Here is a 52,496-nt window from a genome sequence, read left to right on the forward strand (position 1 = left end):
TCCTGGCGGATTGCCATGGCGCCGCCGAAGGTGATCGCCTATCTCGCGGCACACGAGGTCGCCCATCTGCAGGAAATGAACCATGGACCGCGTTTCTGGGCGCTATGCGAGAGCCTGTGCCCGGAAACGAAGGACGCCAGGCACTGGCTCAAGCGCAACGGTACGATGCTGCACGCGATCGATTTCGGGTAGATCGAGTGTGGCCAAAGGGCACCTCATCCCGCAGGCGGGGAGAGGGAACTTGGGAGGCATGCGGCTTGTCCCTTCGCTCCGCTTGCGGCGAAAAGGTACCGGAAGGGCGGAGGAGGGTGCCGGCTTGGTTCGCTCGAAAAACACCATATGCCTGCCACCCCCTCTTCCTAAGATTGGCCGCTGGCGCGCAACGGTTTTGCTCGACTCGGGCGGCATTTCATGCAAGGTCGCTTTCCATGAAAACGGAAGTGAAGATCTGTGGTTTGAAGACGGCCGAAGCCGTAGAACGTGCCGTCGCGCTCGGCGCTTCCCACGTGGGCTTCATCTTCTTTCCCAAGAGCCCCCGCAACATCGAACCGGACGATGCCGGCCGCCTTGCCGCGCGCGCCCGCGGGCGCGCGAAGATCGTCGCGGTCACGGTCGATGCGGACAATGACGGTCTCGACGAGATCGTCTCGGCGCTCGCCCCCGACGTCCTCCAGCTTCACGGCTCGGAGACCCCGGAGCGGGTCCTTGCCATCAAGGCGCTTTACGGTCTTCCGGTGATGAAGGCGCTTGCCGTCCGCGAGGCCTCCGACCTGGAGCGGATCGATCCCTATATGGGCATCGTCGACCGTTTTCTCCTGGATGCGAAGCCTCCGGCTGGTTCCGATCTGCCGGGCGGCAACGGAATTTCTTTCGACTGGCGGCTTCTCGACGCGCTTGACGGAAGCGTCGATTACATGCTTTCCGGTGGATTGAACGCGAGCAACATCGGAGACGCACTTGCGCTGACCGGCGCCCGCGCCATCGATACATCATCCGGAGTCGAAAGCGCGCCGGGGATAAAGGATCTGACGCTCATGGAAGCGTTTTTCGAAGCGGTCCGCCGGGCGGAAGCTTGAGCGGCCGCGATCAGGGAGCAAGACGTGAATCAACCGCCTAAACCGAACTCCTTCAGGTCCGGACCCGATGAAGAGGGCCGTTTCGGCATATTCGGCGGGCGCTTCGTCGCCGAGACGCTGATGCCGCTGATCCTTGATCTCCAGGATGAGTGGGCGAGGGCGAAGAACGATCCGGCTTTCAAGACAGAGCTCGAAAATCTCGGCACCCACTATATCGGCCGGCCGAGCCCGCTCTATTTCGCCGAGCGCCTGACGGCCGAACTCGGCGGCGCCAAGATCTATTTCAAGCGCGAGGAGCTCAATCACACGGGCTCCCACAAGATCAACAATTGCATCGGTCAGATCCTGCTCGCCAAGCGCATGGGCAAGACCCGCATCATCGCGGAAACCGGCGCCGGCCAGCACGGCGTGGCATCGGCGACGGTCGCGGCGCGCTTCGGCCTGCCCTGCGTGGTCTATATGGGTGCGACCGACGTGGAGCGGCAGGCGCCGAACGTCTTCCGCATGAAGCTTCTCGGCGCCGAGGTGAAGCCGGTGACGGCCGGCAACGGCACCCTCAAGGACGCCATGAACGAGGCGTTGCGCGACTGGGTGACCAATGTCGACAGCACCTATTACCTGATCGGCACGGCCGCCGGCCCGCATCCCTATCCGGAGATGGTGCGCGACTTCCAGGCAGTCATCGGTGAGGAAGCCAAGCAGCAGATCCTCGAAGCCGAAGGCCGGCTTCCCGATCTCGTGGTCGCTGCCGTGGGCGGCGGTTCCAATGCGATCGGCATCTTCCATTCGTTCCTCGACGACGAGGGCGTCAGGATCGTCGGCGTGGAAGCGGGTGGCAAGGGGCTCGACGGCGACGAGCACTGCGCTTCGCTCACCGCCGGTTCGCCCGGCGTGCTCCACGGCAACCGCACCTATCTTCTTCAGGACGGTGACGGCCAGATCAAGGAAGGCCATTCGATCTCGGCAGGCCTCGATTATCCCGGCATCGGACCGGAACATGCCTGGCTGAACGACATCGGCCGCGTCGAATATGTGCCGATCATGGATCATGAGGCGCTCGAGGCCTTTCAGACGCTGACGCGGCTCGAAGGCATCATCCCGGCGCTCGAACCGTCCCATGCGCTTGCCGAAGTCATCAAGCGCGCGCCGAAGATGGGCAAGGACGAGATCATCCTGATGAATCTCTCCGGTCGCGGCGACAAGGACATTTTCACCGTCGGCAAAATTCTCGGTATGGGGCAGTAAAGATCATGACCGCACGCATGGAGCAACGGTTCGCCGACGTGGCGGCCGAGGGGCGCCCGGTTCTCGTGACCTATTTCATGGGCGGCGACCCGGATTTCGAAACGTCGCTGGCGATCATGAAGGCGCTGCGGCAGGCGGGTGCCGACATCATCGAACTCGGCGTGCCTTTTTCCGACCCGATGGCCGATGGACCGGCGATCCAGCTCGCCGGCCAGCGCGCGCTGAAGGCCGGGCAGTCGCTCGCCAAGACGCTGGAGCTCGCCCGGCTCTTCCGGGCGGAGGACCAGCGCACCCCCATCGTGCTGATGGGCTATTACAACCCGATCTATATCTATGGCGTCGAGCGGTTCCTGGAGGACGCGCTCGAGGCCGGCGTCGACGGCCTGATCGTCGTGGACCTGCCGCCGGAAATGGACGACGAACTGTGCATTCCTGCACTTGAGAAGGGCATCAGCTTCATCCGCCTGGCAACGCCCACGACGGACGATCGCCGCCTGCCCAAGGTTCTCGAAAACACGTCGGGTTTCGTGTATTACGTGTCGATGACCGGGATCACCGGCTCGGCGCTGCCCGATCCGTCGCTGATCGCCGGAGCGGTCGCGCGCATCAAGGCGCATACGCCCTTGCCTGTCTGCGTCGGCTTCGGGGTGAAGACCGCCGACCATGCGCGCGCCATCGGCGCATCCGCAGACGGCGTCGTCGTCGGCACGGCGATCGTCAATCAGATCGCGTCGAGCTTGACCGAAGAAGGCCAGGCAACGGAAGCGACGGTCCCGGGTGTCGAAGCGCTCGTCAGGGGGCTTGCGGCCGGCGTACGGGCGGCACGGCTTGCTGCAGCCGAATAATTGCCCATATTGACGCGCACAAGCCGAAGGAAAATCTTCAGGAGACTGCTTAATTGAACTGGATCACAAACTACGTTCGGCCGAAGATCAACTCGATGCTTGGCCGCAGGGAAGTTCCGGAGAACCTCTGGATCAAGTGCCCTGAAACGGGCGAGATGGTGTTCCATCGCGATCTGGAAGAGAACAAATGGGTCATCCCGCAATCCGGCTTCCACATGAAGATGCCGGCGAAGGCCCGTTTGAAGGATCTCTTCGACGGCGGAATCTACGAAGCCTTCCCGCAGCCCAAGGTGGCGCAGGACCCGCTCAAGTTCCGCGACTCGAAGAAATACTCCGATCGCCTGCGCGACAGCCGCGCCAAGACCGAACTCGATGACACGATCGTTGCCGGCCTCGGCCAGGTCCAGGGCATCAAGCTCGTCGCTGTCGCGCATGAGTTCAACTTCATCGGCGGGTCGCTGGGGATTGCCGCGGGCGAAGCGATCGTGAAGGCCTTCGAGCGCGCGATCGCGGAGAAGTGCCCGCTGGTGATGTTCCCGGCCTCGGGCGGCGCTCGCATGCAGGAAGGCATCCTGTCGCTGATGCAGCTGCCGCGCACGACCGTAGCCCTGAACATGCTCAAGGAAGCGGGGCTTCCCTATATCGTCGTCCTGACGAACCCGACGACCGGCGGCGTCACCGCATCCTATGCGATGCTGGGCGATATCCACATGGCCGAACCCGGCGCGGAAATCGGCTTTGCCGGCAAGCGGGTGATCGAGCAGACGCTGCGGGAAAAGCTTCCGGATGGCTTCCAGACTTCGGAATATCTGCTGGAGCATGGCATGGTCGACATGGTCGTCAAGCGCCACGACATCCCGGAGACGCTCGCGCGCGTTCTCAACATTCTGATGAAGAAGCCGGCCAAGGCGGTCAAGCGCGATACCGCGACGGAGTTGGCCCCGCTGCCGGTGGCCGCGAGCGCCTAGATTAGGGCTACCATAATGACGGCGACAGAGGTCAGCGAGGCGGCGCAGGAGATCGAGAAGCTTCTCGCCCTGCATCCCAAAGGGTTCGACCTTTCGCTCGACAGGATCACGCGGCTGCTTGCCGCCCTCGGCAATCCTCACGAGCGCCTGCCGCCGGTCATCCACGTGGCCGGCACCAACGGCAAGGGCTCGGTCACGGCCTTCTGCCGGGCGATCCTGGAGGCCGCGGGCCTCAGCGTCCATGTCCACACGTCGCCGCATCTGGTGAACTGGCACGAGCGCTATCGCCTGGGTGTAAAGGGCGGCAAGGGGGCCCTGGTCAGCGACCCCGTGCTTGCCGATGCCGTACGGCGCGTTGCCGAAGCGAATGGCGGAGAGAAGATCACCGTCTTCGAAATCCTGACCGCGGTCACTTTCCTGCTCTTCGCGGAGCATCCGGCCGATGTCGCGATCATAGAAGTCGGCCTCGGCGGACGGTATGACGCGACCAATGTCATTGCCCGGCCGGCCGTCTCCGTGATCATGCCGATCTCGCTCGATCATCAGGCTTATCTCGGCGACCGGGTCGAACTGATCGCTGCGGAAAAGGCGGGGATCATGAAGCGGGGCTGCCCGGTGGTGATCGGCCACCAGGAGGAAGAGGGCGCGCGCAATGTGCTGATCGCGACCGCCGAACGTCTCGGCTGCCCAATATCCGTCTACGGACAGGATTTCATGGCGCATGAGGAGTTCGGCAGGCTGATCTTCCAGGATGAGAACGGCCTTGCGGACCTGCCGCTGCCGCGCCTGCCGGGCCGGCATCAATATGCCAATGCCGCGGCGGCGATCCGTGCCGTCCGGGCAGCCGGTTTCGATGTTCCCGAGGCGGCCATCGAGAAAGGATTGGCCGGCGTCGAGTGGCCCGGGCGCCTGCAGCGCCTCCCCGGCGGCAGGCTCTCGCATTTCTGCCCGCCGGGCGCCGAGATATGGATCGACGGCGGACACAATCCGGGCGCCGGCCACGTCATTGCCGAGGCGATGGCCACCTTCGAGGAGCGCGACCCGCGACCGCTCTTCCTGATCATCGGCATGATCAATACCAAGGAACCGATCGGCTATTTCAAGGCTTTCCTCGATCTGACGGAACAGGTCTTCACCGTGCCGGTGCACGGGTCCGACGCGGGACTGGACCCGCTGGCGCTGGCCGCCGATGCGGCCGCAGCCGGGCTCGAGGCCAATGCAACCTCCTCGGTCGCCGAAGCGCTCGGGCAGATCGCGGAACTCACCGACGAGGACCCCGTGCCGCCGCGCGTGCTGATCGGCGGCTCCCTCTACCTGGTCGGCGACGTGCTCGCGGAAAACGGCACGCCGCCGCGCTAGACTAGATCACGGCGATTTCAGGCGAAAAAAAGCCCGGCTAGGCCGGGCTTCGCATTGTCGGATTGAAGTCCTGGCGGATCAAGCCACCGCGTTCGAAATCCAGGAGCTGAGCGCCGTCTTCGGTGCGGCGCCGACCTTGATGTCGGCGACTTCGCCGCCCTTGAACATGGCGAGCGTCGGAATCGAACGGACGCCGTATTGCGCCGCGAGTTCGGGGTTTTCGTCGATGTTGAGCTTGACGACCTTGACCTTGCCGGCAAGCTCGGTTGCGATTTCTTCGAGGCTCGGCGCAATCATCTTGCACGGGCCGCACCATTCCGCCCAGAAGTCGACGACGACCGGTTCGGCCGAGTTCAGAACTTCTTTCTGAAAATTGGAAGTATCGACTTTCACAGTAGCCATCGGGTGCTCCTTCGGAATGGCAGTGTCCAGATGTTGTGTCTCATGTGAGGCATCGCCACCGGATTTTCAATATCGTGTATCTCACTTTGTCGCGAGCTCTTCAAGACTCCTGTCTAGCATCGGCTCTGGAAGCACCCGGATCGCCGGGCCTTCGGTGAAGATCAGCACGCATCGGAAACGCTTGCCGGGGTAAAGAGGTTTCAGGATTTCCCGATAGATCGCGAGCTGGTTTCTGTAGACCGGCGCGATCTCTTCCGGCGATTCCGGGATTTCGCGGTTGGTCTTGTAATCGGCGATCGTCACCATGTCGCCGGTGACGGCCAGACGGTCGATACGGCCCGATACGGCGAATTCGCGTGTCCCGAGCTTCAGCGTCCCCATGACGGAGACTTCCGCCCGGCTGTGCTCGCCGAAAAGCGGTTGCAGATCCGCATGGTCGAGCACGTCCATGACGTTCCCGGCAAGTGCGCGCCGTTCGGCTTCGGGCCAGCGCGGCACGGAACGGGCGAGATAGCGCTCCGCCGCGGCCAGGCGCTCGCGGCCGTCGACCGACGGAAGAACCTGCAGCAACCGGTGCAGGATCGCGCCGCGGAGCATCGAGAAATTCGGCGCGCTCTTCCCGGCGAAAAGCGCCGAGCCGACGATCGCTTCGCCGTCGGGGTCGTCGATTGCGATGGTCGTGCCGGACGGGGCAAGAGGCCGGGGCAGCCGCCGCGGCGCGGCCGGAGGCGTGAAAAGCGCCGTCGGCAAGCCGGCTGTCGGCCGTTGCGATTCTTCGGATCCGCCTTCGGACGTCGGGAGGTCGCGCGGCACATGCGCTTCGCGCCAGGCAATGCCCTGCCACTCCTCGCTTCCGGCGCGGAAAAGCCTCGGCGTTCCGCGGCCCTTCAGGTCCTGTGCCAGCGTTCCCTGCACCATCGAATGCCAGGTGTCGGTGTTCTGCCGCTGTCCGCGATAGCCGCAGACGATCAGGCGGTCGGCTGCGCGCGTCATGCCGACATAGAGGAGCCGGCGGTATTCCTCCTCGGCGAGCTTCTTCAGCCGCTCGTTGTCGGCGGCGATGAGCGAGTTCGGCGCAGAACCCGGCGCGCGCCAGACTGGGACCGTAAGCCCGGAATGATCGGCCTGCGTTTTCTCCACGAAGCGAAGGTCCGAGACCTGCTGGCGGACGAAGGCCTCGCCGCCGCCGTCGACCAGGAAGACGACCGGCGCCTCGAGGCCCTTGGCGGCATGTACGGTCATAACGCGAACCTCGTCGCGTTCCTTGTCCTGTTCGCGCTTGACCGTGAGCGCTTCGATCTCCAGCGTCGAGATGAAAGCCTGCAGGCCCGGCAGACCGCTCCTTTCATGATCGAGAGCGAAGGTGAGGAATTCGTCGAGAATATCGCTGACTTCGCTGCCGAGCCGCGCCAGGAAGGCACGCCGTCCGCCATCGGCGCCGAGGACGCGGGCATAGAAATCGTGCGGCAGCAGTTCCCGCGCCAGGCCGGCATAACGCGAAAGCGTGCGGACCGCTCCGTGATAACGGCTCGTCTCCTCCGCGCCCGCCTGCCGCAGCCGTCGCCAGAGGCTTTCGCCCTCGGTCCGCCGCGCGGCGAGTTCGAAGACATCCTCCTCGGCAAAATCGAGGAGCGGGCTCTTCAGCAGCGCCGCGAGCGACAGATCGTCCTCGGGCAGAAGCACGAACCGGCCGAGCGCGATCAGGTCCTGCACGGCGATATGGCTGGTCAGAACCAGCCGGTCCGCGCCGGCGACGGGGATATTGCCCCGCCGCTTGAGGGCGCGCGTCAGGGCATTGACGAAGGCGTCGCGTTTGCGCACCAGCACGATGACGTCGCCGGGCCGCATGGCTCGGCGCACGCCTTTTTCGATCACCGTCTCCTGGCCGATCCAATCCTCGAGGACCGCTGCAATGCGCCGGGCGAGGATGTTGACCGGCGCGCGCTCGGGCGTCGCGTCGAAAGGAGCGGTCCAATCCTCTTCCGAAGCCGCCGGCTCGGGCGCGATCACATCCCAGAGGTCGACGGCGCCCGGCTGGCCGATCCGATTCGACGCATGCACGATCGCCTCGCTCCGAGCGCTCAGACCTCTCGCATTCCCGGAATTTGCAAAGACCGTATCGACGGCGGAGAGCACGTCCACCGTCGAGCGGAAAGAAAGCTGCAGGCGGATGGGGCTGAAGTGTCTGTTGCCCGCGCGCACCCGCCGCTCCGTCAACGTGCTCTCACGCGAGAAGCGCTCCGGCCGGGCTCCCTGGAAGGAGTAGATCGACTGCTTCTCGTCGCCGACGGCGAAAATCGTTCGGTCATCCGCGCGCGCCGTTTCGCCGGCAAAGAAATCCGCCGCGAGCGACTGGATGATCGCCCATTGCGCAGGACTCGTATCCTGCGCCTCGTCGACGAGGATATGGTCGATCCCCTGATCCAGCTTGTAGTGCACCCAGGCGCCGACGTCGCTTCGGGCAAGCAGTGCCGCCGTGCGGTTGATGAGATCCTCGAAATCGAGCTGGCTGCGTGCCTTCTTGAGCGCCTCGTAGTCGCGGTTGAGCCTCTCGGCGAGAATGAGGGCGGCGCGGGTCGCCCCGTACATCTGGACGATGCTCAGGCGGTCCACGCAGGCGAGCATGTGGCTGCGCGCCTCTTCCACCCTGAGTTCGAGCTGCGGCGCTACACGGCGCATGGCGGCGTTCAGAAAGGCCGATTCCGCCTTCGGCTTGCCGCCGCCGTTGAAGAAGAGTTCCACGAGTTTGGCATAGCGGGCGGTGACATCTTCGATTGCGCGGACGGCCCGCAAGCCTTCTGCGATGGCAGAGGGCTTGGCGCCGCCGAGGCGCAATCCAAGGTCGATATAGTCATCGAGTGCCGGGCCGTTGAGTCCCGCCAGCGGCCAGACCGCGGCCATGACCGTCTCGGCGGTCTCGCCGGGCTCGAGGCCGAGCGCCGTCCGCAGATGCGCGTCCATCCCGCCGCGTCCGGAGACGTGATCGAGAAAGGCCTGGATCGGCGCCCGGTTGGCGACGATCGCCGCAAGCAGCTTTTCAAGCCCGGTATCGTCGGCAAGATCGAGGACCGTGGCGAAGGCCTCCGCCAGTTCCCGGTCGCTTGCCGCTGCCGTGGCGGTCAAGAGAGCCCTGCGGGCGTCGGCGAGCAGCACCGCCGCTGCGCGGTCGTCGAGAACGGAGAAATGCCCCGCGACATTGGCCTCGAGCGGGAACTGGTGCAGAAGCGCCTCGCAGAAGGCATGAATCGTCTGGATTTTCAGTCCGCCCGGGGTTTCCAGGGCGCGCGCGAACAGCCGGCGGGCCTCCTGGATCTTGGCCGTTGGCGGCCGCTTGCCTTCGATCGCCTCTATGCGCTTTTCGAGGGTGCTGTCGTCGAGGGTCGCCCATTCGGCGAGTTTCTCGAACACGCGGTTCGACATCTCGGAAGCGGCCGCCTTCGTGTAGGTCAGGCAGAGGATGGCGGACGGCCGGCAGCCCGCAAGCAGAAGCCGGATGACGCGCTGCGTGAGCACATGCGTCTTGCCGGAGCCGGCATTGGCGGAAACCCAGGCGGAACGCGCGGGATCGGAGGCGAGCGCCTGCCGCTGCGTCGTCCAGTCGAGCCACCCCTCGGGGGTTCTCTTCTCCGGGCCTGTCGCATCACTCCTCATCGTCGTCCTCGCCATCCGCGGTCGCCCATTCGGCGACGCGCGCCAGATGATCGTATTCGCCGCCGTAGTCGCGTTGTTTCTGAACGATCAGGCGCGAGGCGAAGCCGAACCTGCCGCTCATAAGCGCGGAAAGCAGCTTCCGGAGCTCGACGAGCGACTCGTCCGCCAGTTGTTCGGTGGATTTCGTCTCCTTCGAACGGGCGCCCTCGTTATTGACCGTGTCGACGGCAAACCGACTGCCCGGCTTCAGCCGGACATAGCGCAGCGAGTGCGGCCGAGCCGGCCCGATCATACGGAATGCCCCGGCCCTGAGCGCTGCCGCCTCGAGGGCCAGCTGCGGGTCGAGAAGTGCTCGTGCCTCTTTGGGCGAGGGGCTCGATCCGGTCTTGTAGTCGATGATGTCGATCGTTCCGTCCGTCAGGCGATCCAGCCGGTCGGCGATGCCGGTCAGCCGGATATCGCCGATGCCGAGATCCATCGCCGCCGGAACCTCGGTGAACGAGTTCACAATGCCGTGCCGGCGCTCCCGTTCCCACTCGAGGAACGCCCTTCCGACCGCCTGGAAGCGTGGCCGCCAGATGGTGTCGATATGCGCAGGCAGTTTCTCCTCGTCGAAAGCCTCGTCGGTGAGCCGGATCATCGCTTCCTCGCCCTCGCGCGTCGCCGGATCGAAGCCGCCCTTGACGAAACGATCGACGATCCGGTGATAGAGCAGGCCGCGTTCCGCCGCCCCCGGATCCCGGTTGAACGGTTGGATCGGTTCCAGCCGGAGAATGCGTCTCGCGTAGACGGCATAGGGATCGCGGCGCAGGCGCGTCACCTCGCTGAAGGAATATTTTCGCGGCTGCAGCTCCGCGGGAGGCTTCGGCTCCGGCCGGTCCGACAACGGCTGACGCTCGCCTTGGTCGAGAATGCGCATCCAGTGGAGATAGTCGGCGCCATTGGCCTTGAGCAGTTCCGTCAGCCTCTTGCCGCCGAGCGCCTGAAGGCGCTGCAGCCATCGGGAAGCCACTGTCGGCGCCGATCCCTGACGCATGGAGCGCGAAAGGATCAGCCGGCGGGTGCCGCAGGCCATCTGGAAATCATGCGCGAGCTGGCCGATTCGCCGCTCCGGCGGCTCCAGTCCGATACCCGCCTTCATCGTTCGCGAAAGGAACGGATCGTTCGAGGTCTGCCCCGGCCAAGTGCCCTCGTTCATGCCGCCGAGCACCACCAGGTCCACGCTTTGCAGGCGCGATTCAAGCGCTCCGAAAATGAAGACGCGGGGATGGCGCATCGATCGCGGCTTGACGGCTTCGCTTGCGGCAAGCGCCTCGAGAATGTCGCACCATTGCGGTCCGTCGGCCTCCATCTGGCCATCGGTTTCGATGATGCCCCTGAGGAGCGTCGCCAATATTTCGCCGGCTTCCGAAGCCCAGAGCGCGCCAAGGTTGCCTTGCTCGTCGATGGCGGCCGCCTCCAGAGCGCGCCCTGTACGCTCCGCCCAATCCGAAAGGGGCAGCACGGCCGAGCGGTGACGGCCGGTTTGCGGATCGGCAGAGAGAGTGCTGGCCAGGGGGGCGACCGCCGAGGCTATCCGGCGTGCGAGTGCGCGCGCGATGGCGATGTCGTCGGGGCCGATGCCCGCCCTCCAGGGCGGAGGGTGCCGGTCGGTCTTCTGCCTGTCGAGCGCCTTGTCGATGACCCCCTCCAAGGCCGATATGTCGGCCGCATCGGTGCCGCCGCGCAGGGCCGCGAGCTCCAGCACGTCCGCGGCTCGGCGCGCATCCTCTGCCGTCTGGCCGAAGCGCGCCAGCGGATGCTTGAGAAGTGCGACCAGGGCAACCGGATCGTCCGGCCTCAGCGTCGCTTCCAAGAGCAGCCGGGCAAGTGCGCCCGCCGGCGTCGCCGAGAGCGGAATGCCTGCGGAATCGTCCGCCTCTATGCCGAAGCGGGCAAGCTCGGTGCCGACGCGACGCGCAAGCCCTCGATCGGGGGTGATGAGCGCCGCCTGGCTCTCCTCGTCGGCTTCGAGCGCGAGCCGAAGCGCGATCGCGATGGCGGTTGCCTCTTCGCGTTCGTTCGCCGCTTCGATCAGCGCCACATCCGCAAAGGCGGACAGGAGTCTATCCGCATCGAAGCTCTGGCGGGCCTCCATCCAGATATTCGTCGCGTCGGCGGGCAACAGCGCCCGCGACAGGACCGCGCTGCGATAATCGAGATCATCGGCAGCGCTCGCGAGGGCGGGCACGTCGCCGCGTTCGATGCCCATGCGCTTGAGCAGACGGTGAAATCCATATTGCGGGTGGGTGCGGCTTGCCGGGCCCCTTGAAGAAGCGCCGGAGCCGGGGGTCTCTCCGGCGATCAGCCGCCACTCCGCATCGCTCATCGATCCGTCGAGGCCCGGGAGCACGATCGTACCGTTCGGCAGCGCCTTGACCGCGGCGATAAGGGCGGCCGTCGCCGGGATCGAACCGGTCGAACCGGCGATGATGATCGGTCCGCTCACTTTTCCGGCGGCGATACGCTGGGTCTCGGCCTTCAGCACCGCATTGCGGTGGCGTGCGGGCGAAGAGTGCTTGAGTTCCGCCAACCGCTCCGGCCAATAGGTGCGGGCGATCTTGAGGAAGGCCAGCGTCAGTTGCCACCAGAGCGCATGTTCGCCGCCGTCGAGCCCGTCGAGGGCCTCCCAGTCGAGTTCCTCGGTCTCGATCGCGTCGATGAGTTCGGCGAGGTTGCGCGCGAGCCAGATGGCGTCGGCAGGGCTTGCCGGCGCGATCAGCGGGCTTTCCGCGTGGATGTCGAGGACCACCTGGGGCAGGCGGTTTCGCCAGGCGAGAATGAGGCGGCCGAGTTCGATGAGCCTTGCCGTTCCGGAAAGCGGGGGCGCGAGGTCGAGGATCGCCGGCACCTCGGCATCGAAGAAGCCGCTGTCGTCGTCGGTCTCGCCGAGCGCCCGGATCATCGGCAGGATGGCCGATCGGCCGCCGAGCAGATCGACGAACTCCGAGCGCAGCACGCGGGCGGAGCGCCGGGTCGGCACGAAGATCGTAACACCGGCCAGTGCCAGCGGCTGCGCCGGATCGTAGCGGAAGCCCGGGGTCAGCTCGCCACTGCAGAGCCTTTCCGCGACCGTCCTCAGAAAAGGCAGGCCGGCGGGAATCGTGAAGACGTTCGGATGTGCGGGCACCTCATCCCTCCGGCCGGAAGCGGCGGATCGCAGCCTCGGCCTCCGCTATGGCTTCCGGCGAGCCGACGGTAATCCAGTGCCCTTCGAGCATCAGACCGAAAAGGCGTCCCCTGGCGATCGCCCGGTCGAAATAGATGTTGAGGTTGAACGCCTCGTCCGGCGCGTCTGCAAGCAGCGCTGCGTCCATGGCGATCGCGCCGGCATAGACGACGGGATTCGCCATGCCTTCTTGATAGCGCGTGAGCCGGCCGTCTTCCGATAGCGAGAAATCGCGTTTGCCGTTGTGCCCGGTCGTGTTCTCGAGACGCACGCAGAGCAGCGCCATGTCCATGCGCTCCGGATCGAAGAACCCGGCAAGCTTTTTCAGGTTGCACGGTTGCCGCGGCTTCTCGCCGATCCAGAAAAGGTCGGCATTCATGACGAGCACCGGCCCGCCATCGAGCAGTTTCAGGCCCTTCGCCAGCCCGCCGCCGGAATTCATCAGCGCATCCCGCTCGTCCGAAATCAGGATATGCGGCGCCTCTCGCCGGCCGAGGTGCTCCTCCATCTGGCCGGCGAAATGATGGACGTTCACAACGGCCCTGGTCACGCCCGCGGCGGCGAGCAGATCCAGCACATAGTCGATCATCGGCTTGCCGGCTATTCTGACAAGCGGCTTCGGCAGCGTGTCGGTGACCGGCCGCAGGCGGGTGCCCAGTCCGGCCGCAAGCACCATGGCATTGGTGATGGGCATCGTGTCCTAACGGTTCGCTGATTCGGGAGCGAGGATTCCAGCCTTAATGCACCATTCGCGCAAGGGTGTCAGCACCTGATGGGAGAGCGCATGCTCGAGATAGGCGAAGGTGCGCGGCATGTGCTTCATGTAGCCGGGTTTGCCGTCGCGCTCCTTGAGCCGCACCCAAATTCCGGCGAGCTTGCAGTTGCGCTGAGCGGCCATCAGATGCCAGTCGCGCCGGAAGGCGGCCTCGTCGAAGGGACCCAGACCACGGCGCTCGGAGATGTAGGCAGTCATCATCCGCTGGGCGAGATCGGGTTCGATCGTCACTCGCGCATCCTGCACCAGCGAGGCCACGTCATAGGCCGTCGGCCCGATCATCGCGTCCTGGAAGTCGATGATGCCGATTCGGTCGAATCCGGTGCGGTCCTGACGCCAGAGAATGTTGGGCGAGTGGAAATCGCGCAGTAGAAGGTTCTTCTCCGCGGAATCGAGAACGCCGATCAGTCCGTCCCATACGGCGAAGTATTCCCGCCGCTCATCGTCCGAGGCAGGCCGCCCCCGTTTCCACGGGAGATACCAGTCGACGAGCAGACTGGTTTCGATCTTGATCGCCGTCCGGTCGAAAGCGGGGATGTGGTGAACGACCCTTCCAGCCACTGCGATGTCGCGCTCCGCGGGCTGAGCATGCAGCCGGGCCAGAAGGCGTGCGCCTTCGATGTAGCGCTCCGCCACGGGGCGGCCATCGGCGTCGAGTATGCCTTCGGATCCAAGGTTTTCGATGAGAAGCAGACCCTGGTCGAGGTCGCGCGCGTAAATCGCCGGTGCCGCGAAACCGCGTTTGCGGAGGAGTTGCGAGATCGCGACGAAGGGGACGACGTCCTCGGCGATATGGGCGAGCTGCTGGTAGTACTTGCCGTCCTCGAGGATAGGTCCCGGCTTGTGTCGCGGCGCATCCATCAGGATCTTCGCCGGCGCACCATCCCCGGTGTCGATGCGTTCATAGGCCCGGATCGAAGCGTCGCCGCTCAGGTGGCGCCGACGGGCGCCAGGATAGGCTGCATCGAGCAGGAACTTGCGAATGGCAAGCGAGCGGTTGATCCGTTCGAAGGCCGTGTCCGGAGCCGTCAGGTGAATGCGCCGGCCCTCGTCTTCATGCGAGAAGGTCAGGGTGATTCGGCCGGCCGGAAGCGCCTCCTCGGCCTTCTCCGGCCATTCCACGAGACAGATGCCGTGGGCGAGCGCCTCGTCGAAACCGAGCTCGTCAAGCTCGGATGCGTCCGCGAGCCGGTAGAGATCGAAATGAGCGACCGGGATCCTGAGGTCGTAGCTTTGAACCAGGGTGAAGGTGGGACTGGGTACCTCGAGCGTCTCGTCGTCGGCCATGGCCCGGATGAAGGCCCTTGCCAGGGTCGATTTTCCCGCGCCGAGGTCGCCCGAGAGAGCGACGCATTCGCCGCCCTTCAGCGCCAATGCGAGATCTTCGCCGAATTCGATGGTGGCGGCCTCGTCCTTCAGCAGACGTTCGAGAGATTTCATTTAGTTCATCTATTCCGCCGCGATGACCTTCGGCGCTTCGGCGGAGGGAATGCGGCAAGTTACTGCCGTGCCTTCGCCCTCCTTGCTGCGGATCGAAACATTGCCGTGGTGAAGACTGACGAAGCTCTCCACGATGGACAGGCCCAGGCCCGCGCCGCCGCGCTGGCCATAGCTTTCGAAGCGGTTGAACACGGTGTTGAGAACGTCCTGCGGGATCCCTGGCCCCGTGTCGGTGACTGAGAAGGCAAAGTCGCTCCCCTCGCGCCAGCATTTGAGCTCGATCGTACTTCCGTCCGGGGCGAAATTCGCCGCATTGGTGAGAAGCTTTATGAAGATCTGCTTCAGCCGTTGCTGGTCCGCGGTAATGCGGCCGAGATTGTCGGGCGCTTCGGTTCGAAGCGACACGCCGCTCTCGATCAGCCGGTCGCCCATCTGCTGCGTCACGTCGTCGATCAGATCGATGAGATTCACTTCCGCGAGTTCGAGCTCGACGATGCCGGCATCGACGGTCGCAAGATCGAGGATGTCGTTGACGATCGTCAGAAGCAGCGACGAGGAGGTGGCAATGTGGTCGACATATTCGGCCTGGCGATCGTTGAGTTCGCCGAACACCGGCGTTTTGAGAAGGTCGGCAAAACCGATGATGTTCGTCAGCGGCGAGCGCAGCTCGTAGGAGACGTGGTGCACGAAATCGTTCTTCAGCGCATCCGCCTTGCGCAGCGCTTCGTTCTTTTCGGTGAGCGCGCGCTCGACGCGGACGCTGTCGGTGATGTTGACGAAGGTCAGCATCGTCTGGGCGTTGGGCAGCGGAATGACCGCGTAGTCGAGGATGAGGCCGGTGCGCAGCTCCAGAATGCCGCGGCTCGACGGCCGCTCGTCGTCGAAGCTTGTGATGATATGGGCGAAGCGCTTCCAGCCGTCCGGCTGGTCGTAGGAGGCGAGACAAGCCTGCTCGATCGCGCGGATATGGGTGCCCGGCTGCGCCTCGGTCTCATTGATGCCCCAGATCGCCCGGAAGGCCGGATTCGAAAGCCGGATGCGGCCGTCGGGTCCGAAAACGGCGACGCCTTCGGCGAGATGATCGATCGTTTCGCCCTGGACCTGGACCAGCGTGTTGTAGCGCGTTTCCAGATCGACCCTTTCGGTCAGGTTCTCGAACACCCAGGTGGCGCCGCCCTGCGGCCGCGCGGTGGCGAAAACGCGAAGCGTCTGGCCGTTCGGCAGGTGCCAGAGATCGGACTGCGTATCGATCGCCTGATAGACGGAAAGCGCACTCGTCTTCCATTGCTTCCAGTTGAGCTGCTCCGGCAGCTTGCCGCCGGCACGCAGCCGATCGAGCACCTCGCCGTTGTCGGGCTTGCGCTCGAGGAATCCCATGTCGAGATCCCAAAGCCGCTGGAAAGCCTGATTGTAGAACTGCAGCCGCTGATTGCCGTCGAAGATCGCCACCGGCGTCGCCAGGTGTTCGAGCGTCTCGGCATGGCTCTTGAGCGTCCGCGCCAGCTCCTCGCGCACCGCTTCGATGCCGGAAACGTCGATCGCGATTCCGGCAGAGCCGGCAGGCGTGCGGGCGTCCACGACGTCGAAAAACGTCCGGTTGCCCCTGACCACTGTCGAAACCTTGTCGCGGAACGGCGTCTGGAGCGTCGAGACCGCCCGGATCCGCTCGCGCGCCGTGGTCGCAAGCAGCTCGCGCTCTTCGGCGACGGCCGTGCTCGCGCTCTGGGTTTCGACCGCATTGGCATAGGCCGCATTGACCCATTCGAGCCTGCCGTCTCCTGCGCGCTGCCACGCGGGAAGATCGACGGCGTCGAGCAGCGTCCGCAACGTCGAAAGCGAAGCATGCAGCTGGTCGCGTTCGAGCTTCAACTCGGCGAGTTCGGCCCTGAGATTGTTGAGCGCGATGAAGCGCACGAAGGCCCGCCCGCCGGATACGCGGCCCTGCGCCTCGAGGACCTCGTTACGCTGGGTTTCGAGCACGAGATCGAAGCTCTGCGCCTGGGCACGCAAGGATTCGATCGCCTTTTCGAGCAGACCTGCCGATTGCGGCTTGATCCAGCGGCCGAAGGCGAGAAAGTCCCGGTCGTCCTGCGGCGCGCCGGTTTCGACCGGAAGCTGACCGAGGAATTCCGGGCGCTCCGCGAGCCCGTCCCAGATCACGATGCGCCGGTTCTTGTCCGCAATGAGAGCCTGGAAGCGGGAAATGCGCTGGTTCGCGTCGGATAGATTGGAACGAAGCTCGCGGTTCTCGGCCTCAATATTGCCGCGCTGGCGGATGAGCCAGATCGCCGAAATCATGGCGGCGGAAATGACGCCGATCAAAACGGAGAAGGTCACCACCTCCGTCGTGCCGAATATGCTTCTGCCGGGATCGGTGGCCTGAGCTGCGGCATCGCTTGCCGCAAGCAATACCGTTCCCGCAAGGAGCCGCTTGAGCAGTCTCGGCGCCCCCTGCCGTCCTGCAGAAGACATGGATTCATGTGTTTTCACGGCGCCGTCCCCGTTCGTCCGGAAAGTGCCGGCGACCTTGCGCCCCCGCGCGCCGGAGCCCGTTCAAAGGCTCCTGTCAGTTCCGATTGCATCTCCGGTCTGTCTCCGTCTGTTTGCCGCCTGTCCGACAAGACATCCCATTTCGACCGCGCCGCCGGCCCGAAAAATCCAGACCGGCATAACGAATCGATAAGCTAAACATACTTCTTTGACGATTCGGCTGAAAGTGCGAGCCCCAAAAAAGCGGCCGCGATCTCTTGTCAAGATCGCGGCCACAAGATGTTGTGGATTGCTCGGGTAAGGATCAGTACCGGTAGTGTTCGGCCTTGAACGGACCCTGCTGCTTGACGCCGATATAGGAGGCCTGTTCCTCCGAGAGCTCGGTCAGCTTGGCGCCGAGCTTGGTGAGATGCAGGCGCGCCACCTTCTCGTCGAGCTGCTTCGGCAGCACGTAGACCTCGTTCTTGTACTGATCGCCCTTGGTGAAGAGCTCGATCTGCGCCAGAACCTGGTTGGAGAAGGATGCCGACATGACGAAGGACGGATGTCCGGTGGCGTTGCCGAGATTGAGCAGGCGGCCTTCCGAAAGCAGGATGATGCGGTTGCCCTTCGGGAACTCGATCAGATCGACCTGCGGCTTGACGTTCGTCCACTTCAGGTTCCGAAGCGCCGAGACCTGAATCTCGTTGTCGAAATGGCCGATATTGCCGACGATCGCCATGTCCTTCATCGCGCGCATGTGCTCGATGCGGATGACGTCCTTGTTGCCGGTGGTGGTGATGAAGATGTCGGCGGACGATACGACGTCTTCGAGTTGGACGACTTCAAAGCCGTCCATGGCCGCCTGGAGGGCGCAGATCGGGTCGACTTCCGTGACCTTGACGCGTGCGCCGGCGCCGCTGAGCGAAGCCGCCGAGCCCTTGCCGACGTCGCCGTAGCCGCAGACCACCGCGACCTTGCCGGCCATCATCACGTCGGTGCCGCGGCGGATGCCGTCGACGAGCGATTCCTTGCAACCGTACTTGTTGTCGAACTTCGACTTCGTGACGCTGTCGTTGACGTTGATCGCCGGGAAGGGCAGCAGGCCCTTGGCCTGGAGCTGGTACAGGCGGTTGACGCCCGTGGTCGTTTCTTCCGTCACGCCCTTGATCGCGTCACGCTGCTTGGTGAACCAGCCCGGTGTCGCGGCGAGGCGCTTCTTGATCTGCGCGAAAAGGATCTCTTCTTCTTCGGAGCCCGGATTCGTCAGAATGTTCTCGCCGGCCTCGGCGCGGGCGCCGAGCAGGATGTACATGGTCGCGTCGCCGCCGTCGTCGAGAATCATGTTTGAGACGCCGCCGTCGGCCCATTGGAAGATCTTGTCGGTGTAGGTCCAGTATTCCTCCAGCGTCTCGCCCTTGACGGCGAAGACGGGTACGCCGCTCGCAGCGATGGCGGCGGCAGCGTGGTCCTGGGTCGAGAAGATGTTGCACGAGGCCCAGCGCACTTCGGCACCGAGCGCAACCAGCGTCTCGATCAGCACGGCGGTCTGGATGGTCATGTGGAGCGAGCCGGTGATGCGGGCGCCCTTCAGCGGCTTCGATGCGCCGAACTCCTCGCGGCAGGCCATCAGGCCCGGCATTTCCGTTTCGGCGATGGCGATTTCCTTGCGGCCGAAATCGGCAAGCCCGATGTCGGCGACGATATAGTCCTGAGTTGCGCTCATGAAGTTCTCCAGGCTGATCCTAGGGCCGCGCGGCCACATGGCCGTTTGGCGGCATGACAGTGCCTCCCGCGATCGCGGGCAGCGTGCCTTCGGTCTATCAGGAAACCCCGTGGAGGGCAACCGACATATAAAGAGGTCTTTATATGTTTATATCGGTTACATCTCTTCGCCGAACTTGTCGCGAACCAGCGTATCCAGCGCGTTGAGCGCTTCTTCGGCCTGAGCGCCGCTGGCGGTGACGAAGACCGAGCAGCCGGTGCTGGCCGCCAGCATCATCAGCCCCATGATCGAGGTCCCGCCGACGGTCATGCCGTCCTTGGAGACGGTGATCTCCGCGTCGAAGGTCTCGACGGTCTGCACGAATTTCGCGGAGGCACGCGCATGCAGGCCGCGTTTGTTGACGATGAGCAGTTCGCGCGTCAGAGCCGTGTCGGGGCGGTGATCCATCATTTTCCACTCAGAACCCGACTGGCGACGTTGATGTATTTGCGCCCCGCCTCGGAGGCTTCCACCAACGCCTTGTCCATGTCGCTTTCGCCGCGCACGCCTGCGAGCTTGATCAGCATCGGCAGGTTGACGCCGGCGATGACCTCGACGCTGCCGCCGCGCATCACCGAAATGGCGAGATTCGAAGGGGTGCCGCCGAACATATCCGTCAGGATGATGACGCCGTCGCCTTGATTGGCCTTCTCGACGGCGTCGAGGATATCCTGACGCCGCTGATCCATGTCGTCCTCGGGGCCTATGCAGACGGTCTCGATAGCTTTTTGCGGACCGACGACATGCTCCAAAGCATGCCGAAACTCATCCGCCAGCTTGCCATGAGTGACAAGCACAAGTCCGATCATGGGTATCTTTGCTCCAACTGCATATGCAACTCGTTGATGGCCAGATATCGCAATGCAGCAATTTCGTCCACCTGTTGGGGGCGCCATCTTGGCAAGGAAAAGGCGAAGTGCAAGCCAAAAATGCCGAAAAAGCAGCCGCACTGCCTTCCGATAAGGCTAAAGTCCTACATTTTCGGGCAGAAGGGCGGCGAGCGTGTCGAGCGGTGACAGCGGCCCCTCGACCGGGAGGCGCAACAGCAGCAGATTTCGCCCGATCCCGAGCTGCAGCTCCTCCTCCTCCGGCGGCAGACGCGGCTCGAAGGGTGCCCTGACCGGCGTGATCGCCCAATCGAGAACACAGGCGGAGACGGTACCGACTTCCGCAATTCCGGATCCGCGGATTTCGAGGAGCCCGCGAATGGCGGCAGGGCAGCGCGCGACGATGCGCCCGTTCTCGAGCGTCAGATCCACGCGGTCGTCCGCGACGAGCGCGGCGAAGCGGCCCCGGCGTCTCACTTGCGAGAGGCAGGAAAGCGCGAGCGCCGACTTGCCCGAGCCGGACGGCCCTGTGATCAGCAGCCCGGTCGTGCCGAGAACGATCGCGGTTCCGTGGACATTGATGAAGGGCGCATTCACGGGTGCGGCTCGGCGAGCAGCGAGAGAACGAAGCGGGCGCCGCCGATGTGGCCGTCCTTGCCGGTGATGTTCTCGGCTCTGAGCGTTCCGCCATGCGCCTCGGCGATCTGGCGCGAAATCGAAAGGCCGAGCCCCGAGTTCTGGCCGAAGTCCTCGCCCTCCGGCCGGTCGGTGTAGAAGCGCTCGAAGATACGGTCGATGTCCTCCGCCTGGATGCCCGGGCCGTTGTCTTCGACATAGACGATGCAGCGCGATCGCGACCGGGTCAGCCGGACGACGATGCGGCCGTTCTGCTCGGAGACGAAGGAGCGGGCGTTTTCGATCAGGTTCGTGATGATCTGACCGATGCGCAGTTCGTAGCCGCTGACGATGAAGCTTGCGCGCGGGTTGTCCTTACGGTCGACGACGAAGTCGAGCAGCACCGGTTTCTTGCTGCCCCGGATCTGGCGTGAAATTTCGACGAGGTCGCCGAGCAGCTTTTCGAGGTCGACCTTCTTCGCGTCGGCGCGTGCAAGCTCCGCATCCAGGCGCGAGGCGTCGGAGATATCGCTGATCAGCCGGTCGAGCCGTCGCACGTCGTGCTGGATGACGTCCATCAGCCGCTTCTTCGATTCCTCGTTGCGCGCGAGCGGCAAGGTTTCGACCGCGCTGCGGAGCGACGTCAGCGGATTCTTGAGTTCATGGCTCACATCGGCGGCGAAGTTCTCGATCGCCGCGATGCGGTCGTAGAGCGCCGTCGTCATTTCCCGGAGCGCCACGGAAAGATTGCCGATCTCGTCCTGGCGGGATGAGAAGTCGGGGATCTCCTCCCGTTCCTTGGCGCCGCCGCGGCGCACGCGGATGGCCGCGGCCGAAAGCCGCCGCAGCGGGTTGGCGATCGTCGACGAGAGAAGCAGCGAGAGGATGACGTTGACCAGCGCCGCCACGCCGAAAACGCGGATGATCGCCAGCCGTTCTGCATGGACGATCTTGTCGATGTCGCCGGCCTGGGTGGAGAGGAGGAGCACGCCGAGGACCGCGCGGAAGCGCTGTACCGGAACGGCAACCGAAACGATCAGCTCGCCCTTCTCGGTCACGCGCACCACGGCGCCGCGCACGCCGGTCAGGGCGTTCATCACCTCCGGATAGATCGAGCCGTTTCCGCCGGGCGGCTCCTTGTAGAGCGGCAGGTCGCCCGGCTGCAGCAGCCGGTTGAACCAGGTGCCGAACTCGTCGGCGAGGCTCGGACTTTCCGGATCGACCGGCGGCAGGTCGAAACGAAGCACCTGTCCGCCGCTATAGAGGTGGCGCGAATCGAGCAGCAGGTCGGCATCGGCATCGAAGAGGCGAGCGCGCGTGCGCGTCGGCGAGATCAGTCTTCTCAAGACCGGCGCCACGCGTTCCTGAATGATCGGGAATTCGAGGTCTTCGTCGCTCGGCAGCGGCGTGATGCTTTCGCCGGCCTGCAATTCGAGCAGCTTTTCCGGATCGATGGTGATCGAATTGGTGTCCACCGAGGCGGAGGCCGAGATGGCGCCGGCGATGATCTCGCCCTGCGTCAGAAGGCTCTCCACCCGGGCGTCGATCAGACCTTCCCGGAACTGGTTGAGATACATGATCCCGCCCACGAGGACCACGAGCGCGACCAGGTTGAAGAAGACGATGCGCCGCGTGAGGCTCGAGAAGACCGCATTGCCGAACAGGCGCCGGATCAGCGTAAAGGGATGCGCCCATCGCCGCTGCCCGCGCAGCGTCGATGCCCGTCCTTCCGCTTCTTCGATATCGCCCTGCAAGACTTCTACCAAGTCTCCCGCTCCCGCGCCGCGACCTTCGCTTCTGCCCGCGTCGCCTGTCGCATTCGCCCGTTCCCGCGATGCCCTACGCCAGCCGGCGCTGCTGCGCAAGCGCTAGCAAGGGAGGTACGGGCGGCAACGCTCCGGCCACGAGTGATCCGCAATCCGCCGGCTCGCTCCCTCAGGCCGTTTCGCGGAAACGATAGCCGACGCCGTAGAGCGTCTCGATCATGTCGAAGTCGTTGTCGACCATCTTGAACTTCTTGCGAAGCCGCTTGATGTGGCTGTCGATCGTGCGGTCGTCGACATAGACCTGTTCGTCATAGGCGGCATCCATCAGCGCGTCGCGGCTCTTCACCACGCCGGGTCGCTGCGCCAGTGCGTGCAGGATGAGGAACTCCGTGACGGTCAGCGTGACGGATTCGTTCTTCCAGGTGCAGGTATGCCGCTCCTGATCCATGACGAGCTGGCCCCGTTCGAGCGAACGGGAAGGCGTGTCGACATTCTTCACCGGTCCGGCGCCTCCGGCCGCAGCCTCCCGGTTGGCCGCGCGACGCAGGATCGCCTTGACGCGCTCCACCAGGAGGCGCTGTGAGAAGGGCTTGGTGATGAAGTCGTCGGCGCCCATCTTCAGACCGAAGAGCTCGTCGATCTCCTCGTCTTTCGACGTGAGGAAGATGACGGGCAGGTCGGACTTCTGTCTCAGCCGCCGCAACAGCTCCATGCCGTCCATGCGGGGCATCTTGATGTCGAAGATAGCGAGCTGCGGCGGACGCGCCAGCAGACCCTCCAGCGCCGATGCGCCGTCCGTATAGGTTTCGACCTTGTAGCCCTCGGCTTCCAGCGCGATGGACACGGACGTCAGGATGTTGCGGTCGTCATCGACAAGCGCGATGGTCTGCATCTTATTCTACTCCGTTTCGAGGCCCGGTTGCCGAGACGCTTCGAGATGCGTTGCAAGAATCGCGGCAACCGCGAGTCACGGCCGCGTTAATTGAGTATAAAGGTGGAACAAATTGTGGCGAAGTGCAAAAGCACCTGATCCGGTTCCCCTGCAGCCGGCCGCGCAGCTGGGTTTCCGGAAGCCGCGATTCAACCGATTAAAAAATGCATATTTCTCTTTAAATCGATTAATATACTGAATTCATTATTGTTTTAGAATTGACTATCTTGTCTTGGATCGGCCTTGCCGGTATGTTCCGACGAAATTCAACGCCAATGGCCAACCACGAAGGAAGCTTGACCATGGATGAGCTCGGGAGCCGCAATCCCTCTATCGGACTGGAATCGATCGGATTCTCCGACCTCTCGGTCGTCCGCTACAACTTCGAGGCGCCGCAGCTTTACGAAGAAGCCCTGGCCCGCGGTGAAGCCGAACTGACGGTCCATGGAGCCCTTTGCGCCCGCACCGGCCAACACACGGGCCGCTCGCCCAAGGACAAGTATGTCGTGCGCGACGCCAACACCGCCGACCAGATCTGGTGGGACAACAACAGCGCGATTTCGCCGGAGCATTTCGAGCTTCTTCGTCAGGACATGCTCGCGCATGCCAAAGGCATGTCGCTCTACGTCCAGGACCTCGTCGGCGGTGCCGACCCGGAGAACGCGCTACCGACGCGCGTCGTCACCGAGTTCGCCTGGCACTCGCTGTTCATCCGCAATCTGCTGATCCGCCCGGAGCGCGAGGCGCTTCCGTCTTTTCAGCCGAAGCTGACGATTATCGACCTGCCGAGCTTCAAGGCCGATCCCGCACGCCACGGCTGCCGCAGCGAGACGGTCATCGCCTGCGACCTGACAAACGGCCTCGTGCTGATCGGCGGCACGTCCTATGCGGGCGAGATGAAGAAGTCGGTTTTCACCGTCCTCAATTACCTGCTGCCCAAGAAGTCGGTGATGCCGATGCACTGCTCGGCCAATGTCGGGCCTGCCGGTGACACGGCGATCTTCTTCGGCCTCTCGGGTACCGGCAAGACGACGCTCTCCGCCGATCCGAACCGCACTCTGATCGGTGACGACGAGCACGGCTGGAGCGAAAAGGGCGTCTTCAATTTCGAGGGCGGCTGCTATGCCAAGGCGATCCGCCTGTCGGAAGCGGCAGAGCCCGAGATCTTTGCGACGACGCGCCGCTTCGGTACGGTGATGGAGAACGTCGTCCTCGACGAGCGGCGCCTTCCTGACTTCGACGACGGTTCGCTGACGGAGAACACCCGCTGCGCCTATCCGCTGCACTTCATTCCGAACGCCAGCAAGACCGGCACGGCGCCGCAGCCGCGCACGATCATCATGCTGACGGCGGACGCCTTCGGGGTTTTGCCGCCGATCGCCAAACTGACGCCGGAACAGGCCATGTATCACTTCCTCTCCGGCTACACCGCCAAGGTCGCCGGTACCGAAAAGGGCGTGACGGAGCCGGAGGCGACTTTCTCGACCTGCTTCGGCGCTCCCTTCATGCCGCGCCATCCGTCCGAATACGGCAATCTTCTCAAGGACCTCATCGCCAGGAACGGCGTCACCTGCTGGCTCGTCAACACCGGCTGGACCGGCGGCGCCTTCGGCACGGGAAGCCGCATGCCGATCAAGGTGACGCGCGCGCTTCTTTCGGCGGCTCTCGACGGCTCGCTGAACAGCGCCTCGTTCCGCACGGATGCGAATTTCGGGTTCGCGGTGCCGGTGTCGGTACCGGGGGTCGAGGCCGGCATTCTCGACCCGCGCTCGACCTGGGCGGATGGTGTGGCTTATGACGCCCAGGCACGGCGACTCGTCGACATGTTCATCGCCAACTTCGCCAAGTTCGAGCGCCACGTCGACGGCAGCGTGCGCGACGCAGCCCCGGGCGCGAGGGTGGCCGCCGAATAATCCGGTCTCTTGCCATGATTCACGTGAAACCCGGCTGCCTGCGGCCGGGTTTTGCATTTGCGGCCGGTTTTCAAGCATGCGATAGAAACGGCCGAGGAAGATTCATGGCAAGCGAACCGCTTTACATCAACGAAAACATCGTGATCGCCGGATGGGAGCTCACGGAGCAATTCGTGCTGGCCGGCGGCCCGGGCGGACAGAACGTCAACAAGGTCTCGACGGCCGTCCAGCTCTTCTTCGACGTACAGGCTTCGCCGTCCCTGCCGGAGCGCGTCAAGGCCAACGCCTTGAAGCTCGCCGGACGGCGCGCCTCGAAGGAGGGCGTCCTGATGATCGAAGCCAATCGCTTCCGCAGTCAGGAACGCAACCGCGAGGACGCCCGCGAGCGGCTGAAGGAGCTGATCCTGAAGGCGGCGGAACCGCCGCCCCCGCCGCGCAGGAAGACGAAGCCGACGCGCGGATCGATCGAACGCCGGCTGAAGGAGAAATCCGGCCGTTCCGAAATCAAGAAGCTGCGCGGCCGCCCTGGCGGCGACTGACCGCGCCCGAAAGTTGCGCCCGCGCCCTTGTCTTTTGCCCGCAACCGCACTCTCTTATCCGCTGACGCATGTCGCCAAGCCGTACGGCGGTCGTGGGGAAGACGACATGTGCAGGCTCCAGCCGCGCGAGAGAGGAGACAAGCATGGGTTTGTTCGATTTTATCAAGAATGCGGGAAAGAAGCTCGGAATCGGCGGCGACGACACGCCGCCCGATGCGGCAAGCGTCGAAAAGGAGCTCGCGTCCCATGATCTCGGCACCAAGGACGTCAAGGTCGACGTCGTGGACGACAAGGTCGTGCTGAAGGGTGTCGTCAAGGACCAGTCCACCTTCGAGAAGGCGGTCGTGGCCGTCGGCAATACGCTCGGCATATCCAAGGTCGAGGCATCCGAGCTCAAGGTCGCCGACGGCGCCGCCGCGCCGGCCGAGGCGAAGGCCCCGGTCTTCTACACCGTGAAGAAGGGCGACAATCTCTGGAAGATCGCCGAGGCCCATTACGGCAAGGGCAAGGGCGCCAAGCACACGGCGATCTTCGAAGCGAACAAGCCCATGCTCACCCATCCCGACAAGATCTATCCGGGCCAGGTGCTGCGCATCCCCGATCTGGATGCCGGCTGAACGAAGGCTGTTTCGGGTCGATCCCGACCCCGGTGAGCGCTATGTACCTGTCATCTCCCGCCGGATCTGCTGACGGGAGGATTCGATCGATGCCGTATGACAGGATGCCGCCAATGCTTGTGCTGCCGAAAGGGGTGAGACACATTCCCGGTTTTCTCGACCGTTCGCGCCAGCAGGAACTGGTCGAGGCCGTCCGCGCCGTCGTCGCGGAGGCTCCGCTCTTCGCGCCCGCGATGCCGAAGACCGGCAAACCCTTGTCCGTGCGCATGACCAATTGCGGCGCGCTCGGCTGGGTCACCGACCGCGAGCGCGGCTACCGCTACCAGGCGACGCATCCGGTCACCGGCAAGCCATGGCCGCCGATTCCACACATGCTGCACGACATCTGGAATGCCGTGGCCGGAAGCGACAAGTCCCCCGAGGCCTGCCTGGTGAATTTCTACTCGGCAGAGGCGCGCATGGGGCTCCACCAGGACCGGGACGAGCGCGATCTCGAGACTGCCGTCGTTTCGATCTCGCTCGGCGACGACTGCCTTTTCCGCGTCGGCGGCCGCACACGCGGCGGACAGACCGTGTCGTTCAGGCTCGAAAGCGGCGACGTCGTCGTGCTCGGCGGCGAAGGACGGCTCGCTTTCCACGGCGTCGACCGCATCTATCCGAACACGTCGACGCTCCTGAAGAGCGGCGGCCGGCTCAATCTGACGCTGCGACGGGTCAATCCTTGAAGCTTCGCCCCGCCCGAAGCGGTTCCTTTCCCGCAGGCGGTGCGGTTCCCCTCAAAGCTTCCTGAGCGCCACCGTCTGCGTCAGGTGGTTGGGGCCCTTCTGCAGGATGAGATCGGCGCGCGGCCGCGTCGGCAGAATATTCTGATGCAGGTTCTTCAGATTGATATTGTGCCAGAGGCCCTCGGCGATCGCGCGCGCCGCATCCTCGCTGATCGTCGCATAGCGATGGAAGAAGGATTGCGGGTTCTGGAACGCGGTTTCGCGCAGTCGCATGAAGCGGTTCACGTACCAGCTGTGGATCAGGCTCTCCTCGGCATCGATATAGATCGAAAAGTCGAAGAAATCCGAGACCATCGGCACGATCTTGCCGTCGGCCGGCAGATCGCGCGACTGCAGCACGTTTATCCCCTCGAAAATGAGGATGTCCGGCCGGTCGATCACCTGGAACTGGTCGGGGATCACGTCATAGGTCAGGTGCGAATAGGTAGGAGCCTTGACGTTCGGCCGGCCCGCCTTGATCGCCGAAAGGAATCTGAGCAGCGCGCCGATATCGTAGCTCTCGGGAAATCCCTTGCGATCCATCAGGTTTTCCCGCTGGAGAACCGCATTCGGATAAAGGAAGCCGTCGGTGGTGACGAGGTCGACCTTCGGGCTCGAGGGCCAGCGCGCGAGAAGCTCCGCAAGGATGCGTGCCGTCGTCGACTTGCCGACGGCGACCGAGCCGGCGACCCCGATGACGAAGGGCGTCTTCGTCTCGTTCGACATGCTCAGGAAGCGGGTGCGCTGCCGGAAGAGGATCTGCGACGCTTCCACATGGGCGGAGAGGAGCCGTGAGAGCGAGAGATAGATCCGCCGCACCTCGTCGAGATCGACCGGATCGTTGAGCGAGCGCAGGCGCTGCACCTCGTCGGCCGTCAGCGTCAGCGGCGTGTCGGCGCGAAAGCGCGACCATTCCTCCGCGGAGAAGACGTGATAGGGCGAATATTCGCCCCCCTGGAGATTGCCCGGAATGTCGGCCGGTTCGATGTCTTCCGCGGCGATGCTCATGGATTCTGCCGGTTCGCCTTTTCCTGCAGGCCGGATTGGCTCGTCCGCCTGGCCAGTTCGCTCATCACATCCTGCAACGGGACGGCGGCGATATTCAATACGACCATAAGATGATAGAGGAGATCGGCACTCTCATCGACCAGATTCTTCCGGTCCTCGCCGACCGCGGCAATGACCGTTTCCACCGCCTCCTCGCCGAGCTTCTTGGCAGCCTTCGTCTGCCCGGCCGCCACCAGCTTGGCGGTCCAGGACTCCTCCGGCGCCGCCCGGGCGCGGGACGCCACGATCTTCTCCAGGTCGGAAAGGGTGAAGTCGGTCATTATCGGATCCCTTCTCGTTGACAGCGCCGCCTCAATCAAGCCGCATGGCGATGCCGTGCTCGGCCATGTGGCGCTTCGCCTCGCCGACGCTGTAGGTGCCGAAGTGGAAAATCGAGGCGGCGAGCACGGCAGTCGCATGGCCGTCGCGGATGCCCTCGACCATGTGGTCGAGCGTGCCCACGCCGCCGGAGGCGATGACGGGAGCGCGTACCGCATCGGCGATCGCCCGTGTCAGGCTGATGTCGTAGCCGCTCTTCGTACCGTCTCGGTCCATGGAGGTGAGAAGGATTTCGCCGGCGCCGAGTTCGACGACCTTTTGCGCAAATTCGATCGCGTCGATGCCTGTCGTTTGCCGCCCGCCATGGGTAAAGATCTCCCAGCGGTCCGCCTCGCCTTGCGCCGAGACTTTCTTGGCGTCGATGGCGACGACGATGCACTGGTCGCCGAATTTGTCGGCGGCTTCCGCGACGAATTCCGGGTTCTTCACCGCCGCCGTGTTGATCGACACCTTGTCGGCGCCGGCAAGCAGGAGCTTGCGGATGTCCGCCACCTGGCGCACGCCGCCGCCGACGGTGAGCGGCATGAAGCATTGCTCCGCGGTGCGGGCGACGACGTCGAAGATCGTTTCGCGATTGTCGGAAGAGGCGGTGATGTCGAGGAAGCAGAGCTCGTCGGCCCCGGCCGCGTCATAGGCGCGTGCCGCCTCCACCGGGTCCCCGGCGTCGATCAGATCCACGAAGTTCACGCCCTTGACGACGCGGCCATCCTTCACGTCGAGGCAGGGGATTACACGGGCTTTAAGGGTCATCGCATCTTCCCCTTTCTTGCTTCGCGGATCAGATCCAGAGCTTCCTTCGGATCGATCCGGCCGTCATAAAGCGCCCGACCGGAGATCGCGCCTTCGAGCTTTTGCGCATCCGGTTCGGTCATGCGGCGGATGTCGTCCATCGAGGCGAGGCCGCCCGAGGCGATGACCGGGATTGAAACCGCGTCCGCGAGTTCGAGCGTCGAGGCCCAGTTGATGCCGGTCAGGATGCCGTCACGGTCGATGTCGGTATAGATGATCGCCGCGACGCCCGCGCCCTCGAACTTCCTGGCAAGTTCGATCACCCCGAGCTCGGACGCTTCCGCCCATCCCTCGACGGCGACCTTGCCGCCCTTCGCATCGATGCCGACCGCGACCCGTCCCGGGAACTTGCTGCAGGCTTCGATCACCAGGGCGGGATCGCGCACCGCGACGGTACCGAGGATGACGCGCTTCAGCCCGCGCGAAAGCCAGTTCTCGATATGCTTCAGCGTGCGGATGCCGCCGCCGAGCTGCACCGGGTTCTTGGTCGCCCTGAGGATGGCGTCGACCGCCGCACCGTTGACGGTCTCCCCGGCAAAGGCGCCGTTCAGGTCGACCACGTGCAGCCATTCGAAACCCTGCTCCTCGAAGGCGCGCGCCTGGGCGGCCGGGTCGGGATTATAGACTGTCGCCTGCTCCATGTCGCCGAGCTTCAGGCGCACGCATTGCCCGTCCTTGAGGTCGATCGCGGGAAAGAGGATCATTTGTTCGTCCGATCAGAAATGACGCGGCAGCCTCAGGGCTTCCAGCGCAGGAAATTCGAGATGAGGGCGAGGCCGAGCGCCTGGCTCTTTTCCGGATGGAACTGCGAGCCCGCCTTGTTGTCGCGCGCGACGAAGGCCGTCACCGGGCCGCCATAGTCCGCCTCCGCCACCACGTCTTCGGCACGCTCCGCCGCGAGGTGGTAGGAATGGACGAAATAGGCGTGCAGACCGTTCTCGCCGGTCGGAATGCCGTCAAAAAGGGCGTGCGCGCGCTTGAGATCAAGCGTGTTCCAGCCGATCTGGGGGATCTTGAGCGAGCGGTCCTCGGGCGTCATCTCGACGACATCGCCGGCGATCCAGCCGAAACCCTTCGTCACCGTCTTTTCGAGTCCGCGCGACGACATGAGCTGCATGCCGACGCAGATGCCGAAGAAGGGGCGGCCAGCTTTCTCGACCGCCTCCGTCAGCGCTTCCTCCATGCCCTCCACGGCGGCGAGGCCGCGGCGGCAGTCGGCATAGGCGCCGACGCCCGGCAGCACGATCCGATCGGCCGTGGCCACCCGTTCCGGCCTGTCGGTGAGATCGATTTCGGCCGCGATGCCGGCCTCGCGGGCGGCGCGCTCGAAGGCCTTGGTGGCCGAGCGCAGGTTGCCGGATCCGTAGTCAATGATGGCGACCCGCATCAGCGCTCTCCATAGGATTCAAAAAAGCCGAGCCCGGCGGCGGCGCCCGGCCGTCCCGTAGCGGACCTGTCGGCCGACGGCATGGGAGCTGCATCTCCTGCAGGCGCTGACGGCTCGGCGTTCGAGTAATAGATTTCTTCGGCCGTCTCGAGATCGCGTGCCGGAACGACCGAACGAAACGTCCAGTCGCGTGCCGAGAGCTTGCGGGCGATGAGAAGCGGGCCTTCGAGCGACACGATGAGACCCAGCGCCAGATGGACGAGCAGCGCTGCGCTGAAGCCGCCGGGCACCGATGCCGCAAGAAGCAACAGGAACTGCAGAACGGAAACGAAGATTCCGATGAGCCACGCGCGTTTGACGATGAGCCACGGACCGGGGAAGAAGAAGGCGGTCCAGGAGAACCCGTCGGCGATGAACCGTGCCCTTTCGTCGTCGGCCGGTGCGCCGGGCGGGGTCATGATCAGGTAGGAGGCCATGGTCTTTAAACCAGATATTGGCCGGCTCAGGCGAGCGTCCCTTTGGTCGAGGGGACGCGTCCCGCCTGGCGCGGATCGATTTCGGTTGCCGTGCGGAGCACGCGGGCGACGGACTTGAAGCAGGTCTCGGCGACATGATGGTTGTTGGCGCCGTAGATGTTCTGCACATGCAGCGTGATCCCGGCATGCTGGGCGAGCGCCTGGAAGAATTCGCGCACGAGTTCGGTGTCGAAGCTGCCGATCTTCGGCGACGTGAAGGTCACGTTCCAGACGAGGAAGGGCCGGCCGGAGACGTCGACGGCGGCGCGCGTCATCGTCTCGTCCATGGCGAGGTCTATGGAGGCATAGCGGGTGATGCCGCGGCGATCGCCGAGCGCCTTGGCCAGCGCCTGTCCGATGGCGATGCCGGTGTCCTCGACGGTGTGGTGATCATCGACATGGAGGTCGCCCTCCGCCTTGATCTCCATGTCGATCAGCGAATGGCGCGAGAGCTGGTCCAGCATATGGTCGAAGAAGCCGACGCCGGTCGCGATCTTCGATACGCCCGTTCCGTCGACATTGACCGAGACGGATATGGCGGTTTCATTCGTCTTTCGCGAAACTTGGCCGGTGCGGCTCGGCGTCATGTCTGCCATCAGGCTCTCCTGTCTGCACTCTCCGATGACTTTGGGCCAGCCGGCCTATCGGAGCAACATCGTTTTCGGGCGTCGCGGAGAGGGGCGACAAAGCCACCTTCGATCTTCGCATTCCGTCACAGAGCCGCTCCTTATCAGGGGAGGCATGAAATATCCAGAACTGCGACGGAGATTCGGTGCGCCGCAGCGACGTGAAAACGAAAGCCGCCTGGGCGCGCGTTCGCGCATTTGCAATCGCGCGGCTGCGACTTACATAGGCCTCAGGCAACCAGGCTCATCGCGAGCCGCATCCCCCCGGCTTATCGGGCCCAAAGGTACTTTCATGAGCGAACACAATCCTTACGGAACGATGCATGCGACCACCATCATCACGGTGCGCAAGGGCGGCAAGGTGGTAATGGCGGGCGATGGCCAGGTGAGCCTCGGCCAGACGGTTATGAAGGGCAATGCCCGCAAGGTCCGCCGCCTGTCGAAGGGCGACGTGATTGCAGGCTTCGCCGGCGCGACGGCGGACGCCTTCACGCTTCTGGAACGGCTGGAGGCGAAGCTCGAGCAATATCCCGACCAGCTGATGCGCGCGGCCGTAGAGCTCGCCAAGGACTGGCGTACCAACAAGTACCTGCGCAATCTCGAGGCGATGATGCTGGTTGCCGACCGGACGGTGACGCTGGCGATCACCGGCAACGGCGACGTTCTAGAGCCCGAGCACGGGACGATCGCCATCGGTTCGGGCGGCAACTATGCCTTTGCCGCGGCGCGGGCGCTCATGGACAGCGACAAGTCGGCCGAGGAGATCGCCCGCCGCGCGCTGGAGATCGCCGGCGACATCTGCGTCTACACCAACCACAACGTCGTCGTGGAGACGCTGGATGCCGAATGAGCCGGCAGAGGTCAGCTTCGAGCCGGTCGCCGAGGGCCACCTGCCGATGCTCCTCGCCTGGCTTTCCGAGCCGCATGTCCGGCAGTGGTGGGGCGATCCCGATGTGGAACTCGGGCTGATACGGGACGGTTGCGCGAAGGGTGAGGTCGACGGTTTCGTCTTTCGTGTGAAGGGGGAGCCGGCCGGCTATATCCAGTCCTGGATCCCGTCGGAATATGACGAGGAGCCCTGGGCCAAGGACCTGTCGGGCGACACGCCCGGCGTCGACATCTTCATCGGCCCGCCCGAAATGACAGGCAAAGGCGTCGCCGCCATGGCGCTCAGAGCCTTTGCCGCAAGACTGTTCGAAAGCGGCGCCGCGCGCATCGTCATCGACCCCGACGCCGGCAACCGCCGCGCCGTCCGAGCCTATGCGAAGGCCGGTTTCGTACCTTTTGGCGAATGGATAGACGAGTCCGGTCGAACCCTCCTGATGGAGCTCGAGCGGACGGAATTTGAGAGGAATCGATGAGCAACTTTTCACCCAGGGAAATCGTGTCGGAGCTCGACCGCTACATCATCGGCCAGAAGGACGCGAAGCGCGCGGTTGCCATTGCGCTGCGCAACCGCTGGCGCCGCCAGCAGCTCGACGACGAGCTGCGCGACGAGGTCATGCCCAAGAATATCCTGATGATCGGTCCGACCGGCGTCGGCAAGACGGAGATTTCCCGTCGCCTCGCCAAGCTCGCCGGCGCGCCCTTCGTCAAGGTGGAGGCAACGAAGTTCACGGAAGTCGGCTATGTCGGCCGCGACGTGGAGCAGATCGTTCGCGATCTCGTCGAGGTCGGCATCAGCCTCGTGCGGGAGAAAAGGCGCGCCGAAGTGAAGGCGAAGGCTCATCAGAACGCCGAGGAGCGCGTTCTCGACGCGCTGGTCGGCACCACCGCCTCGCCGGCAACCCGCGATTCCTTCCGCAAGAAGCTGCGCGCCAACGAGCTCGACGACAAGGAGATCGAGGTCGATGTCGCCGAAACCGGCTCGCCCGGCGGCGCCTTCGAGATCCCGGGAATGCCGGGCGCCAATATCGGCGTCCTCAACCTTTCGGAAATGTTCGGCAAGGCACTCGGCGGCCGGACCAAGAAGATCAAGACGACGGTCAAGGACTCCTATGCGCTCCTGGTAAACGACGAGTCCGACAAGCTGCTCGACAACGAGCAGATCCAGCGTGAGGCGGTGGCGGCGGCGGAAAATGACGGCATCGTCTTCCTCGACGAGATCGACAAGATCGCCACCCGCGAAGGCGGCATCGGTGCCGGCGTGTCGCGCGAAGGCGTTCAGCGCGACCTCCTGCCGCTGGTCGAAGGCACGACGGTGGCGACGAAATACGGGCCGGTGAAGACCGATCACATCCTCTTCATCGCCTCCGGCGCGTTCCACGTCGCCAAACCGTCGGACCTTTTGCCGGAGCTGCAGGGGCGCCTGCCGATCCGCGTCGAGCTTCGGGCCCTCACCAAGGAGGATTTCCGCCGCATTCTGACCGAGACGGAGGCGAGCCTCATCCGCCAGTACAAGGCGCTGCTCGAGACCGAGGGCGTTGCCCTCGACTTCACCGAGGACGCGATCGACGCGCTGGCGGAGGTGGCGGTCCAGCTCAACGCCAATGTCGAGAACATCGGCGCGCGCCGCCTGCAAACCGTGATGGAGCGTGTGCTCGACGATGTCTCCTTCAACGCGCCCGATCGCGGAGGCCAGGGCGTCACGATCGATGCCGATTACGTTCGCCGGCATGTCGGGGATCTGGCGGCCAATACCGACCTGTCGCGCTACATCCTCTGACGCCCGGCCTCCGTCGAGGCCAGCCGATCACCGAATTGTGGGGCGCCTGTCACTCGACAGGCGCCTTCGTTTTCTCTAGATCGATCAGCAGCCGTTAAGAATTAAGGCATCATTCCGACATGATTCTGCCTTAGGGGCGCGCCGAAACCGGCGGGGTCCGCCGGCTTCTTGGAAGAGTCTACAGGAAAACTGATAGTGCGCCTCACCGCCTGCATGCTCGTGATCTTCACATTTTGCCTCGCCGCCGGTCCTTCGGCTGCGAGCGGGATACTCATCGTTCCGCAGGGCAATCGCCACGTCGAGCAGCCGGGCGTTCCGGGCGCCTCGGTACGCCGCACCAAAGCCGGCCGCACATCCTTCGACGCGAAGTACGAGAAGGTGCGCGAGCTTCTTGCCACCGACCGCAAGCTCGTCGGCAAGATCAAGTCGGTCGCCGGCGCCTACGGCATCGCGCCCATTCACATGATCGGGGCGATCGTCGGCGAACACACCTACAATGTCGACGCCTATGACCGGCTGCAATCCTATTACGTCAAGGCGGCCGCCTATGCGGGCGACAGCTTCCAGTTCGGCTATCAGGGCGAGTCCATCGCCGAATTCGTCGAGCGGCCCCAATTTGCCGAATGCGCCGGCAAGAAAGGCTCCTACGCGCTCTGGACCTGCCGCGAGCGGGTCTGGGACAGCCAGTTCCGCGGGCATACCGTGGCCGGCAAATCCTTCCCGAACAACCGCTTCAGCGCCGTCTTCTTCCAGCCGTTCTTCGCCGGGCAGACCTTCGGTCTCGGCCAGATCAATCCGCTGACCGCATTGATGCTGACGGATATGGTGTCGCGCGTTTCCGGTTATGAGCGCCTCGACGAAAACAATGCCGCAGGCGTCTATGAGGCGATCATGGACCCGGACGTGTCGCTTGCCTATATGGCCGCCTCCATCCGGCATTCGATCGATGCCTATCGCTCGATTGCGGGCATGGATATCTCCGGCAATCCGGGCCTGACGGCAACGCTCTACAATGTCGGCAATCCGGATGCGCGTGCGGCCGCGCTTGCGGCAAAGAACCAGGGGGGCGAGGTCCACTGGCCGGAGGAGAACTATTACGGCTGGCTCGTCAACGACAAACTGGCAGAGCTCGAAAGCCTTTTGTGATCCTTTATCGCCGGGCAGCGGATTCATCGCGATTCACGTGAAGCATTTTCTTGATTGCGCCGTAAAAAACTGGAACGGTACGCGACCAGAGCATTCCGCAATTCCGGACTGAGAACCGCTGCGCACTTTTCCTGGAATTGCTCTGGGAAAGGCATACACATGGATACGCGACCGGAGCCATTCGAGCCGCCCGCGCCCGTCCCGCGCACCGGCATCCCCTCGCGGCTCGAGATCATCCGCACGGTTCTGCGAAACCCGCTCGAGCTCTGGGGCGAGCCTTCCTACACGCTTCCCTGGATCGAGACGAAGTTCATCAATCAGCGGACGCTTATCGTCAACGATCCCGGCCTCATCCGCTATATCCTCGTCGAGAACGCCGCCAACTACGAAATGTCGAATGTCCGGCGGCTGATCCTGCGCCCGATCCTGCGCGACGGCCTCCTGACGGCGGAAGGAGAGGTCTGGAAACGGTCGCGCAAGGCGATGGCGCCGGTCTTCACGCCAAGGCACGCAAAAGGCTTTGCCGGCCAGATGCTTCGCGTTTGCGAGGCCTTCGTCGGCCGCTACGCGGGTGCTTCATCGGAACCCTTCGTCACCAATGTCGCCGTGGACATGACGGAACTCACCTTCGAGATCCTGGCCGAGACCCTCTTTTCCGGCGAGATCGCCGTCGAAAAGCAGGGCTTCGCCGCCAATGTCGAGGAATTGCTGCATCGAATGGGGCGCGTCGATCCGATGGACCTCCTGGTTGCGCCGAGCTGGGTTCCGCGACTGACCCGCATCGGTGGCCGGAAAGTGCTCGACCGTTTCCGCGGCGTCGTTTCCGAGACGATGTCTCTGCGCCGGCGACGGATGGCGGAAGCGCCCGGCGAGGTCCCGAACGACTTTCTGACCCTCCTTCTGCAGTTGGAAGGTCCGGATGGGCTTACGACCTCCGAGATCGAGGACAATATTCTCACCTTCATAGGTGCCGGCCACGAGACCACGGCACGGGCGCTCGCCTGGTGTTTCTATTGCGTCGCCAATACGCCCGCCTATCGCGAGACGATGGAACAGGAGATCGATTCGGTTCTTGCAAGCGGCGCCGATCCGGTCGACTGGCTCGGGCGCATGCCGCATGTGCTTGCCGCCTTCGAGGAGGCGTTGAGGCTTTATCCGCCGGCGCCATCCATCAACCGCGCCGCGATCGAGGAGGATGCGTGGACTTCCCCGGAAGGTGAGCGCGTGCCGATCCGCAAGGGAATATCGGTGCTGGTCATGCCCTGGACGCTCCACCGGCATGCGCTCTACTGGCAGAAACCCCGCGCCTTCATGCCGGAGCGCTTCCTTCCGGAAAACCGGGACAAGATCAACCGCTTCCAGTACCTGCCCTTCGGCGCTGGCCCGCGCATCTGCATCGGCGCGACCTTCGCGCTGCAGGAGGCGGTTATCGCGCTTGCCGTGCTCATGCACCGCTTCCGCTTCGACCTGACAGACGAGACGCATCCCTGGCCTGTTCAAAGGCTGACGACGCAGCCGAGGGGTGGCTTGCCGATGAAGGTGTCTGCCCGGGTGAAGTAGGGCCCCCGTTGGTGGGATACGCCCGCCGTCAGACACGGAAACGTCGTTGTCGCGCGATGGTTTTTTCCAAGAATATGTCCTATCACCGGACAGACCCTTCCGGACCCTCATCATTGGACTGAGCAGAAATTGACCCCGCATCTTCTCCTCGGCATCGACACCGGCGGCACCTACACCGACGCCGTCCTTTTCAGCGAAGCTACCGGCGTCGTCGCCAAGGCCAAGGCGCTGACGACCCGCCACGACCTGGCCGAGGGCGTTTCCGGCGCGGTGGAGGCGGTGCTCGCGAAGGCGAGAGTGCCGGTTTCGGCGATCAGCCTCGTGTCGCTCTCGACGACGCTTGCCACCAATGCGCTGGTCGAAGGCCAGGGCGGCCGTGCCGGCCTGATCATGATCGGTTTTGCTCCCGAAGACCTGAAGCGCGACGGCCTTCAGGAAGCGCTCGGGTCCGATCCCGTTCTGTTCCTTCCCGGCGGCCACAACGTTCATGGAGGCGAGGCGCCGCTCGACATGAGTGCGCTCGACGCGGCGCTGCCGGCACTCGGCTCTCAGGTGTCGTCCTTCGCCGTCGCCGGTTATTTCGCCGTGCGCAACCCGGACCACGAGAAGCGCGTGCGCGATCGCATCCGCGAGGTCTCGCACCTGCCGGTCACCTGCAGCCATGAGCTTTCCTCCAAGCTCGGCGGCCCGCGCCGGGCGCTGACGACGCTTCTGAATGCGCGCCTCGTCTCGATGATCGACCGGCTGATCGGTTCGTGCGAAGACTTCCTCAAGGCCCGCGGCATCGACGTGCCGATGATGGTGGTGCGCGGCGACGGTGCGCTGATCTCGGCCGCCGAAGCGCGGCTGCGACCGATCGAGACGATCCTTTCCGGGCCGGCCGCGAGCCTCGTCGGTGCTCGCTATCTGACCGGCCTGGACAACGCCGTCGTCTCCGATATCGGCGGCACGACGACCGACGTAGCCGTACTCGAAAAGGGCCGCCCGCGACTCGATGCGGAGGGCGCGGTCGTCGGAGGCTTTCGCACCATGGTCGAGGCGGTCGCCATGCGCACCTACGGCCTCGGCGGCGACTCCGAGGTGAAGATCAACGACCGCGGCCTCAAGGCCAAGCTCGATCTCGGGCCCCGCCGGTTCCTGCCCTTGAGCCTGGCCGCGGCCCTGCACGGCGACGCGGTCCTGTCGGTGCTCGAAAGGCAGTTGCGGGCGCCTCATGCCGGCCGGCATGATGGACGCCTGGCGGTCCGCACCGGCTTGCCCGACCACCTGGCGAGCGGGCTTCAGCCGCAGGAGCAGGCACTCTACGGCCGCATCGGCATGGTGCCGGTGGCGCTTGCGGACCTGCTCGTCAGCACGCCGCAGAAGGCAACGCTCGACCGGCTCGTGGCGCGCGGGCTGGTGCATATCTGCGGGCTCACCCCCTCGGACGCGATGCATGTTCTCGGACGGCAGGCGCAGTGGAACGGCGAGGCCGCACGCCTGGGCCTCGAGATCGCCGCCCGCACCAAGGACGGATCGGGACAGCCTATCGCCGCCTCCGTCGAAGCTCTCGCGCAGTTGATCGTCGACCGGCTGACGCGACAATCCTCCGAAGCCATCCTGCAAGCCTGTCTCAGCGAGGACGGCGCCGCCATCGACCCCGCCGCCTCACTTGCCGTCGACCGGGCGCTGAAACGGGAACCGGGCATCGTGCGCTTTTCGATCAGCCTCGACCGGCCGCTTGTCGGTCTCGGCGCCTCGGCGCCGGTCTATTACCCCGCCATCGCCGAAATGCTTTCCACCGAGGCCGCGATCCCGGCGGAGGCAGATGTGGCAAACGCCGTCGGCGCGGTTGTCGGCCAGGTGCGGGCAACGATCACCGTCTTCGTGACGACGCCGGAAGAAGGCATTTTCATCGTCAACGGTGCGGGCGCGAGCGAACGCTTCGTCGATCAGCAGGAAGCTTTCGGCGTCGCCCGCCGGCGCGCCGAAATGATGGCCCTGGAGAGCGCCCGCGCCAACGGTGCAGAAGAACCCGCCGCGGTGCTTCGGGAAGAGATCGACGCGCCGGAAGTCGAAGGCAGCCGCAAGCTGATCGAGGCACGCTTCATCGCCTCGGCAAGCGGCCGGCCCCGTATCGCGCATCACGCGTCTTGACCTTTTCCATTCCGGAAACAATTCTTCGCATCCTTGCGGAATTGACAGGGAATGCGTTGATGAGAGAGTGTCCGCGCATGTGAGCGGGCCTAAAGCGCTTTTCCTTCCGGGCGCCGCTTCTATCTATGGCAATAGGAATACTGAATCAGGAGCTGTGGCATGGACCGCGTTGAGAAATATGGATTGCAGATCGATGCGGGGCTCCACCGCTTTCTGGTCGAAGAAGCGATGCCGGGCACCGGGGTCGAGGCGGAGCGGTTCTTTTCCGCCTTCTCGGATCTCGTTCACGATCTCGGACCGAAGAACCGGACCCTTCCCGTCAAGCGCGACGAGATGCAGGCCAGGCTCGACGGCTGGTATCGCGAGCATGGTGCCCCGGTCGACATGGAAGCCTATGAAGCCTTCCTGCGGGAGATCGGCTACCTCCTGCCGGAAGGTCCCGATTTTTACGTCTCGACCGCAAATGTCGATTCCGAAATCGCGACGATCGCCGGGCCGCAGCTTGTCGTGCCGGTGATGAATGCGCGCTATGCGCTCAATGCCGCCAATGCCCGCTGGGGATCGCTCTACGACGCCCTTTACGGCACCGATGCGATAGCGGAGACCGACGGGGCCGAGCGCGGCAAGGGATATAATCCGAAGCGCGGTGCCAAGGTCATCGCCTGGGCGCGAGAATTTCTCGACGCGAGCGCTCCGCTGGCGGCCGGCCGCTGGAGCGATGCCGAATCGTTCTCGATCGAGGGAGGGACGCTGACCGTAACGCTTGCCGACGGCACGAAGAGCGCTCCGCGCAATTCCGTTCAGTTCGCCGGCTATGCTGGTGACCCCGCGGCGCCGTCCGAGATCGTTCTGCGTCGGAACGGCCTTCACGTCGTCATCGTCCTCGACGCAACGACACCCATCGGCAAGGCCGATGCAGCCGGCATATCCGACGTCGTCTTGGAATCGGCGATCACCACGATCATGGATTGCGAGGATTCGGTTGCGGCCGTCGACGCCGAGGACAAGGTGCTCGTCTACCGCAACTGGCTCGGGCTGATGAAAGGCGATCTCGAGGAGGAGGTGACCAAGGGCGGCAGGGCGTTCACCCGGAGGCTCAACCCCGACAGGGCCTATAAGGCTGCGGACGGCGCGACTCTGACACTGCCGGGCCGGTCGCTGATGCTGGTGCGCAATGTCGGGCACCTGATGACCAACCCCGCGATCCTCGACCGGGACGGCAAAGAGGTGCCGGAAGGCCTGATGGATGCCATGGTGACGGCGCTGATCGCACTCCACGACATCGGCCGGAACGGCCGGCGGGCGAATTCCCGCAGCGGCTCCATGTATGTGGTCAAGCCGAAAATGCACGGGCCGGAGGAAGTCGCCTTCGCCTGCGAGATCTTCGCCCGCGTAGAGGCGGCGCTCGGGCTTCCGGCCAACACGATGAAGATGGGAATCATGGACGAGGAGCGGCGGACGACCGTCAACCTCAAGGAATGCATCCGCGCCGCCCGCGAACGGGTCGTCTTCATCAATACCGGCTTCCTGGACCGCACCGGCGACGAAATCCACACCTCGATGGAAGCCGGCCCGATGATCCGCAAGGGCGACATGAAGCAGGCGCCATGGATATCGGCCTATGAGAACTGGAACGTTGATGTCGGTCTCGCGTGCGGGCTGTCCGGCCACGCCCAGATCGGCAAGGGCATGTGGGCGATGCCGGACCTGATGGCGGCGATGCTGGAGCAGAAGATCGCTCATCCGAAGGCGGGCGCGAACACGGCCTGGGTACCGTCGCCGACGGCCGCGACTCTGCACGCCACCCACTATCATCGCGTCAACGTCGCCGAAGTCCAGGCGGGCCTCAAGAGCCGCGCCCGCGCGAAGCTCGCCGATATCCTCTCCGTGCCGGTCGCTCCACGGCCGAACTGGACCGAGGAGGAAATCCAGCGCGAACTCGACAACAATGCGCAGGGCATTCTTGGCTATGTCGTGCGCTGGGTCGACCAGGGCGTCGGCTGCTCCAAGGTGCCGGACATCAACAATGTCGGCCTGATGGAGGACCGCGCGACGCTGCGCATCTCGGCGCAGCATATGGCGAACTGGCTGCATCACGGCATCGTCAGCGAATCGCAGATCGGGGAGACCATGAAGCGCATGGCGGCGATCGTCGACGGGCAGAACGCCGGCGATCCGAATTACCAGCCCATGGCTGGGCGCTTCGACGAATCGATCGCCTTTCAGGCGGCGCTCGATCTCGTGCTCAAGGGCCGCGAGCAGCCGAACGGCTATACCGAGCCGGTCCTGCATCGCCGCCGGCTGGAGCTGAAGGCGAAGCAGCGGGCCTGAGGCCCGTTGCGATTTTAATGGCGTCGAAGCTCTGGTCGGATTTGTCGGCACGCACGGTGATGCGCGTGAATTCCTCGCGTATCGACCGTGCGCCACTGCATGTTTCCTTTGATCGTGGCCGATCAATGGACAAAAACATCGAGCAGCTCAAAGGGTTACAGCGACCTTGGCGCGTCTCACAAGACGCGCGGCGCTGTAGGAAACGTATCGGAGGACTGCAACCTCTCCTCCCCTCATCCCTGTGCTCGTCACAGGGATGAGAGCAGCGCCGCGTCTGCGGCGCGGAAGAGCTCTTTCAGCCCAAGGACTTGGTCTGGCTGGATTCCTGTGACAAGCACAGGAATGAGGGACCCGGGATGTGCGGCTACTACGACTTTAATTTGCGAATGTGCGAGATGGTCAAGCTGTGACGCAATGCCCTCGCCGCGTCCGCGGCGCGGGAAGCGTTCTTTCAGCCCAAGGACTCGGTCTGGCTGGATTCCTGTGACGAGCACAGGAATGAGGGGATCAACAAGGCGCGCCGTGCGTCCAAAGGGACGCACAAAGAACGCGCCAGCTTCTCGAATCGAGCGCAATCAGCCGCGACGGCAAAAAGAAAGGGCCACCCGGCGCCACCGGATGGCCCTTTTTGGATGTGTTGCAGCCGTTACTGCTGCACGACGACGCGTGCGTTGCGGCCGGGGCGGACCCGCGAATAGAGATCGATGATGTCCTGGTTCATCAGGCGGATGCAACCGGACGAGGCGGCGGTGCCGATCGACGACCATTCCGGCGTGCCGTGCAGGCGGAACAGCGTGTCCCGGCCTTCCTTGTTGAAGAGATAGAGAGCGCGTGCACCGAGTGGATTGCTGATGCCCGGGCCCATGCCGGCCTCTACATATCTGGCGACTTCCGGCTTGCGCTCGGCCATTTCCTTCGGCGGGTGCCAGGTCGGCCATTCCTGCTTCCAGGCGACATAGGCCTCGCCTTCCCACGCGAAACCCTGCTTGCCGACGCCGATCCCGTAACGTACGGCCTTGCCGCCGGGCAGCACGTAATAGAGGAAGCGGCTCGGCGTGTTGACGACGATCGTTCCCGGGCGTTCCTTCGTCGGGTAATCGACGATCTGCCGATGGAAACGCTGGTCTACGCGGTTGATCGGAACGCCCGGCACCGCATATCCGTGGTCCTCAACAGGGCCATAATTGCTGGAGAAGATCTGGTTCGTCGCCACTTTTTCGCCCTCGGGAGAGGAGCCGGCCGTGGTCGTGGTCTGTGAGCAGCCGGCGAGGGCAACGGTGGCCGCCAGGCTGCACAGAAGGAGAGCGTTGCGGAAGCGCATGATGGTCTCGTAAAAGAGGTCAGGAAAATACGGGGGAGGGTGTCCGGCCGTCAGCGGCAACAGCTTATTTTCTATTGCACCGCAGTGCGCAAGGGACCGGCCCCCCGCAATGTGGCCGAAAGGTGTAAATTCCGTGACGATGGCTTTTTTGCAACAAACCACCCTGCAGCGCCGCGCGTCTCGTCAGAGGCGCAAAGGTCGCCGTATCACTTTGCGAGGGCGGCAATGACGATCTTGTCTATCCATGGCGACAATCCGCTCGCAGACGGACGTCAGTCAGAGCGGGCGATGAAGGTACGGCGCGGCGTTCAGCGGCTGCTGATGGAACTGCGCCACGCGGCTCTGCCCGAATTGACGCTTGCGAGCGGGAGGCGGGCCGATCTCATCTCGCTCTCGCCGAAGGGCGAAATCTGGATTATCGAGATCAAGACCTCGATCGAGGACTTCCGCGTCGATCGCAAGTGGCCGGAGTACCGGCTCCACTGCGACCGCCTGTTCTTCGCAACGCATGCGCAGGTTCCCCTCGACATCTTTCCGGAAGAATGCGGGCTGATGCTTTCCGACGGCTACGGTGCGCATATGCTGCGCGACGCTCCGGAACACCGCCTGCCGCCGAGCACGCGAAAATCGGTAACGCAGGCCTTCGCGCGCACGGCGGCGCAGCGCCTGACGCTCGCAGAATGGGCGGCCGAGCGAAACGGCGAGCTCGGCCAGTCGATCAGCGACCTCGTCAGCGGCGAGCGGGATTAGAAAGGCGGCGCGAGTTACTTCGGCGCCCGTTTCGCCAGAATGCGCTGCAGGGTCCGTCGGTGCATGTTGAGCCGGCGCGCCGTTTCGGAAACATTGCGTTCGCACATTTCGTAGACGCGCTGAATATGCTCCCATCGCACGCGATCGGCCGACATCGGGTTTTCCGGAGGCTCCACCCGCTCGCCCGGGCGCTGAATCAGCGCCGCGAGAATGTCGTCGGCGTCTGCGGGCTTGGCCAGATAGTCGAGCGCTCCGAGCTTCACGGCGTTGACCGCGGTCGCGATGTTTCCATAGCCCGTCAGAACGATCATGCGCGTGTCGTCGCGGCGCCCACGGATCGCCTCGATCACGTCGAGACCGCTGCCGTCGCTCAGGCGGAGATCGATGACTGCATGTTTCGGCGGGCGGGTCTTCGCCTTGGCTATGCCTTCTGCGACCGATTCGGCGATCTCGACCGCGAAGCCGCGCGCTTCCATTGCGCGGGCGAGGCGCCGCAGAAAGGCCGTGTCGTCATCGACGATCAGAAGGCTCTTGTCAGGCCCGATCAGGTCCGCATCGGCGGCGTGAGTGTTTGGCGCAGGCATCGACTTTTCGATCATTTCTCAAATCCCTACAGCGCCATGCGTCTCACCGGGCGCGCAAGGGCCGCTGTAACCCTTCAAGTGCTGCATGTTCTATTCTTTCACCGGACAGGATCAAAGGAAACATGCGGTAAGCATAAACCGGTGGTTTTGCCGGCAATCATGTGGGTTTCCCCGCACCTGTCTTCAATAAACCGCCAAAAGTCATTTCGCCAGTTTCGTGTCCATCAGCACGCGCGGCCATTCGACGCTGACCCGGGCGCCCGGGTGTTTCGAGCCGCCATTCTCGAAGCGCAGCCGGGCACCGGAACGCTCGAGCAGCGTCTTGGCGATGAAGAGACCGAGGCCGAGCCCGCCGGCACTGTCGTCCTTCTGCCGCCGCGTCACGTAGGGTTCGCCGATCCGCGCCAGGATGTCCGGCGAAAAACCGTCGCCGTCGTCTTCGATCGTCACCCGCACGCGCTCGGCCGTGTGCTCCGTCGTGACGGTCACCTTCTTGCGCGCATAGTCGACCGCGTTCTCCAGCAGATTGCCCAGGCCGTAGAGAATGCCGGCATTGCGGATGCCGACCGGCTCCGAGGCGCGATCGCCCTGCTCCTTCAGCTCGATTTCTATGCCGAATTCGCGATGCGGCGCCATCACCTCCTCGATCAGCGATGAGAGCGGCAGAAGCCGCATATGTTCTTCGCTTTCGGACGAAAGGGTGGTCAGCCGCCTCAGAATGTCGCGGCAGCGTTCGCTCTGGCTGCGCAGAAGATGGACGTCCTCGCCGAAACGCGGATCGTCGCCAAGCTCCCGTTCCATCTCCTTGGCGACGACGCTGATCGTCGCGAGCGGCGTTCCGAGTTCGTGGGCGGCGGCGGCCGCGAGACCGTCGAGCTGCGACAGGTGCTTCTCCCGCTGGAGGACGAGCTCGGTCGCCGTCAGCGCTTCGGAAAGCTCGCTTGCCTCGAGCGAGACGCGATAGGTGTAGAAGGCGGCGAAGGCCGTCATCGAGACGATCGCGAACCAGATGCCCGCCGTCAGCACGCGCGGCATCAGCAGAACGGTGCCTGGATACCAGGGCAGCGGGAAGGGCGAGAAGGCAAGGGCGGTGACGCCCAGGACGGCGAGGCCGGCCAGCACGATGCTCTGCGGCTTCGGCTGCGAGGCCGACGAGATGATGACCGGCACGCAGAGAAGCGGCGCGAAGGGATTGGCAAGGCCGCCGGTGATGAAGAGCAACGCAGTCAGTTGCGCAAGGTCGAGACCGAGCAGGGAGAAGGCGGCCGGCGGCGTCAACCGCTGCGTCGGCGGAAAGCGGAGCGTGAGAAAGACGTTGAGAAGCGCCAGGCAGGCGATCAATACGGAGCAGGGAACGATCGGCAGCGGGAACTGCAGCCACAGCGCCGTGACGACGACGGCGAGCGATTGTCCGCCCACCGCCAGCCAGCGCAGCCGGATGAGCGTCTGCAACCTCAGACTGCGATTGCTGTTCTGATCGTTATAGAGTGTCGCAGCTGCCATGCGTTTCCGTTTCGCGATGCGGGTCGCATGCGCGACCGGGCGTCAATTCATCTTACCGGACTTTATTCCGAACCCGGCAAATATGAAACGGCGGCGGACCGCGGTGCGCCGTAGAGCCGCATCCGGCCACGTTGGACGGATCGGAAAACGAGCACACTTTTCCCTCCCGTTCTAAGTCCCGCGCGGTTTCGCGCGCGTCGTCGGCATCGCATTGGCGGGATCCTCCGGCCAGGGATGTTTCGGATAGCGGCCGCGCATCTCGGCTCTGACGTCCTTCCACGAACCGGCCCAGAAGCCGGGCAGGTCCCGGGTCGTTTGGATCGGGCGGTGGCCGGGGGAAATCAGCTCGAGAAGCAGCGGCAGCCGACCGTCGCCGATCGCGGGATGCGCTTTCAGGCCGAAGAGCTCCTGAACGCGGATCGACAGGAGCGGTTCGTCGCCGTCGTAATGGATCGGATGACGCTGGCCTGTCGGCGCTTCGAAATGCGTAGGGGCCAGCCGGGCGAGGTCGCGCTGAAGGCCGTATGGAACGAGCGAGATGAGGCCTTCGGCGAGATCGCGGCCCTGGATCCCGTCAATGCCGCCGGCGTCTCCCTGGAACGGAACGAACCACGCGTCGAGACGGGAGATCAGCGCCGCGTCCGACATGTCCGGCCAGGGCTCACCGATGGAGCGGTGCAGGAAGCCGATACGGTCGCGCAGTTGCTCCACGTCCTTCGGGAAGGGGACAGCGGCGAGCCCCAGCTGCCGGATACCGTCCGCGAGTGCCCGCGCCGCCGCCTGGCCGCTGGGGCGAGGCAGGGGTTTCTCCTCGAAGATGATCGCCCCGAGCCGTGTCACCCGGCGCGCACGCACCTGCCGGCTGGCCCGATCGAAGAAGCTTTGCTCCTCGGTGACGATGGCGTCCGGCATGTGCCCTTCGACATCGCCTCTCGTTATTTCCGCTGCAGCGAGCACCCGCTGCGCCCCGGCTCTGCCGGTAAGATCGGCAATGACGAGCATTCCGGCCGCAGCAAGCCGTTCGGTCTCGGGGATCTCGGCGCCGCGTCCATTCGCCATGACGAAGCGGCCGCGCCCGCCGCGCTGCAGCGCGATGCGGTCGGGAAAGGCGTGCATCAGCAGGGCTCCAGGCAGAACGGGCTCCAGACCCGCCTTGTTCGATGCGCCGAGTTCGCCGGCCATTCGCCGCGCCAGACCGCGGGCGGCCTCGGCCCGGTCGCTGCGCTCGCTCCGAAACCGGCGCAGCCGCTCCTCGATATCGATGCTGTTGCCGCCGAGGCCCTGCTCGGTGAGCATGACCGCGAGAAGGCAGGCCTCCTGCGCCCGCCCTTCCTCGGCGGCTGCGACCGACATTGCCGCAAGCCGCACCGGCAGCGCCAGATCGCGGATCCTGCGGCCCCTCGGCGTCAGCGCGCCGCGGCTGTCGATCGCGCCGAGCTCGACGAGCAGGCCCCGCGCCTCGCGCAGGGCCGTCTCCGGCGGCGGATCGAGGAATTTCAGCGTCGACGGGTCGGCCACACCCCAATGGGCAAGATCGAGGAGCAGTCCGGAGAGATCGCTGGCAAGGATCTGCGGCGGCGTGAAGGCGGCGAGCGCCGCCGTCTGTCCGGGATGCCACAGGCGAATCGCGATACCCGGCTCGGTCCTTCCGGCGCGCCCGGCGCGCTGATCGGCCGAGGCTCTTGAAACGCGCACGGTTTCGAGCCGCGTGATGCCGGTCGAGGCCTCGAAGACCGGCAGCCGCTGCAGGCCGCTGTCGACGACGATCCTGACGCCGTCGATGGTGATCGAGGTTTCGGCGATCGAGGTCGCCAGCACGATCTTGCGCGTGCCCTTCGGTGCCGGGCGGATCGCCGCATCCTGTTCCTTCTGGCTCAGATTGCCGAAGAGCGGCACGATTGCGGTCGCCTCCCCGAAGCGATCGGCGAGCCGCGCGACCGTGCGGGCGATTGCCGCCTGCCCGGGCAGGAAGGCAAGGATGGAACCTTCCTCGGAACGATGCGCCTCTGCAATCGTGCGGACCATCGCGTCCTCGACGCTTTCACCGGCCGCTCTGTTTTCGTAGCGTATGTCGATAGGGAAACTCCGGCCCTCGCTTTTCAGGACCGGCGCATCGCCGACGAGCCCGGCGATGCGTTCGACGTCGAGCGTCGCCGACATGACGACGATCCTGAGGTCCTCGCGCAGCGCCGATTGCACGTCGAGCGCCAGCGCCAACCCGAAATCGGCATCCAGCGAACGCTCGTGGAACTCGTCGAAAAGGACAGCCGAAACGCCGGACAATTCGGGATCGTCGAGGATCATCCGGCTAAAGACGCCCTCCGTTACAACTTCGATCCGGGTTTTGCCCGATACGCGGTTGTCGAGCCGCATCCGGTAGCCGACGGTTTCGCCGACCTTCTCCCCCAGAAGTTCGGCCATGCGTCCGGCCGCGGCCCGCGCTGCGAGCCGCCGCGGTTCGAGCAGAATGATCTTGCCGTCGCCGCGCCAGGGCTGGTCGAGCAGAAAAAGCGGCACCAGCGTCGTCTTGCCGGCGCCGGGAGGAGCCGACAGCACGAACGATCCCGACGAAGCGAGCGCGTCGCCAAGGCCGGGCAGGATCTCGCGGATAGGCAGGGTCGGAAGCGCGCGCATCACGCCTGCTCCTCCATTCCGATTTCGATCACGCGGCCGCCGGCGGCTTCCGCGTCGGCACTGTCGTGGGTCACCAGGATGGTGGGCAGCCCGGCCGCCCTCGCCTTGGAAAAGACAAGCTCACGCGTCTGCTGCCTGAGCGCCGCGTCGAGATTGGAGAAAGGTTCGTCGAGAAGCAGGAATCGTGGCGCGGAAACGAGTACCCTTTGCAGCGCCACGCGTGCCTTCTGGCCGCCGGAGAGCGTGTCCGGGTCGCGGTCGAAGAAGCCGGTAAGGCCCACCTCGTCGAGGGCTGCATCGGCCAGCCGGCGGCGTGCGGCTCGTCCTTTGACAGCCGGCGCTATGGCGAAGACGATGTTGCCGCCGACCGATAGATGGGGAAAGAGCAGCGGATCCTGAAACAGAATGCCCGCGTGGCGCCGGTTGGCGGGAAGCGCCGTCAGGTCCTTGCCGTCGATCAGGATGCGGCCGCTCACATCGAATGCCGCATCGAGAAAGCCTCCCGCAAAGGCGAGCAGGGTCGACTTGCCGGAGCCGGACGGCCCCATGATCGTCAGCACCTCGCCCGGCGCGACGGACGCCGATACGGCGAGCAGGGCTCGGCCGCCCAGACCGATCGTCACCTCCGAGAGCGTCAGGCATCCTGTCTTGATCGGGGAATTTGACCCGGCGTTTTCCTGCATTCACGTCCTCATTGCCCGCCGGTTGCGGAATAGCAACTGCGGGCCGAGCGACGCAACGAGAAATGCGAGGAAGGGCAGGAGACCCTGAACGAGGGCGTAGATGCCGATGACCCGCCGGTCGCCGCCCGACGAGAGTGCGACGGCCTCGGTCGTGATCGTCGTCAGCCGCCCGGACCCGATGAGGAGCGTCGGCAGATAGAGGCTGACCGACACGGCGAAACCGACCGCGAGCGCGGTGAGGCAGGCACGAAAGAGCAATGGCAGCCGGACCGTGAACAGGATTTCCAACGCCGGCTTGCCGAAGCCGGCGGCAATTTTTTCGAAGCGCGGGTCGACCGCGCGCCAGGGGGCCGACAGCGACAGAAGCACGTAAGGGAGCACGAAAACGAAATGGACCGCCAGCACGCTTGCAAAGCCGGGAGTGAGCCCCGCCGAGAGCATCAGGACCTGCAGCCCGAAAACGAAGCTGATCTCCGGGACGAGCAAGGGGAGGTAAAGCAGCCGGTAGCCGGCTGCATTCTTCCGTCCGCCGGCGATGCCGTTGCGGTAGAGCAGGAGGATGGTAAATACGAGCGCTAGCGATGACGCCGAAAGAGCGAGCGCGACCGTGGTGCCGAGCGGGGCCCAGAGTTGAGGCAATGTGCGCATCCAGGTATTGGGCGTGAGACTTCGGGGCAACGCGTCGGGAAAGGGCCAGAGGCCTGCAACCGACCAGATCGAAAGCACGCTGAGCCCCGCGAAAATGGTGACCGTACAGGTGCTCATGGCGAGGGCGCCCGCGGCGCGAAGCGCGCCGTCCCGCGCAAAGCGCCGTCCGGAAAGGGTCAGGCGCGCGAGAACGGCTTTCCCGACCCGTTCGAGCACGATCCAACTCGCCATTGCGGCAACGACGATGCCAAGCTGCAGGAAAGCGCCCGCCGATGCGAGAAATCGCGCACCGAGGTCGTCGTCTCCGGCCCATTGGGTTACTCGCACCGGCAATGTCGGCGGCAGCTTCGGCCCGAGGATCATGGCGACGTCGACCACGGATACCGAATAGACGAGCACTGCGAAGACCGGCAGACGGATCTGGCGGTAGAGGGCGGGCCAAAGACAGATGGCGAAGCCGGCGACGCGCCCGTAGCCGAGCGCCGCCGCAAGGCGCGATGCCCTCGTGACGGCAAGCTGCGGCAGGGCGGCAAGCGTCACCAGGAAGAGAAACGGCACCTCCTTGGCGATGAGCCCGGCAATCATCGTCAGCGCGAAAGGGTCGTTGGGAAGAAGCGAGTCCGGGGGCCGCGTGAAGCCCGTCACCTCCGGCGAGATCAGCCGGAGCAGGAAGCCCGACGGGGCGACGAGGAAAGCCAGCGCAAAGGCGGCGGCGGCATGCGGGACGGCAAGCAGGGGAGAGACGAGATGCTGGATGCGGGCGAAAAGCGGCGTGCCGGCAAAGCCCGCGACGAATGTACCGACGACGGCTGTTGCTGCGACCGTCGTCAGCAATCCCGCAGCCAGGCCGGTCAGGACCGAGCGGAGAATGTGTGGCTGGCCGGCGAGTTCGGCGAAATGAGCAAGCGTGACGCGAAAGCCGCCGAGCGCCGGCAGGTAGCCGAAGGCCGGCAGGATCGTTCCTGCAAGCCCTGCAAGGATGGGAAGCCCCAGAACGAAGGCAAGGAGGGCGTTTCCGCCGAGCCTAGTTGGCTGCGCCATAACGCCGGATCCATTCGGTTTCGATCCGTGTCATCCAGTCCGGGTGCGGTTCGTCGAGCGCGGGACCGAGTTCGTCGGGATGGAGCGTTGCAATGCCGAGGTCCAGGCGCTCGAAAGCGGACCGGTCGGCTTCCGGAAGTTTTGCAGGAGAAAGCACAGTCGGATCGCCCCAGATATTCGGGTCCTGCTTGCGAAGCTGCGCCTCGGGCGAGAGGAGGAAATCGGCAAGCAGAAGCGCGCCGGCCTTTGCCGTTGCGTTGTAGGGAATGGCGACGAAATGCGTATTGCCGAGCGTGCCGCCGGAAAAGACGAAGGAGCGGATCGTCTCCGGCAGTTCGCCATTGGCGATCGCGGAGGAGGCTTCAGCGGGGTTGAAGGCGAAGATGATGTCGAGTTCGCCGTCGGCGAGCTTCTGCTTCATGTCCGCATAGTTCTGAGGATAGGCCTTGCCTTTTCGCCATAGCAGCGGCGTCAGCTTGTCGAGACAGGCAAACAGGGGCGCAGCATCGGTCGCGAACGTCTTTTCGTCGACGGGTTTCTGCAGCTTGGCCCTGTCGTCTACGAGCTCGATCAGCACCTGCTTCAGGAAGGAAGAGCCGGTGAAGTCCGGCGGCTGCGGGTAGGAGAAGCGCCCGGGATTGGCCGCGGCCCATTCCAGGAGATCCGCTGCGGAATCCGGCAGCTCGCTCGCCTTCATGCGCGCCGAGTCGTAGAAGAACACGAGCTTGGCACCGCCCCAGGGACTCTCCAGTCCATCGGTGGGGATGGTGAAATCGGTGAGCACCGTCGGTGTGTTTTCGTGGTCGACATAGCGCCAGTTCGGCAGTTTCGTCGCCCAGCCGGGCGCGTAAAGCAGACCTTCGCGTTTCATCGCGGCGAAGTTCTCGCCGTTGATCCATACGAGATCGACCGATCCGCCCTCGTCCTTTCCTGCGGATTTTTCGGCGAGCACGGTCGCGGTCGCCTTAGCGGTGTCGTCGAGTTTCACATGGGCGACGGTGACGCCGTAGCGCGCTTTCATTTCGTCGCCGGCCCATCTGATATAGGCATTGACGTTCTCGGAGCCGCCCCAGGCGTTGAAATAGACCGTCTGGCCCCTGGCCTCCGCGACGACCGCTTCCCAGTTTCCCGCGTCCGTGGCGGACGCCTTGCCGGCGAGGCCGAGCGCCAGCAGCGCTGCGGCGATGATCTTCCCTGCTCGCCTGATCATGACGCTCCTCTACCCGGTCCATGCCGTTGCCGCCGAGGGTAAGACAAGGGCGGTCTGCGTCAATGCACGCGGCCGCCCTCGACCGTCACGTTTCGGTGAGACGTGCTCGGGTCGCCTCTTTTCGCGGAAACGGCAACGGGCTTCGAGATCCACGAATTCTCGTCGAGCACGGCCCTTGAAACGCGGAACTGCGTTAACCATATTGCTTGTATCCCCAGAAGCGCCGAAAGCCCGCAAAGCGGACCCGTATTGGTAGAAGCGTCGGACCACTTTTCGCGCGTCATGGAAAACGCCCTTTAAAAACAGTCACTTACGATTTTCTGCTGATTTTTTGAAAATCGTTGTTGACGTGTCGGAGGGTGGGGGTCTATAAGCCCGATCACTGACGAGGGCGGCGGCGCTGCTG

The 52,496-nt window shown here is 64.5% G+C and carries 44 protein-coding genes (1 of these 44 only partly in view); 18 read left to right on the top strand and 26 right to left on the bottom strand.

All coding sequences use genetic code 11. The features are described 5' to 3' along the window. The 6 genes from ACTJKL_RS15950 to ACTJKL_RS15975 all read left to right on the top strand — a co-directional run. Nucleotides 1-192 carry the final stretch of a M48 family metallopeptidase gene (locus tag ACTJKL_RS15950; protein ID WP_275597086.1) on the top strand. It extends 564 nt beyond the left edge of the window, so only the last 192 of its 756 coding nucleotides appear in the window; the start codon falls outside the window, past its left edge; its stop codon occupies nt 190-192. A gap of 236 nt (nt 193-428) precedes the next feature. Then, entirely contained in the window at nt 429-1,076 is a 648-nt protein-coding gene (locus ACTJKL_RS15955; RefSeq protein WP_275597085.1) for a phosphoribosylanthranilate isomerase, read from the top strand. Between the two features lie 24 nt (nt 1,077-1,100). Continuing rightward, complete coding sequence (trpB, locus tag ACTJKL_RS15960) at nt 1,101-2,321, top strand: tryptophan synthase subunit beta (protein WP_411922066.1); 1,221 nt, start codon at nt 1,101-1,103, stop codon at nt 2,319-2,321. A gap of 5 nt (nt 2,322-2,326) precedes the next feature. Continuing rightward, a complete protein-coding gene (gene trpA / locus ACTJKL_RS15965) occupies nt 2,327-3,166 on the top strand; it encodes a tryptophan synthase subunit alpha (RefSeq protein WP_018098668.1) in 840 nt (279 codons plus the stop codon). A 53-nt stretch (nt 3,167-3,219) separates the two neighbouring features. After that, complete coding sequence (accD, locus tag ACTJKL_RS15970) at nt 3,220-4,134, top strand: acetyl-CoA carboxylase, carboxyltransferase subunit beta (protein ID WP_018098667.1); 915 nt, start codon at nt 3,220-3,222, stop codon at nt 4,132-4,134. A 15-nt stretch (nt 4,135-4,149) separates the two neighbouring features. Next, complete coding sequence (locus tag ACTJKL_RS15975) at nt 4,150-5,493, top strand: bifunctional folylpolyglutamate synthase/dihydrofolate synthase (RefSeq protein WP_379938313.1); 1,344 nt, start codon at nt 4,150-4,152, stop codon at nt 5,491-5,493. 78 nt (nt 5,494-5,571) lie between these two features. Here ACTJKL_RS15975 and trxA read toward each other — a convergent pair whose 3' ends face one another. The 12 genes from trxA to chvI form a co-directional block, all read right to left on the bottom strand. Then, nucleotides 5,572-5,895 (bottom strand): thioredoxin, encoded by a 324-nt coding sequence (gene trxA / locus ACTJKL_RS15980; RefSeq protein ID WP_018098665.1) that lies wholly within the window; start codon nt 5,893-5,895, stop codon nt 5,572-5,574. An 81-nt stretch (nt 5,896-5,976) separates the two neighbouring features. Then, complete coding sequence (gene addA, locus ACTJKL_RS15985) at nt 5,977-9,546, bottom strand: double-strand break repair helicase AddA (RefSeq protein WP_440853276.1); 3,570 nt, start codon at nt 9,544-9,546, stop codon at nt 5,977-5,979. Then, nucleotides 9,536-12,715 carry a double-strand break repair protein AddB gene (gene addB, locus ACTJKL_RS15990; protein ID WP_440853277.1) on the bottom strand — a complete coding sequence of 1,060 codons (3,180 nt, stop codon included), beginning with the start codon at nt 12,713-12,715 and terminating at the stop codon, nt 9,536-9,538. Before addB ends, addA begins: the two co-directional genes overlap by 11 nt. A gap of 1 nt (nt 12,716) precedes the next feature. Then, nucleotides 12,717-13,448, bottom strand: coding sequence for a nucleotidyltransferase family protein (locus tag ACTJKL_RS15995; protein ID WP_440853278.1), 732 nt, complete (start codon nt 13,446-13,448; stop codon nt 12,717-12,719). 6 nt (nt 13,449-13,454) lie between these two features. Further along, nucleotides 13,455-14,969 carry a tRNA (adenosine(37)-N6)-threonylcarbamoyltransferase complex ATPase subunit type 1 TsaE gene (gene tsaE / locus ACTJKL_RS16000; RefSeq protein ID WP_440853279.1) on the bottom strand — a complete coding sequence of 505 codons (1,515 nt, stop codon included), beginning with the start codon at nt 14,967-14,969 and terminating at the stop codon, nt 13,455-13,457. 9 nt (nt 14,970-14,978) lie between these two features. Then, nucleotides 14,979-17,459 carry a sensor histidine kinase gene (locus ACTJKL_RS16005; RefSeq protein ID WP_100672602.1) on the bottom strand — a complete coding sequence of 827 codons (2,481 nt, stop codon included), beginning with the start codon at nt 17,457-17,459 and terminating at the stop codon, nt 14,979-14,981. A 304-nt stretch (nt 17,460-17,763) separates the two neighbouring features. Further along, complete coding sequence (gene ahcY / locus ACTJKL_RS16010; RefSeq protein WP_100672601.1) at nt 17,764-19,164, bottom strand: adenosylhomocysteinase; 1,401 nt, start codon at nt 19,162-19,164, stop codon at nt 17,764-17,766. A 156-nt stretch (nt 19,165-19,320) separates the two neighbouring features. Next, nucleotides 19,321-19,614 (bottom strand): HPr family phosphocarrier protein, encoded by a 294-nt coding sequence (locus ACTJKL_RS16015; protein ID WP_018098658.1) that lies wholly within the window; start codon nt 19,612-19,614, stop codon nt 19,321-19,323. Then, nucleotides 19,611-20,012 (bottom strand): PTS sugar transporter subunit IIA, encoded by a 402-nt coding sequence (locus ACTJKL_RS16020; protein ID WP_018098657.1) that lies wholly within the window; start codon nt 20,010-20,012, stop codon nt 19,611-19,613. The genes ACTJKL_RS16015 and ACTJKL_RS16020 overlap by 4 nt, the downstream gene beginning before the upstream one ends. 156 nt (nt 20,013-20,168) lie before the next feature. Further along, the gene (locus ACTJKL_RS16025; RefSeq protein ID WP_275597080.1) at nt 20,169-20,627 is read right to left on the bottom strand and encodes an HPr kinase/phosphorylase; all 459 of its coding nucleotides are present in this window, start codon (nt 20,625-20,627) and stop codon (nt 20,169-20,171) included. Next, a complete protein-coding gene (gene chvG, locus ACTJKL_RS16030) occupies nt 20,624-22,357 on the bottom strand; it encodes a two-component system sensor histidine kinase ChvG (protein WP_440853296.1) in 1,734 nt (577 codons plus the stop codon). Before chvG ends, ACTJKL_RS16025 begins: the two co-directional genes overlap by 4 nt. Nucleotides 22,358-22,580: 223 nt before the next feature. After that, on the bottom strand, nt 22,581-23,303 hold the full coding sequence (gene chvI / locus ACTJKL_RS16035) for a two-component system response regulator ChvI (RefSeq protein WP_440853280.1): 723 nt from the start codon (nt 23,301-23,303) through the stop codon (nt 22,581-22,583). Nucleotides 23,304-23,644: 341 nt separating this feature from the next. Here chvI and ACTJKL_RS16040 point away from each other — a divergent pair, with 341 nt between their 5' ends. The 4 genes from ACTJKL_RS16040 to ACTJKL_RS16055 all read left to right on the top strand — a co-directional run bounded on the left by ACTJKL_RS16040 (nt 23,645) and on the right by ACTJKL_RS16055 (nt 27,136). Continuing rightward, the gene (locus tag ACTJKL_RS16040; protein WP_275597079.1) at nt 23,645-25,255 is read left to right on the top strand and encodes a phosphoenolpyruvate carboxykinase; all 1,611 of its coding nucleotides are present in this window, start codon (nt 23,645-23,647) and stop codon (nt 25,253-25,255) included. Nucleotides 25,256-25,359: 104 nt separating this feature from the next. Next, nucleotides 25,360-25,794 (top strand): alternative ribosome rescue aminoacyl-tRNA hydrolase ArfB, encoded by a 435-nt coding sequence (gene arfB / locus ACTJKL_RS16045; RefSeq protein ID WP_100672599.1) that lies wholly within the window; start codon nt 25,360-25,362, stop codon nt 25,792-25,794. A 143-nt stretch (nt 25,795-25,937) separates the two neighbouring features. After that, nucleotides 25,938-26,411, top strand: a complete 474-nt coding sequence (gene lysM, locus ACTJKL_RS16050) for a peptidoglycan-binding protein LysM (RefSeq protein WP_018098651.1) — start codon at nt 25,938-25,940, stop codon at nt 26,409-26,411. A gap of 113 nt (nt 26,412-26,524) precedes the next feature. After that, entirely contained in the window at nt 26,525-27,136 is a 612-nt protein-coding gene (locus tag ACTJKL_RS16055; RefSeq protein ID WP_440853281.1) for an alpha-ketoglutarate-dependent dioxygenase AlkB, read from the top strand. A 51-nt stretch (nt 27,137-27,187) separates the two neighbouring features. Here the strand turns inward: ACTJKL_RS16055 and coaA are convergent, their stop codons facing one another. From coaA to hisB, 7 genes are read right to left on the bottom strand one after another with little or no spacing between them, the layout of a single operon-like run. Continuing rightward, nucleotides 27,188-28,183 (bottom strand): type I pantothenate kinase, encoded by a 996-nt coding sequence (gene coaA, locus ACTJKL_RS16060; RefSeq protein ID WP_018098649.1) that lies wholly within the window; start codon nt 28,181-28,183, stop codon nt 27,188-27,190. Beyond that, entirely contained in the window at nt 28,180-28,503 is a 324-nt protein-coding gene (locus ACTJKL_RS16065) for a phosphoribosyl-ATP diphosphatase (protein ID WP_275597077.1), read from the bottom strand. Before ACTJKL_RS16065 ends, coaA begins: the two co-directional genes overlap by 4 nt. 31 nt (nt 28,504-28,534) lie before the next feature. After that, nucleotides 28,535-29,311, bottom strand: a complete 777-nt coding sequence (hisF, locus tag ACTJKL_RS16070) for an imidazole glycerol phosphate synthase subunit HisF (protein WP_440853282.1) — start codon at nt 29,309-29,311, stop codon at nt 28,535-28,537. Beyond that, complete coding sequence (gene hisA / locus ACTJKL_RS16075; protein WP_440853283.1) at nt 29,308-30,054, bottom strand: 1-(5-phosphoribosyl)-5-[(5-phosphoribosylamino)methylideneamino]imidazole-4-carboxamide isomerase; 747 nt, start codon at nt 30,052-30,054, stop codon at nt 29,308-29,310. Before hisA ends, hisF begins: the two co-directional genes overlap by 4 nt. Nucleotides 30,055-30,086: 32 nt before the next feature. After that, on the bottom strand, nt 30,087-30,737 hold the full coding sequence (gene hisH / locus ACTJKL_RS16080) for an imidazole glycerol phosphate synthase subunit HisH (RefSeq protein ID WP_127710548.1): 651 nt from the start codon (nt 30,735-30,737) through the stop codon (nt 30,087-30,089). Beyond that, nucleotides 30,737-31,213: a DUF2628 domain-containing protein gene (locus ACTJKL_RS16085; protein WP_440853284.1), complete on the bottom strand. Its 477-nt coding sequence runs from the start codon at nt 31,211-31,213 to the stop codon at nt 30,737-30,739. The genes hisH and ACTJKL_RS16085 overlap by 1 nt, the downstream gene beginning before the upstream one ends. Nucleotides 31,214-31,239: 26 nt before the next feature. Then, complete coding sequence (gene hisB, locus ACTJKL_RS16090) at nt 31,240-31,848, bottom strand: imidazoleglycerol-phosphate dehydratase HisB (protein ID WP_440853285.1); 609 nt, start codon at nt 31,846-31,848, stop codon at nt 31,240-31,242. Nucleotides 31,849-32,170: 322 nt separating this feature from the next. On the opposite strand from hisB, the gene hslV reads away from it, so the two are divergent. The 7 genes from hslV (at nt 32,171) to ACTJKL_RS16125 (ending at nt 41,716) form a co-directional block, all read left to right on the top strand. Beyond that, nucleotides 32,171-32,728 carry an ATP-dependent protease subunit HslV gene (gene hslV / locus ACTJKL_RS16095; protein WP_003531980.1) on the top strand — a complete coding sequence of 186 codons (558 nt, stop codon included), beginning with the start codon at nt 32,171-32,173 and terminating at the stop codon, nt 32,726-32,728. Further along, nucleotides 32,718-33,239: a GNAT family N-acetyltransferase gene (locus tag ACTJKL_RS16100; RefSeq protein ID WP_275597072.1), complete on the top strand. Its 522-nt coding sequence runs from the start codon at nt 32,718-32,720 to the stop codon at nt 33,237-33,239. The genes hslV and ACTJKL_RS16100 overlap by 11 nt, the downstream gene beginning before the upstream one ends. Continuing rightward, a complete protein-coding gene (gene hslU / locus ACTJKL_RS16105) occupies nt 33,236-34,543 on the top strand; it encodes an ATP-dependent protease ATPase subunit HslU (protein WP_018098641.1) in 1,308 nt (435 codons plus the stop codon). The genes ACTJKL_RS16100 and hslU overlap by 4 nt, the downstream gene beginning before the upstream one ends. A gap of 195 nt (nt 34,544-34,738) precedes the next feature. Beyond that, nucleotides 34,739-35,689: a DUF1402 family protein gene (locus ACTJKL_RS16110; RefSeq protein ID WP_440853286.1), complete on the top strand. Its 951-nt coding sequence runs from the start codon at nt 34,739-34,741 to the stop codon at nt 35,687-35,689. 159 nt (nt 35,690-35,848) lie between these two features. Next, nucleotides 35,849-37,249, top strand: a complete 1,401-nt coding sequence (locus ACTJKL_RS16115) for a cytochrome P450 (protein ID WP_100672590.1) — start codon at nt 35,849-35,851, stop codon at nt 37,247-37,249. Between the two features lie 129 nt (nt 37,250-37,378). Further along, complete coding sequence (locus ACTJKL_RS16120) at nt 37,379-39,385, top strand: hydantoinase/oxoprolinase N-terminal domain-containing protein (protein WP_440853287.1); 2,007 nt, start codon at nt 37,379-37,381, stop codon at nt 39,383-39,385. 159 nt (nt 39,386-39,544) lie between these two features. Next, the gene (locus ACTJKL_RS16125; RefSeq protein ID WP_440853288.1) at nt 39,545-41,716 is read left to right on the top strand and encodes a malate synthase G; all 2,172 of its coding nucleotides are present in this window, start codon (nt 39,545-39,547) and stop codon (nt 41,714-41,716) included. A 646-nt stretch (nt 41,717-42,362) separates the two neighbouring features. Here the strand turns inward: ACTJKL_RS16125 and ACTJKL_RS16130 are convergent. Next, nucleotides 42,363-43,037 (bottom strand): L,D-transpeptidase, encoded by a 675-nt coding sequence (locus tag ACTJKL_RS16130; protein WP_018098635.1) that lies wholly within the window; start codon nt 43,035-43,037, stop codon nt 42,363-42,365. 225 nt (nt 43,038-43,262) lie between these two features. On the opposite strand from ACTJKL_RS16130, the gene ACTJKL_RS16135 reads away from it, so the two are divergent. Then, the gene (locus ACTJKL_RS16135) at nt 43,263-43,787 is read left to right on the top strand and encodes an MmcB family DNA repair protein (RefSeq protein ID WP_440853289.1); all 525 of its coding nucleotides are present in this window, start codon (nt 43,263-43,265) and stop codon (nt 43,785-43,787) included. Nucleotides 43,788-43,801: 14 nt separating this feature from the next. Here the strand turns inward: ACTJKL_RS16135 and actR are convergent, their stop codons facing one another. The 6 genes from actR to ACTJKL_RS16165 all read right to left on the bottom strand — a co-directional run bounded on the left by actR (nt 43,802) and on the right by ACTJKL_RS16165 (nt 52,090). Further along, nucleotides 43,802-44,386 carry a global response regulator transcription factor ActR gene (gene actR, locus ACTJKL_RS16140; protein ID WP_003531971.1) on the bottom strand — a complete coding sequence of 195 codons (585 nt, stop codon included), beginning with the start codon at nt 44,384-44,386 and terminating at the stop codon, nt 43,802-43,804. A 186-nt stretch (nt 44,387-44,572) separates the two neighbouring features. After that, the gene (locus ACTJKL_RS16145) at nt 44,573-45,874 is read right to left on the bottom strand and encodes an ActS/PrrB/RegB family redox-sensitive histidine kinase (RefSeq protein WP_018098632.1); all 1,302 of its coding nucleotides are present in this window, start codon (nt 45,872-45,874) and stop codon (nt 44,573-44,575) included. Between the two features lie 171 nt (nt 45,875-46,045). Then, on the bottom strand, nt 46,046-48,508 hold the full coding sequence (hrpB, locus tag ACTJKL_RS16150; protein ID WP_440853290.1) for an ATP-dependent helicase HrpB: 2,463 nt from the start codon (nt 48,506-48,508) through the stop codon (nt 46,046-46,048). Next, entirely contained in the window at nt 48,508-49,191 is a 684-nt protein-coding gene (locus ACTJKL_RS16155) for an ABC transporter ATP-binding protein (protein ID WP_440853291.1), read from the bottom strand. Before ACTJKL_RS16155 ends, hrpB begins: the two co-directional genes overlap by 1 nt. Further along, nucleotides 49,192-50,880, bottom strand: coding sequence for an ABC transporter permease (locus ACTJKL_RS16160; protein WP_440853292.1), 1,689 nt, complete (start codon nt 50,878-50,880; stop codon nt 49,192-49,194). After that, a complete protein-coding gene (locus ACTJKL_RS16165) occupies nt 50,864-52,090 on the bottom strand; it encodes an ABC transporter substrate-binding protein (protein WP_440853293.1) in 1,227 nt (408 codons plus the stop codon). The genes ACTJKL_RS16160 and ACTJKL_RS16165 overlap by 17 nt, the downstream gene beginning before the upstream one ends. Between the last annotated feature and the right edge of the window lie 406 nt (nt 52,091-52,496).

It is taken from the genome of Sinorhizobium sp. 22678 (assembly GCF_052044265.1).
Classification (GTDB): Bacteria; Pseudomonadota; Alphaproteobacteria; order Rhizobiales; family Rhizobiaceae; genus Sinorhizobium; species Sinorhizobium meliloti_A.

Bases quoted from the DNA above. Each gene is read 5' to 3' on its own strand.
- ACTJKL_RS15955 (WP_275597085.1), top strand. From the start codon at position 429: ATGAAAACGGAAGTGAAGATCTGTGGTTTGAAGACGGCCGAAGCCGTA.
- trpA (WP_018098668.1), top strand. From the start codon at position 2,327: ATGACCGCACGCATGGAGCAACGGTTCGCCGACGTGGCGGCCGAGGGG.
- ACTJKL_RS15975 (WP_379938313.1), top strand. From the start codon at position 4,150: ATGACGGCGACAGAGGTCAGCGAGGCGGCGCAGGAGATCGAGAAGCTT.
- trxA (WP_018098665.1), bottom strand. From the start codon at position 5,895: ATGGCTACTGTGAAAGTCGATACTTCCAATTTTCAGAAAGAAGTTCTG.
- addA (WP_440853276.1), bottom strand. From the start codon at position 9,546: ATGAGGAGTGATGCGACAGGCCCGGAGAAGAGAACCCCCGAGGGGTGG.
- ACTJKL_RS15995 (WP_440853278.1), bottom strand. From the start codon at position 13,448: ATGCCCATCACCAATGCCATGGTGCTTGCGGCCGGACTGGGCACCCGC.
- tsaE (WP_440853279.1), bottom strand. From the start codon at position 14,969: ATGAAATCTCTCGAACGTCTGCTGAAGGACGAGGCCGCCACCATCGAA.
- ahcY (WP_100672601.1), bottom strand. From the start codon at position 19,164: ATGAGCGCAACTCAGGACTATATCGTCGCCGACATCGGGCTTGCCGAT.
- ACTJKL_RS16015 (WP_018098658.1), bottom strand. From the start codon at position 19,614: ATGATGGATCACCGCCCCGACACGGCTCTGACGCGCGAACTGCTCATC.
- ACTJKL_RS16020 (WP_018098657.1), bottom strand. From the start codon at position 20,012: ATGATCGGACTTGTGCTTGTCACTCATGGCAAGCTGGCGGATGAGTTT.
- chvI (WP_440853280.1), bottom strand. From the start codon at position 23,303: ATGCAGACCATCGCGCTTGTCGATGACGACCGCAACATCCTGACGTCC.
- ACTJKL_RS16040 (WP_275597079.1), top strand. From the start codon at position 23,645: ATGGATGAGCTCGGGAGCCGCAATCCCTCTATCGGACTGGAATCGATC.
- arfB (WP_100672599.1), top strand. From the start codon at position 25,360: ATGGCAAGCGAACCGCTTTACATCAACGAAAACATCGTGATCGCCGGA.
- lysM (WP_018098651.1), top strand. From the start codon at position 25,938: ATGGGTTTGTTCGATTTTATCAAGAATGCGGGAAAGAAGCTCGGAATC.
- ACTJKL_RS16055 (WP_440853281.1), top strand. From the start codon at position 26,525: ATGCTTGTGCTGCCGAAAGGGGTGAGACACATTCCCGGTTTTCTCGAC.
- coaA (WP_018098649.1), bottom strand. From the start codon at position 28,183: ATGAGCATCGCCGCGGAAGACATCGAACCGGCCGACATTCCGGGCAAT.
- ACTJKL_RS16065 (WP_275597077.1), bottom strand. From the start codon at position 28,503: ATGACCGACTTCACCCTTTCCGACCTGGAGAAGATCGTGGCGTCCCGC.
- hisF (WP_440853282.1), bottom strand. From the start codon at position 29,311: ATGACCCTTAAAGCCCGTGTAATCCCCTGCCTCGACGTGAAGGATGGC.
- hisA (WP_440853283.1), bottom strand. From the start codon at position 30,054: ATGATCCTCTTTCCCGCGATCGACCTCAAGGACGGGCAATGCGTGCGC.
- hisH (WP_127710548.1), bottom strand. From the start codon at position 30,737: ATGCGGGTCGCCATCATTGACTACGGATCCGGCAACCTGCGCTCGGCC.
- ACTJKL_RS16085 (WP_440853284.1), bottom strand. From the start codon at position 31,213: ATGGCCTCCTACCTGATCATGACCCCGCCCGGCGCACCGGCCGACGAC.
- hisB (WP_440853285.1), bottom strand. From the start codon at position 31,848: ATGGCAGACATGACGCCGAGCCGCACCGGCCAAGTTTCGCGAAAGACG.
- hslV (WP_003531980.1), top strand. From the start codon at position 32,171: ATGAGCGAACACAATCCTTACGGAACGATGCATGCGACCACCATCATC.
- ACTJKL_RS16100 (WP_275597072.1), top strand. From the start codon at position 32,718: ATGCCGAATGAGCCGGCAGAGGTCAGCTTCGAGCCGGTCGCCGAGGGC.
- hslU (WP_018098641.1), top strand. From the start codon at position 33,236: ATGAGCAACTTTTCACCCAGGGAAATCGTGTCGGAGCTCGACCGCTAC.
- ACTJKL_RS16115 (WP_100672590.1), top strand. From the start codon at position 35,849: ATGGATACGCGACCGGAGCCATTCGAGCCGCCCGCGCCCGTCCCGCGC.
- ACTJKL_RS16125 (WP_440853288.1), top strand. From the start codon at position 39,545: ATGGACCGCGTTGAGAAATATGGATTGCAGATCGATGCGGGGCTCCAC.
- ACTJKL_RS16130 (WP_018098635.1), bottom strand. From the start codon at position 43,037: ATGCGCTTCCGCAACGCTCTCCTTCTGTGCAGCCTGGCGGCCACCGTT.
- ACTJKL_RS16135 (WP_440853289.1), top strand. From the start codon at position 43,263: ATGACGATCTTGTCTATCCATGGCGACAATCCGCTCGCAGACGGACGT.
- actR (WP_003531971.1), bottom strand. From the start codon at position 44,386: ATGATCGAAAAGTCGATGCCTGCGCCAAACACTCACGCCGCCGATGCG.
- ACTJKL_RS16145 (WP_018098632.1), bottom strand. From the start codon at position 45,874: ATGGCAGCTGCGACACTCTATAACGATCAGAACAGCAATCGCAGTCTG.
- hrpB (WP_440853290.1), bottom strand. From the start codon at position 48,508: ATGCGCGCGCTTCCGACCCTGCCTATCCGCGAGATCCTGCCCGGCCTT.
- ACTJKL_RS16155 (WP_440853291.1), bottom strand. From the start codon at position 49,191: ATGCAGGAAAACGCCGGGTCAAATTCCCCGATCAAGACAGGATGCCTG.
- ACTJKL_RS16160 (WP_440853292.1), bottom strand. From the start codon at position 50,880: ATGGCGCAGCCAACTAGGCTCGGCGGAAACGCCCTCCTTGCCTTCGTT.
- ACTJKL_RS16165 (WP_440853293.1), bottom strand. From the start codon at position 52,090: ATGATCAGGCGAGCAGGGAAGATCATCGCCGCAGCGCTGCTGGCGCTC.